This window comes from Collinsella sp. AM17-1 (assembly GCF_003470665.1).
In the GTDB taxonomy this organism is placed as follows: domain Bacteria; phylum Actinomycetota; class Coriobacteriia; order Coriobacteriales; family Coriobacteriaceae; genus Collinsella.
The window spans coordinates 15,784-72,978 of sequence record NZ_QRJZ01000008.1 but is presented as its reverse complement, the minus strand read 5'-3'; the positions used below and the strand labels follow the sequence as shown (position 1 = coordinate 72,978).

The 57,195-nt window shown below is 61.5% G+C and carries 50 protein-coding genes and 5 tRNA genes; 44 read left to right on the top strand and 11 right to left on the bottom strand.

Annotated elements, in window-relative coordinates; all coding sequences use genetic code 11:
* Nucleotides 1-222: 222 nt before the first annotated feature.
* The 3 genes from DW195_RS05505 (at nt 223) to DW195_RS05495 (ending at nt 4,076) form a co-directional block, all read left to right on the top strand.
* Nucleotides 223-2,205 carry an ATP-dependent DNA helicase RecQ gene (locus tag DW195_RS05505; protein WP_118206085.1) on the top strand — a complete coding sequence of 661 codons (1,983 nt, stop codon included), beginning with the start codon at nt 223-225 and terminating at the stop codon, nt 2,203-2,205.
* Nucleotides 2,206-2,207: 2 nt separating this feature from the next.
* A complete protein-coding gene (locus DW195_RS05500) occupies nt 2,208-2,963 on the top strand; it encodes a GntR family transcriptional regulator (RefSeq protein WP_118206084.1) in 756 nt (251 codons plus the stop codon).
* 144 nt (nt 2,964-3,107) lie between these two features.
* A complete protein-coding gene (locus DW195_RS05495; RefSeq protein WP_118206083.1) occupies nt 3,108-4,076 on the top strand; it encodes an SIS domain-containing protein in 969 nt (322 codons plus the stop codon).
* 130 nt (nt 4,077-4,206) lie between these two features.
* On the opposite strand, the gene DW195_RS05490 is transcribed toward DW195_RS05495, so the two are convergent.
* Nucleotides 4,207-5,184 (bottom strand): L-lactate dehydrogenase, encoded by a 978-nt coding sequence (locus DW195_RS05490; RefSeq protein WP_118206082.1) that lies wholly within the window; start codon nt 5,182-5,184, stop codon nt 4,207-4,209.
* Between the two features lie 211 nt (nt 5,185-5,395).
* Between DW195_RS05490 and metA the strand changes: the two genes are divergently transcribed.
* Nucleotides 5,396-6,322 (top strand): homoserine O-succinyltransferase, encoded by a 927-nt coding sequence (gene metA, locus DW195_RS05485; protein WP_118206081.1) that lies wholly within the window; start codon nt 5,396-5,398, stop codon nt 6,320-6,322.
* A 23-nt stretch (nt 6,323-6,345) separates the two neighbouring features.
* Here the strand turns inward: metA and DW195_RS05480 are convergent, their stop codons facing one another.
* From DW195_RS05480 to DW195_RS05460, 5 genes are all read right to left on the bottom strand, one after another.
* Entirely contained in the window at nt 6,346-6,942 is a 597-nt protein-coding gene (locus DW195_RS05480) for a 5-formyltetrahydrofolate cyclo-ligase (protein ID WP_118206080.1), read from the bottom strand.
* A 121-nt stretch (nt 6,943-7,063) separates the two neighbouring features.
* Nucleotides 7,064-7,393 (bottom strand): type II toxin-antitoxin system HicB family antitoxin, encoded by a 330-nt coding sequence (locus tag DW195_RS05475; RefSeq protein ID WP_022094981.1) that lies wholly within the window; start codon nt 7,391-7,393, stop codon nt 7,064-7,066.
* On the bottom strand, nt 7,386-7,649 hold the full coding sequence (locus tag DW195_RS10755) for a type II toxin-antitoxin system HicA family toxin (protein ID WP_118206079.1): 264 nt from the start codon (nt 7,647-7,649) through the stop codon (nt 7,386-7,388). Before DW195_RS10755 ends, DW195_RS05475 begins: the two co-directional genes overlap by 8 nt.
* A gap of 315 nt (nt 7,650-7,964) precedes the next feature.
* On the bottom strand, nt 7,965-11,003 hold the full coding sequence (locus tag DW195_RS05465; protein ID WP_118206078.1) for an insulinase family protein: 3,039 nt from the start codon (nt 11,001-11,003) through the stop codon (nt 7,965-7,967).
* A gap of 294 nt (nt 11,004-11,297) precedes the next feature.
* Nucleotides 11,298-11,789 carry a hypothetical protein gene (locus DW195_RS05460; protein WP_118206077.1) on the bottom strand — a complete coding sequence of 164 codons (492 nt, stop codon included), beginning with the start codon at nt 11,787-11,789 and terminating at the stop codon, nt 11,298-11,300.
* An 11-nt stretch (nt 11,790-11,800) separates the two neighbouring features.
* Between DW195_RS05460 and DW195_RS05455 the strand changes: the two genes are divergently transcribed.
* Nucleotides 11,801-12,370 carry a hypothetical protein gene (locus DW195_RS05455; RefSeq protein WP_118206076.1) on the top strand — a complete coding sequence of 190 codons (570 nt, stop codon included), beginning with the start codon at nt 11,801-11,803 and terminating at the stop codon, nt 12,368-12,370.
* 319 nt (nt 12,371-12,689) lie between these two features.
* Here the strand turns inward: DW195_RS05455 and DW195_RS05445 are convergent, their stop codons facing one another.
* Together DW195_RS05445 and DW195_RS05440 are read right to left on the bottom strand one after the other, a co-directional pair.
* Nucleotides 12,690-13,376 (bottom strand): DUF5710 domain-containing protein, encoded by a 687-nt coding sequence (locus tag DW195_RS05445; RefSeq protein WP_118206074.1) that lies wholly within the window; start codon nt 13,374-13,376, stop codon nt 12,690-12,692.
* Between the two features lie 335 nt (nt 13,377-13,711).
* Nucleotides 13,712-13,786, bottom strand: a tRNA-Val gene (locus DW195_RS05440).
* A gap of 289 nt (nt 13,787-14,075) precedes the next feature.
* On the opposite strand from DW195_RS05440, the gene DW195_RS05435 reads away from it, so the two are divergent.
* The 3 genes from DW195_RS05435 to glmM all read left to right on the top strand — a co-directional run bounded on the left by DW195_RS05435 (nt 14,076) and on the right by glmM (nt 18,975).
* On the top strand, nt 14,076-15,098 hold the full coding sequence (locus tag DW195_RS05435) for a DMT family transporter (protein WP_199576316.1): 1,023 nt from the start codon (nt 14,076-14,078) through the stop codon (nt 15,096-15,098).
* A gap of 149 nt (nt 15,099-15,247) precedes the next feature.
* Nucleotides 15,248-17,560 carry a DUF4012 domain-containing protein gene (locus tag DW195_RS05430; RefSeq protein WP_118206073.1) on the top strand — a complete coding sequence of 771 codons (2,313 nt, stop codon included), beginning with the start codon at nt 15,248-15,250 and terminating at the stop codon, nt 17,558-17,560.
* 83 nt (nt 17,561-17,643) lie between these two features.
* A complete protein-coding gene (gene glmM / locus DW195_RS05425) occupies nt 17,644-18,975 on the top strand; it encodes a phosphoglucosamine mutase (protein WP_118206072.1) in 1,332 nt (443 codons plus the stop codon).
* Between the two features lie 205 nt (nt 18,976-19,180).
* Here glmM and DW195_RS05420 read toward each other — a convergent pair whose 3' ends face one another.
* A complete protein-coding gene (locus tag DW195_RS05420) occupies nt 19,181-20,755 on the bottom strand; it encodes a carboxypeptidase M32 (RefSeq protein ID WP_118206071.1) in 1,575 nt (524 codons plus the stop codon).
* 505 nt (nt 20,756-21,260) lie between these two features.
* Here DW195_RS05420 and pheS point away from each other — a divergent pair.
* The 6 genes from pheS to DW195_RS05390 all read left to right on the top strand — a co-directional run bounded on the left by pheS (nt 21,261) and on the right by DW195_RS05390 (nt 28,921).
* Entirely contained in the window at nt 21,261-22,337 is a 1,077-nt protein-coding gene (gene pheS, locus DW195_RS05415; RefSeq protein WP_117821125.1) for a phenylalanine--tRNA ligase subunit alpha, read from the top strand.
* A gap of 162 nt (nt 22,338-22,499) precedes the next feature.
* Nucleotides 22,500-24,953, top strand: a complete 2,454-nt coding sequence (gene pheT / locus DW195_RS05410) for a phenylalanine--tRNA ligase subunit beta (RefSeq protein WP_117821126.1) — start codon at nt 22,500-22,502, stop codon at nt 24,951-24,953.
* A 325-nt stretch (nt 24,954-25,278) separates the two neighbouring features.
* A complete protein-coding gene (gene cbiM, locus DW195_RS05405) occupies nt 25,279-26,361 on the top strand; it encodes a cobalt transporter CbiM (RefSeq protein ID WP_117821127.1) in 1,083 nt (360 codons plus the stop codon).
* Complete coding sequence (locus tag DW195_RS05400; RefSeq protein ID WP_117821128.1) at nt 26,339-27,175, top strand: energy-coupling factor transporter transmembrane protein EcfT; 837 nt, start codon at nt 26,339-26,341, stop codon at nt 27,173-27,175. The genes cbiM and DW195_RS05400 overlap by 23 nt, the downstream gene beginning before the upstream one ends.
* Before the next feature lie 46 nt (nt 27,176-27,221).
* The gene (locus DW195_RS05395) at nt 27,222-27,992 is read left to right on the top strand and encodes an energy-coupling factor ABC transporter ATP-binding protein (protein WP_233504043.1); all 771 of its coding nucleotides are present in this window, start codon (nt 27,222-27,224) and stop codon (nt 27,990-27,992) included.
* Nucleotides 27,993-28,072: 80 nt separating this feature from the next.
* Nucleotides 28,073-28,921: a hypothetical protein gene (locus DW195_RS05390; protein WP_118206070.1), complete on the top strand. Its 849-nt coding sequence runs from the start codon at nt 28,073-28,075 to the stop codon at nt 28,919-28,921.
* Nucleotides 28,922-29,133: 212 nt separating this feature from the next.
* On the opposite strand, the gene pyk is transcribed toward DW195_RS05390, so the two are convergent.
* Nucleotides 29,134-30,594, bottom strand: coding sequence for a pyruvate kinase (gene pyk / locus DW195_RS05385; RefSeq protein ID WP_117637393.1), 1,461 nt, complete (start codon nt 30,592-30,594; stop codon nt 29,134-29,136).
* A 442-nt stretch (nt 30,595-31,036) separates the two neighbouring features.
* Here pyk and DW195_RS05380 point away from each other — a divergent pair, with 442 nt between their 5' ends.
* From DW195_RS05380 to proC, 26 genes are all read left to right on the top strand, one after another.
* Nucleotides 31,037-33,718, top strand: coding sequence for a cation-translocating P-type ATPase (locus DW195_RS05380; protein WP_117773233.1), 2,682 nt, complete (start codon nt 31,037-31,039; stop codon nt 33,716-33,718).
* 247 nt (nt 33,719-33,965) lie between these two features.
* A complete protein-coding gene (gene rsgA, locus DW195_RS05375; RefSeq protein WP_233540824.1) occupies nt 33,966-35,150 on the top strand; it encodes a ribosome small subunit-dependent GTPase A in 1,185 nt (394 codons plus the stop codon).
* A gap of 251 nt (nt 35,151-35,401) precedes the next feature.
* A complete protein-coding gene (cpaB, locus tag DW195_RS05370; protein WP_226790441.1) occupies nt 35,402-36,061 on the top strand; it encodes a Flp pilus assembly protein CpaB in 660 nt (219 codons plus the stop codon).
* The gene (locus tag DW195_RS05365; protein ID WP_117628993.1) at nt 36,061-37,710 is read left to right on the top strand and encodes a P-loop NTPase; all 1,650 of its coding nucleotides are present in this window, start codon (nt 36,061-36,063) and stop codon (nt 37,708-37,710) included. The genes cpaB and DW195_RS05365 overlap by 1 nt, the downstream gene beginning before the upstream one ends.
* Nucleotides 37,707-39,035: a CpaF family protein gene (locus tag DW195_RS05360; RefSeq protein WP_117634305.1), complete on the top strand. Its 1,329-nt coding sequence runs from the start codon at nt 37,707-37,709 to the stop codon at nt 39,033-39,035. The genes DW195_RS05365 and DW195_RS05360 overlap by 4 nt, the downstream gene beginning before the upstream one ends.
* Nucleotides 39,008-39,934, top strand: coding sequence for a type II secretion system F family protein (locus DW195_RS05355; protein ID WP_118206069.1), 927 nt, complete (start codon nt 39,008-39,010; stop codon nt 39,932-39,934). Before DW195_RS05360 ends, DW195_RS05355 begins: the two co-directional genes overlap by 28 nt.
* Nucleotides 39,931-40,572 carry a type II secretion system F family protein gene (locus DW195_RS05350; protein ID WP_118206068.1) on the top strand — a complete coding sequence of 214 codons (642 nt, stop codon included), beginning with the start codon at nt 39,931-39,933 and terminating at the stop codon, nt 40,570-40,572. Before DW195_RS05355 ends, DW195_RS05350 begins: the two co-directional genes overlap by 4 nt.
* A gap of 10 nt (nt 40,573-40,582) precedes the next feature.
* Nucleotides 40,583-40,816: a hypothetical protein gene (locus DW195_RS05345; RefSeq protein ID WP_089572694.1), complete on the top strand. Its 234-nt coding sequence runs from the start codon at nt 40,583-40,585 to the stop codon at nt 40,814-40,816.
* Entirely contained in the window at nt 40,780-41,343 is a 564-nt protein-coding gene (locus tag DW195_RS05340; RefSeq protein ID WP_147356491.1) for a hypothetical protein, read from the top strand. Before DW195_RS05345 ends, DW195_RS05340 begins: the two co-directional genes overlap by 37 nt.
* A 1-nt stretch (nt 41,344) precedes the next feature.
* On the top strand, nt 41,345-41,563 hold the full coding sequence (locus DW195_RS05335) for a hypothetical protein (protein WP_117563704.1): 219 nt from the start codon (nt 41,345-41,347) through the stop codon (nt 41,561-41,563).
* A complete protein-coding gene (locus tag DW195_RS05330) occupies nt 41,499-42,035 on the top strand; it encodes a TadE family protein (protein ID WP_118206066.1) in 537 nt (178 codons plus the stop codon). Before DW195_RS05335 ends, DW195_RS05330 begins: the two co-directional genes overlap by 65 nt.
* Nucleotides 42,036-42,099: 64 nt before the next feature.
* Entirely contained in the window at nt 42,100-44,160 is a 2,061-nt protein-coding gene (locus DW195_RS05325) for a hypothetical protein (protein ID WP_118206065.1), read from the top strand.
* Entirely contained in the window at nt 44,160-44,636 is a 477-nt protein-coding gene (locus DW195_RS05320; protein WP_055250534.1) for a TadE/TadG family type IV pilus assembly protein, read from the top strand. The genes DW195_RS05325 and DW195_RS05320 overlap by 1 nt, the downstream gene beginning before the upstream one ends.
* Complete coding sequence (locus DW195_RS05315; protein ID WP_233540823.1) at nt 44,633-44,992, top strand: DUF192 domain-containing protein; 360 nt, start codon at nt 44,633-44,635, stop codon at nt 44,990-44,992. Before DW195_RS05320 ends, DW195_RS05315 begins: the two co-directional genes overlap by 4 nt.
* Before the next feature lie 58 nt (nt 44,993-45,050).
* Nucleotides 45,051-45,317 carry a hypothetical protein gene (locus tag DW195_RS05310; protein WP_118206063.1) on the top strand — a complete coding sequence of 89 codons (267 nt, stop codon included), beginning with the start codon at nt 45,051-45,053 and terminating at the stop codon, nt 45,315-45,317.
* Complete coding sequence (locus DW195_RS05305; protein WP_118206062.1) at nt 45,317-45,601, top strand: ribbon-helix-helix protein, CopG family; 285 nt, start codon at nt 45,317-45,319, stop codon at nt 45,599-45,601. Before DW195_RS05310 ends, DW195_RS05305 begins: the two co-directional genes overlap by 1 nt.
* A 123-nt stretch (nt 45,602-45,724) precedes the next feature.
* Nucleotides 45,725-45,797 (top strand) — tRNA-Phe (locus DW195_RS05300).
* A 482-nt stretch (nt 45,798-46,279) separates the two neighbouring features.
* A complete protein-coding gene (locus tag DW195_RS05295) occupies nt 46,280-47,341 on the top strand; it encodes a glycoside hydrolase family 5 protein (RefSeq protein ID WP_118206061.1) in 1,062 nt (353 codons plus the stop codon).
* A 6-nt stretch (nt 47,342-47,347) separates the two neighbouring features.
* Nucleotides 47,348-48,226, top strand: coding sequence for a 16S rRNA (cytidine(1402)-2'-O)-methyltransferase (gene rsmI, locus DW195_RS05290; protein ID WP_118206060.1), 879 nt, complete (start codon nt 47,348-47,350; stop codon nt 48,224-48,226).
* Nucleotides 48,227-48,295: 69 nt separating this feature from the next.
* Nucleotides 48,296-49,897 (top strand): methionine--tRNA ligase, encoded by a 1,602-nt coding sequence (metG, locus tag DW195_RS05285; protein ID WP_118206059.1) that lies wholly within the window; start codon nt 48,296-48,298, stop codon nt 49,895-49,897.
* Nucleotides 49,898-50,007: 110 nt separating this feature from the next.
* Nucleotides 50,008-50,868 carry a 16S rRNA (adenine(1518)-N(6)/adenine(1519)-N(6))-dimethyltransferase RsmA gene (gene rsmA / locus DW195_RS05280; protein ID WP_055250524.1) on the top strand — a complete coding sequence of 287 codons (861 nt, stop codon included), beginning with the start codon at nt 50,008-50,010 and terminating at the stop codon, nt 50,866-50,868.
* Nucleotides 50,858-51,775, top strand: coding sequence for a TatD family hydrolase (locus tag DW195_RS05275; RefSeq protein ID WP_117640789.1), 918 nt, complete (start codon nt 50,858-50,860; stop codon nt 51,773-51,775). The genes rsmA and DW195_RS05275 overlap by 11 nt, the downstream gene beginning before the upstream one ends.
* Nucleotides 51,776-51,818: 43 nt before the next feature.
* Nucleotides 51,819-51,905: transfer RNA gene (locus tag DW195_RS05270), tRNA-Leu, on the top strand.
* 289 nt (nt 51,906-52,194) lie between these two features.
* Nucleotides 52,195-53,133 carry an SPFH domain-containing protein gene (locus DW195_RS05265; protein WP_055250521.1) on the top strand — a complete coding sequence of 313 codons (939 nt, stop codon included), beginning with the start codon at nt 52,195-52,197 and terminating at the stop codon, nt 53,131-53,133.
* 6 nt (nt 53,134-53,139) lie between these two features.
* Nucleotides 53,140-53,610: a 23S rRNA (pseudouridine(1915)-N(3))-methyltransferase RlmH gene (gene rlmH, locus DW195_RS05260; protein WP_117563694.1), complete on the top strand. Its 471-nt coding sequence runs from the start codon at nt 53,140-53,142 to the stop codon at nt 53,608-53,610.
* 73 nt (nt 53,611-53,683) lie between these two features.
* Nucleotides 53,684-54,454: a pyrroline-5-carboxylate reductase gene (proC, locus tag DW195_RS05255; protein ID WP_118206058.1), complete on the top strand. Its 771-nt coding sequence runs from the start codon at nt 53,684-53,686 to the stop codon at nt 54,452-54,454.
* Nucleotides 54,455-54,612: 158 nt separating this feature from the next.
* Here the strand turns inward: proC and DW195_RS10525 are convergent, their stop codons facing one another.
* A complete protein-coding gene (locus tag DW195_RS10525; RefSeq protein WP_168170424.1) occupies nt 54,613-54,786 on the bottom strand; it encodes a DUF6724 family protein in 174 nt (57 codons plus the stop codon).
* Nucleotides 54,787-54,897: 111 nt separating this feature from the next.
* Here DW195_RS10525 and serS point away from each other — a divergent pair, with 111 nt between their 5' ends.
* The 4 genes from serS to DW195_RS05235 all read left to right on the top strand — a co-directional run bounded on the left by serS (nt 54,898) and on the right by DW195_RS05235 (nt 57,127).
* Nucleotides 54,898-56,181 (top strand): serine--tRNA ligase, encoded by a 1,284-nt coding sequence (serS, locus tag DW195_RS05250; RefSeq protein ID WP_118206057.1) that lies wholly within the window; start codon nt 54,898-54,900, stop codon nt 56,179-56,181.
* A 173-nt stretch (nt 56,182-56,354) separates the two neighbouring features.
* Nucleotides 56,355-56,732 (top strand): hypothetical protein, encoded by a 378-nt coding sequence (locus tag DW195_RS05245; RefSeq protein WP_117628981.1) that lies wholly within the window; start codon nt 56,355-56,357, stop codon nt 56,730-56,732.
* A 77-nt stretch (nt 56,733-56,809) separates the two neighbouring features.
* Nucleotides 56,810-56,886, top strand: a tRNA-Arg gene (locus tag DW195_RS05240).
* A gap of 164 nt (nt 56,887-57,050) precedes the next feature.
* Nucleotides 57,051-57,127, top strand: a tRNA-Arg gene (locus DW195_RS05235).
* Nucleotides 57,128-57,195 lie beyond the last annotated feature (68 nt).

The following is a 57,195-nucleotide window of genomic DNA, read 5'->3' as shown; positions in this document are numbered from 1 at the left end:
AAGAACGTCCCCAATGACTACCCACAGAATGAGCGTGGATAATCTCCCGTTTTTGGCTCAATGGCGGGTTCAAAGTGGGAGATTATCCACGCTCATCCGGAAAGTGTCTAAAAATCCACGCTCGTTCCCTTCGGATTGCGTAGCCCATCGCTGGCGGCCGTGCGGCACCGGTTCGCGTGGCGGCGTATAATCGGCGGCAGATGACTTGGACGTTAGGAAACCATGACCGATAGCATGCAGCAGATGGCGCTCGACGCGCTCGGCGCCTATTTTGGCTACACCTCGTTTCGCCCGGGGCAGGACCGCATGGTCGATGCGATCCTTGCCGGTCGCGATGCGCTGGGTGTTATGCCCACGGGCGCCGGCAAGTCCATTTGCTACCAGGTGCCCGCGCTCATGCTGCCCGGCATCACCTTTGTGGTGAGTCCACTGCTGTCGCTTATGGAGGACCAGACCCGTGCGTTGCTCGCGGCGGGTGCGCGACCCAGCTATCTCAACTCCAGCCTTACTCCGGCCCAGCAAAACACCGTGCTCAAGCGGGCGCGCGAGGGCCGCTACCAGCTTATGTACGTGGCGCCCGAGCGCCTGCTCGAGCCGCGCTTTTTGGCCTTTGCGCAGGAGGTCGCGGCGGACGGCGGCATTGGCGTGCCGCTCGTGGCCATTGACGAGGCCCACTGCGTAAGCCAATGGGGCCAGGATTTCCGCCCTGCCTACCTGCAGATTCGCGAGTTCATCGATTCGCTGCCGCAGCGCCCCATCGTGGCGGCCTTTACCGCCACGGCGACCGAGCGCGTGCGCGCGGACATTCAGCAGATGCTCGGCCTGCAAAACCCCGCGACGGTGGTGACGGGCTTCGATCGCAAGAACCTCTACTTTGGCTGCGAGGAGATGGGCGACAAGGCCAAGGCCGCGTGGGTGCGCGACTATGTGATTGCGCATTCGGGCGAGAGTGGCATCGTGTATTGTTCGACCCGCAAGACGGTCGATGCGCTGGCAGGCGAGCTTGCCGAGGCGCTGGGCCCCAGCGGCATTCGCGTTGGCCGCTACCATGCCGGCATGGGCAACGACGCCCGCCGTCAAAGCCAGCGTGCCTTTATTGACGACGATCTTCAGGTGATGGTTGCCACCAACGCCTTTGGCATGGGCATCGACAAGCCCAACGTGCGCTACGTGATCCACAACAATGTGCCCGAGAGCATCGAGGCCTACTACCAGGAGGCGGGCCGCGCCGGCCGCGATGGCGATCCGGCCAGCTGCCACTTACTGTGGAACGGCAACGATTTTCGCATGCGCCGCTTTTTAATCGACCGCGGCGATGCGGCCGACGAGGCGCTCGATGACGAGCAACGCGCGTGGGCGCTCCAGAATCGATATCGTCTGCTCAGCCAGATGGAGGGCTACTGCAATACTACCGGCTGCCTGCGCGAATACATGCTGCGCTACTTTGGCGACGAGGCCGCGGCCGAGCATGCTGCTGCGGCTGGTGCGGGCGCCACCGCCACAGACGACGCCGAGGGCTGCGGCAACTGCAGCAACTGCCTCACGCAGTTCGAGGTCGAGGACGTCACCGGTATGGCTCGCGCCGCCGTGCGCTATGTGGCCACGCGTCCCATGCGCTTTGGCAAGTCGCTCATCGCCGATGTGCTTCACGGCGGCAACACCGAGCGCATTCGCCAGATGCATCTGGACGAGGATCGCGGCTATGGTGAGCTGTCGAGCGAATCGGTCGGCCGCATCAAGGACATCATCGGCCAGCTGTGCGGCCGCGGTTATTTGGCCACCTCACAGGGGCAGTATCCGGTTGTGGGCCTGGGTCCGCGTGCCGGCGAGGTCGAGGACGAGGCGTTTGCCTTTACTGTTAAGCGCCGCGCGTCCAAGCGCAAGGCCTCGGCCCGCGCCCGCCGCGCAGTGGACCTGCTGCGCGAGGAGGCCGAGCTGGATCAGCGTCCGCGCGTGGGCGACGATGCCGAGCTGTTCGAGCGCCTGCGCGCCCTGCGCAAGGAGATCTCGACCGAGCTGGAGATGGCGCCGTATATGGTCTTCTCCGACAAGGCCCTGCGCGGCCTGTGCCGCCTGCGCCCGCAGACGCGCGACGAGCTTATCCAGGTCAACGGCATCGGCGAGAAAAAGGCCGACGCCTTTGGCGAGCAGTTTATGGCGGCGATTGAAGAGTTTGAGTCCGAGCATGCGCGAGATGGAGCGTAACGATGGCAACCGACGATAAAACCGAGCGTGCCGACGTGTCCGCCGTGCCGCTGTACCAGCAGGTCATGGACGACCTAAAGGGCGAGATCGCGCGCGGCGTGTACGCGGCCGGTTCGCGCATTCCTTCCGAGATGGAGCTCGCAAAGTCCTATGGCGTGGGGCGCATCACCGTGCGCCGCGCCATCGAGGAGCTGTCGCGCGCGGGATATCTCAACCGACAGCAGGGGAGGGGCACCTTTGTGTGCGCTCCCAAGCTCAAACGCAAGATTGTCCAGAAAGGCGACGTCCAGAGCTTTACTGAGGGTTGTGCCGCCAACGACATGGTGGCCGGAGCGCGTCTGGTGTCGCGTACGGTGGTCGCGGCGACGCGTGAGGACGCGGCGTTTTTTGGCGTGGAGCCCGGTTGCGAGCTCATCGTGGTCGAGCGCGTGCGCACGGCCGACGGCATCCCCGTCATGCTCGAGAACAACGCCTTTGTGCTCGCCGACCATCCCTATCTGCAGACGCTTGCCGACGAGGACCTCGCCGATAACTCGATCTTTGCGCTCGTTGCCGAGCATTCGGGCCGCGCGCCGCTCAAGTCCGACCCCTGTACCGTGGAGATTGCGCTTGCCGATGCTCAGGCGGCCCCGCTGTTGGAGGTGCCGGCCGGCGAGCCACTCTTCTATATGGAGGCGTACTTTACCGATGCGGACGGGCGGCCCCTGCTGCTCGGGCGCCAAAAGATCGTGGGCTCGCGCTACGTGTTCGACATCTAACGTCCATAGATAGAACAACATAGAACAAATTTGCTGAAATGACTTCACGGGCACCTGCTTGCGTGCTATAAATAGGACAACATAGAACGACCGCAGGTACGAGCTGCCGTCGTTCAAAGTCGCGACACAAGGAGGAACGCCACCGTGAACGCACACGATCTGATTCAGGATATTATCGAGCGCAAGGGTAAGATTGAGAACGTGTTTTGGATCGCCTGCGGCGGTTCGATGATCGACTTGATGCCGGCCAACGAGCTGCTCAAGCGCGAGGCCACCACGTTTGTCTCGACGGTCTACACCGCGCGCGAGTTTTGCCTGATGGCCCCCAAGAGCCTGGGGCCGAAGTCGCTCGTCGTCGCCTGCAGCCACAGCGGTAACACGCAGGAGGTCGTCGACGGTTGCGAGATGGCGCTGGCTGCCGGTGCCGAGGTCGTGACTATGACCGCCTATGCGGGTTCCAAGATCGACAACGGCAAGTGGACAACCTGGGTCTATCCGTGGGGCAAGGGCGAGTCGCAGGCCGAGGTTCCGCAGGGCATCGGCGTTCTGATGGCTGCCGAGCTGCTCGACCAGCAGGAAGGCTACGAGGCACTCGCCGACATGTACGAGGGCCTCAAGCAGATGGATGCGCTGCTGCCCGCCGCCCACGAGAAGGTCAACACCGAGCTGGGCGATCGCTTTGCCGAGCTCTGTCAGCAGCACAAGTTCTTCTATATCCTGGGCTCCGGCCCCAACTTTAGCCAGACCTACGCCATGGCCATCTGCTCGCTCATGGAGATGCAGTGGCAGCACTGCTGCTACATCCACTCTGGCGAGTACTTCCACGGTCCCTTCGAGACCACCGAGCCCGGCGTGTTCTACTTTGTGCAGCTTGGCGCGGGCGAGTGCCGCCCCATGGAGGAGCGCGCGCTGGCGTTTCTCAACACGCACACCGATACGGTCATGGTGCTCGATGCGCTCGAGTACGGCGTAGGCGACGTGCCCGCCAGCGTGCGTTCGTACCTGGAGCCGATCTTCTTCTACAACATGAGCTGCGAGCTGCGCGCCGCCCGCGGCAAGGTGTTTGACCACAGCCCCGAGGTCCGTCGTTACATGGGCATCGAACAGTACTAGGTAACGGGAAAAGCATTCGCCTTCGATTCGCAAGCGAACAGCGTGCGTAAAAAGCGGGCCGCACCGGGGAATTCCGGCGCGGCCCGCTTAGTATCGCGCTTAGATTCGCAAGGTTGTGGCAGCCAGCGGCCTACTTGGCGTCGTAGGCCTCGGCATCCCACCAGTCGAGCTGGGCGATGTTGTCGCGGATGTGCTGGCAGCTCTTGTGGAAGCCCTCGAGCTCGTGCTCGGAAAGGTCGAGCGTGTAGACCTCCTCGACGCCCTCGGCACCGATCACGCACGGCAGGGAGGTGAAGATGCCCTTCTCGCCATACTGGCCGGTCATGAGCGTAGAGGCCGAAAGCACGGCGTGCTCGTTGTGCAGAACGGCGGCGCAGACGCGCGCGGCGGAGTTGGCGACGGCGTACTCGGTGCACTGCTTGCCCTGGTAGGTAACATAGCCGCCCTTGCGCGCGAGCTCCTCGACCTCCATGTGGTCGAAGGCGTACTTGTCGGGGTTCTCGGCCTGAAGCTCGTTGAGGCTCTTGCCGGCGATGGTTGCCGCCTTAAAGGCGGCAAGCTGGCTAAAGCCATGCTCGCCGATCATGTAGGCGTCGATGGACTTGGGGCTCACGCCGACCTTCTTGGAGATCTCGGTGCGCAGGCGGGCGGAGTCCAGACCGCAGCCCGAGCCGATGATCTTCTTGGGATCGTAGCCGGTCAGGTGCCACAGCTCGGTGCACACGACGTCGCAGGGGTTGGAGATGCTCACGAAGATGCCGTCAAAGCCGGCGTCGACGATGCGCTTGGCAAAGGTGCGGGCGGCGTCGGTGGTAAAGAACAGCTCGCCGTCGCGGTTGCCGGCGGCCAGCGCGACCTTGCCGGCGGCGTTGACGATGACGTCGCAGCAGGCCAGCTCCTCGTAGTGGTCGTAGCAGTTGACGATCTTGGTGTTGTACGGGACAAACGAAAGGGAGTCGCGCAGGTCCTGAACCTCGGACGTCACCTTGGCCTCGTTGATATCGCACAGGTACAGCTCGTCGGCAATGCCCTGCATAAGCAGGCTATTGGCGACATGTGCTCCTACGTGGCCCTGGCCGACCACACCGATCTTACGCGTCTGGTACATATACGTATCCTTTCGGCCGAGTTTTTCGCGTCGAACCATTGTAGCGTCCTGCTGCCACTTTGCTAGGCTAAAGCGCCGTAGATTTTTGGGACATGCCTTAATCTCTACTTTTGGAGTGATTTGGGCCGCTGACGGCATCGCTGGGCGATGTGCTCGCGCGGATGGGGCCGCTCGTTGTACCATAGCTGCAACTGACTCGTAAGGAGCATCCATGCCCATTCGCATCCCCGACGCCCTCCCTGCCGCCGCGCAGCTCGAGAGCGAGAACATCTTTGTCATGACCGAGTACCGCGCGCTGCACCAGGACATCCGTCCGCTGCGCGTGCTCATCCTCAACCTCATGCCCACCAAGATCGCCACCGAGACGCAGATCATGCGCAAGCTCTCCAACACACCGCTGCAGGTGGAGGTAGATCTGCTGCGCACCAAGACGCATGAGGCCACGCACGTAAGCGCCGGTCATCTGGAGACGTTCTACCGCACGTTCGACGATATCCGCGACATCCACTACGACGGCCTGATCATCACGGGCGCGCCCGTGGAGCAGATGCCGTTCGAGGAAGTCGACTACTGGCCCGAGCTCTGCCAGATCATGGATTGGTCCACCACGCACGTACACTCTACGCTGCACATTTGCTGGGGCGCGCAGGCGGGGCTCTACCATCATTACGGCATTCAGAAGTACGATCTACCGGCCAAGGCAAGTGGCGTTTTCGAGCATTATTTGGTGAAGCCGCAAAGCCCGCTGGTCCGCGGCTTCGACGACCGCTTCTATGCCGTGCATTCGCGCAACACCGATGTGCGCCGCGAGGACGTGGAGGCCGAGCCGCAGCTTGAGGTCGTGGCCGTGTCTGACGAGGTGGGGCTGTACATTGTCAAGTCGACGGACAGTCGTCGCTTCTTTGTCTTTGGCCATCCCGAGTACGATACCGACACGCTGCGCCTGGAGTACGAGCGCGACGTGAAGCGCGGGCTCAACCCTCAGGTGCCGGCGCATTACTTCCCGGGCGACGATCCCGCTGCCGAGCCGCGCAACGTCTGGCGCAGCCAGGCTCAGCTGTTCTACACCAACTGGCTCAACTACTATGTCTACCAGACCACGCCCTACGACCTAGCCCGCGCCGGCGAGGAGCACTAGGCCGTCGGGAGGTGTGCCAGCCGTTAGGCGCTGATGATGTGGGGTAGCGGCTGGTCGTGGGTATCGGTGGGAACGTGGTCGACACGCTGTTCGTCAAAGGCGATGCCGATGATCTGGCATGTGGCCGAAAGCGTGGGCAGGTAGCGGTCGTAGCAGCCGCCGCCGTAGCCCAGGCGCGCGCCGGTTTGATCGAAGGCCACGAGCGGCACAACAATCATGTCGAGTGCTTCGGCAGGCACGATGGGGAAGCGGTCGCTGTCGATGTCCGTGGCCGCGAAGGCCCGCGCGGGGTGGGCGATAAACGGAGCCGCGGACGCATCGTCGGCGGCAACTGCTCGCATGCACATGCGCTGGCCACAAGCTGCGGCATCAATTGCCGAGAGCATGCACGGATAGGCCACGCGCCAGCCGCGCGCGGCGACCGCAGCGGCAAACGCGGCAGGGTTGACCTCGGAACCCATCGCGGCATAGATGGCAACGGTGTGCGGCGCCGCGGCATCCGAGCGATCCAACAGCTCAACCAGCCGCGCACAGATATCAGCAGACTTCGCCGCCTGCAAGTCCAAATCAAGAGCATCGCGCCGAGCAATCACCGCCCGCCGCAACTCAGCCTTGTCCATCCTAGCCCCCTCTCCCAAACCTACCAAAAAGGGACAGGTTTATTTTGGCAGGTTTTATCTGGGCAAACGTCGAAGCCGCCGCAAAGGCGCCCTTTGTGGCGGCTTCGACTCGACGTTGGCTTCACAGCGCCGCAGCGATCGCTTCAGTCACAAACTTATTGAGTGACTCACCCTTCTTTGCCGCCGCCAGCGCTGCTTGCTTGTGGAGCTCAGAGCCCGTTCTTACGTTGAACGAGCCCTTAAAAGCCCGCTCGGGTTCCTTGCCCTTCTCGGCGCAAAACTCAAGGTAATCGTCGACGGCGTCGTGGAAGCATTGCTCCACTTCTTCAGCCGTGGAGCCTTCAAATACGATTGCGTCCCTAATGCCGGCGACCATACCTGTTAGCACATGCTGTTCGGCATCGAACTCGACCGGGGCGAAATAACCCTTGTAGGCCAAAACGTTACTCATGGCTGCCTCCGACATCTTGTAGAAATCGAACGATGTTTCGGATGGTTCCCGCCGTCAATTCGTCAGATGGATGGGGTGCGTGCATCACGAACATTCTGCCGTCCGATGGCCTGTAGAAGCGAATGCGCGATCCGGATGTCTTGCCTTTGCTGTCCATTTCAAAGCCATATGAAGCCATAACTTTAAGAAAGTCAGCGAATCTATACGTTGAAGGACAGCTAAGCAGCTGGGCGATGAGTTTATCGGATCGAGTCATCCCGCCTCACATTCTGCAACTATATTCTAGTTGCAATTTGAGTTCGATGCAAGCACCTCTACTATAGAACATGTGTGCGTATAGAACAAGTGTTCGAATCACAACTGAGGAAGGAGACAGGCACCTTTGTGGTGGTCTGTGCTGTGGAGCGGGCGTCTGCGGCGGTTTGTCTCAATCTGTAACAGTAACTCGGCAAAATTGGACCTAGATGTTACATATTGAGACAAACCGCCGCGGTGGGCTGCGCCGCCCCGCTCAAACCGCAGAAAAAAGTAGATTTTCAGACATGTCCCAAAAATCTACCTTTGCCGTGCGTTAGCCCATCAGGTCGACGACGTTAAAGCCGGCGTTGCTCTTTGCGATGACGTCTCGGCCGCCAAAGACGCAGCTGGGCGACTCGGCTGCGATGCGCGTCACGTCGGTGCCGAGCGAGCGCAGCTCACCGGGCGTGGCGGCGAGCATCTGGGCGCGACGCTCCTCGCGCGCATGCGGATCGAGCCCGGCCAGATAGGTCGTGTTGCGGCGCTTGGTGAGCGCGTACGGCTTTACCGGCGCGTCCATGCCGCTCACGCAGCTCACGATAAAGCCCTCAAAGGCGGCCCCGTCGGGCTCAAAGCTGCCGAGCCATTCGCCCGCGCGCGCCACGCGCTCAATCGAGGGATCGATTGCCGGGTCGCGGTAGGTGTAGAACGCCGTCTGGCGCTCGCCGGCTGCGCGGAATCCGCAGCCGTATGCACCGCCCTTCACGCGAATCTCGTTCCACAGGTAATCGTAGGAGAGCGCGTTGGCAGCCACGGCCCAAGCGCCTGTCACGTCAATGCCTAGGCGACGCGGGTCGCACGCGCTTGCCGCAAAGCAGATGTCGCTGGGGATGACAAAAGCCTCGTGGCGATTGCACGGCGTCGGCACCACGAGCGCGTCGCGGCCGGCATCGGCGCCGTCGCCCGCGCCAAGCCCCAGGTTACCCGCGGCATCCCAGTACGCGTCAAAGTCCTCGTCGCTGCCGGTAAAGCTCGCCATGCAGCCATCGGCCACAAAGATGCGGTCTGCCAGCTCGGCAAGCTTGGCGCGCAGGCCGTCCAGGCGCTCGTCAAAGTGCTCGAGCAAATCGCGCAGGAACAGGTAGAAGTCTACGCCCGAGAGCTGCTCACGCACCACGGCCGAAGGCGAGCTGTAGCTCATCGCGCGACCGAGCGCCGCCGAGTGGCCGTTGTTGATAAAGCCCTGCTCAAGCCCAATGCGAATCTGTGTGAGCACGTCGCGCACGCGGTCGGCGTCGGCATCGAGCAAAAGCGTGCTCGACCACACCTCGTGCGGCAGGCTCGCCAGCGCATCGATCTTCTCGGACAGGGCGCCGGCGCTCACCAGCAGGTAGGGGCGCACGCCGTCCACGTCGGGCTGCGTCATGACTTCGGTCGTAAAGCTCAAAAAGCCCAGCTTGCCGGCGATCAGGTTGTCGAGCTCCTCGGCCGTATGCGTCTGCGTGGGCAGCTGCTTGAGCAGGCGGCAGAGCAGCGTCACATAAGGCAGGTCCTCAAACGCGACGCAGCTCAGGTCGAAATACTGCATGGCGTAGGCCAGACGGTTGGTGGGGATGCCGTGGCGCAGGCAGGGAATGGGCGCAGTCGTGTCCACAACCAGCGGCGGCTCGGGGCGCGCCTCGCCAATGTCGGACACGCGCAGACGCGGCAGCGTGGCCTTGGCCTCGGGCGCGTCTTCCGCCTCCTGGGCGGCACGCAGCGCGGTCGTGCGCTCGACCACGTCTGCCAGCTCGGCATCGGTCATGGCGTCGCGCTTGGCGGTGAGCTCGGCGGCCTCGGCACCCTCCGAGCCGGCACCGGCGTCCACCGGCACCAGCTCGACCAGCGCCATGTGGTCGTTTTCCAGCACGAGCTCGCGCAGCAGGTCCTCAAAGTAGCTGCCGTCCAGCTCGCCGCGCAGCTCCTCGTACACCGGGCCGTACTTGAGCGCCAGCGTCGCGGCGTCGTCATCGTAGAGCCACGTGCTCAGCGCGTCGCACGCAATGGCCACGCCGTCGGCGATGCCGTAGTCGAGCTGGCGCAGGTCGTATTCGTTGCTGCTGATGATGGCTTCCAGGCGCTCGCGCGGAACGCCATGCTCGCATAGGTCGCGGCAGGCGTTCTGGAACACGCGGCGCAGCTCGCGCGCCACGCCGGGCTGTGCGTTTTGCAGCATGATGAGCTCGTAGGGTTGCAGGCTCTCGGCCGCGGTGTAGCTCACCACGTTGCCGCCCAGGCCGGCGGCCAGAATGGCCTTCTTAACCGGGGCTTCGTTGGAGCCCAGCAGCGCCTCAAACAAGATGTCCGCCGCGATCGTGCGCTTGCGGTCGAGTGCGCTGCCCAGCACCAGGCCCAGGCCCACCAGGGCGTTTTCGGGCGTGGTAGCCATCTCGACGCGCTTATACTCGCAGGTCACGGGCGCCTGCACGCCCAGCGGATTGGGCGCCAGCGCGGACGGGTCTTCGCCGGCGGCAACGGCTGCGTCCATGCGCCGGCTTGCGGCGCTCGGCTGCGACAGATAACGCTCGTCCAAAAAGGCCAGCGCGCGGTCCACGTCCAGGTCGCCGTAAAGCGTGATGTAGGAGTTAGAGGGGTTGTAGTGGCGCGCGTGCGTATCCAGGAACTGCTCGTAGGTGAGCGCAGGGATTGCGCGCGGGTCGCCGCCGCTCTCGTGCGCATAGGCGGTGTCGGGATAGAGCGCGGCGTTGACGGCGTCGTCCAGCACGCTCATGGGGTCGGACAGCGCGCCCTTCATCTCGTTGAACACCACGCCGTTATAGCGCAGCGTGCCTTCGCGCAGGCTCGCGGAGCTGCCGTCGCCGCCAGCGCCCTCCGGCAGGTCCAGCTCGTAGTGCCAGCCCTCCTGCTCAAAAATGGTGGGCTTGGTATAGATGGCCGGGTTGAACACCGCGTCCAGGTACACGTCCATCAGGTTGTACAGGTCCTGCTCGTTGGTGGTGGCAACGGGGTAGATGGTCTTGTCGGGGTAGGTCATGGCGTTGAGGAACGTCTGCATGGAGCTCTTGATCAGATCGACAAACGGCTCCTTGACGGGAAACTTGGCCGACCCGCACAGCACCGAGTGCTCAAGAATATGGAACACGCCGGTAGAATCGGCCGGCGGCGTCTTAAAGCCAATGGCAAAGGCCTTGTTTTCGTCGTCGCACGCTAGGTACAGCAGGCGAGCGCCCGAGGCAGCGTGACGCAGCACGTAAGCGTCGGCGTCGAGCTCGGGCACGGTCTCGCAGCGCTCGACGGCAAAACCATGGCAGGTGGTACCGGGCACCAGCAGCGCGGCGGCAGCGGCGCGCGGGTCGGTTGAGGTAGTGGGCATATGCAGTCTCCTTTGGCGCCCCAACGGGGGCGAATCGAGTCGAATCCCCGAGAGTATACCCATATGGGGCCTTCGACCAATCTGCCGGATGAGCGTGGATTTTCTGGCACACGAGCGTGGAAATTCGGACGTCCGCCAAATGAGCGTGGATATTTGGACGGAATCTGCCGCAAAAGCCCCAAAAATCGTCCAAATATCCACTCTCGATATCCGACCGTCCGAAAATCCTCGCTCGTGCGGCGACGGCTACGGCAAGGCGTCATCGCCGGATCGGCAATGGCTCTGCCGGACGACTTATTCCTGCGCAGCCTCGTGCTCGTCCATCAGGAACAGCCTAAGAACCAGCTTGATGACATATCCCGGTTTGACTTCTGCCGCGTCAAAGACGTGGCGCTCGGCGAGCTCGCTGCAGTATGCGTAGATGTCGCGGATAAGGTCCGCGCCCGAGAGCGTAAACATGTAGCCTGCGTCCGAAAGCGCATTGGGTGCGGCGGGCAACTTGGCCATGTGGCAGAACGTTTGCAGGTCGGGCGCCATAACATTCTGGTAGTCGAGGTGGCCGCTGGCATCCTGTGCGGCAAGCTCCAATTGGCGCACAAAATCCAGCGCCGCCGCTAACACAAAGCTCGGCGTAGGCGCATTGACGTCCTGAGTGGTCGCCACAAGCCTGCCCGCCGCCTGCGTGACAAGCCAGGCGACCTCGCGCTGGCAGCGCACGGCCTTGCGCGTTACCGGCTTGATGGACGAAGAAGAAACGCTCCCCTTAGGCGGATTCGAAGCAGCCATAAGACCCTCCCATGAACAATCCGGCCCAACAAGTCCGGATGAAACACGTGCTACACCAGTATACAGGGGAGTGGAGTAGCGGGGTACAAGTGCGCCAGCGGCAAACCGAGAGCATCAACAATGTGCCTCCGCTCTATTTGGACGATGGCACGTGGGTCATTAAGTACTCGGTTCAAGCGCCGGGTACCGTTGGTTTTCGAGACCAGAATTACAACCGTAAAATGCTCAACTGCATGGAATGTGGCGTCCCAGTCGGAGTCATATTTGCAACCGAGGTGGGCTATAAGGTGCTCGGCCTTGCGTTTGTTGAGCGGTTCGAGCCCGAAAACGGATGGTTTGTTCTGCACGGTCCTGTTCATAAAGGCGGACCGGACCCTCGTTTTGCGCCCGACATGAGTTATCTGAAGCACATAATCGTCGATATTGAGTTTGCCGGACAGGGTGCGACCGACGATGAAATTTGGCTTTGGCGGTCTTTTACGATCGTGTTGTTTGATCGGATCGCGCGGCGATGCAATCTCGCGCACGCCTGCCGGTGCATGCTCTTCCTGATTTGTATAGCGAGAGGGGAGCGAGCGTGAGCTGGCGAGGCGATATTGCGATGGGGAAGTACGGAAAACTGCCGTGTGCCCTTATAGACAACAAAATGTTTCCGAGCGTAGAAGTTGATTGCGGGTCGTTTGTCGTCTCCTGTCCTTGCTGCGGCTCGCAAATACCGTGCCTCGACATTCGGTTCATCGATGCGCGCGACAGACTTAGCGACGAAGTGAGAAAACGGACAGGTGTTCATATGCCGGTGTATCAGGAGAAATGCCCTGTTTGTGGCCTCGATATCGTGTACGACGCCGGCGACGAGGGATGGGTGATGCGGAGGAGCTGGCTGTGAAGGCATCTCCGTTCCTACAAATAAATCCCCTCACCGAGCTGCTTGTGGAACTCGGCGTGACGGTCGCGTGCCCAAGTAAAGAGTGCCTGGTCAAAGTCGGTGCGCGTGGCCGGGACGCCAAAGACGCCGGCAACTTCGACACGCACAAACTCCAGTGCCGGCAGCTTGTTGATGGCGGTGAGGGCAAACGGGGACGTGGGTTCTTCGAACAGATAGTGGCTGCCTTGCAGCGCGTCGCAACTGGTGCACGTGTTGCCGAGCGACGGGGCTTTGGAGGCTCGTGCGCCTACGGGTTTGTAGCCACAGCGCTTAGAAAGATAGTCGCGGATCTCGCCCGGGACGCAGCCAAGAGCGGGAACAATGGTGAGCGCGTTGGCGTTGGCCGTGTCGATGGTAATGTGCCCGGCTTCGTTGGGCGCGTGCGCAATGGCGATGCCCTTGCCGTCATCGGTTCGATAGGGAATGCCGAAGGCCGCGACCGAGGTCTCTTCGTGGCATTTCCAGCACTCGCGCTTGCCCAGTACTAGATATATATACGGCGCTGAGGGGTCGGATCGGTCAACACCGGGCAGCCACTCGGCAAAGGGCTCGGGGTTGACGCCGCTGGGTACATACCAGATCTTCTTGGTCCGGTCCCATTTGGCGCCCAGCGCCTTGGCTTCTTCTTTGTGCGAAAAGGGGACATCGAGCTCGGTGCGCATGGCGGCTCCTTGGTGCTGCAGGTGCAAGTGGCTCAAGGATACCGCAGGGAGCAGACATCGCGGCGTTTTGCTGAGAAGTTGCGGTGCGGACTGATTGGTTATGCCGATGGATAGATCGGCAAGTAGATGGTCGGCTTTTGGCCAGTTGGGCGGTTGGAGCAGCTTGCGGCGCAGTTTTGTGCCTGGCTATTGTTGATGTTAGGGTATTGAATTTGTTTGGCAGCCATTCGTCAGGTGAATTGATGCTACGTTGCGATGACGGTTGGAACTGCCAGCGGATTTGGCGACATAAAACAAAACAGCTCAGAGGACATAGCCTCTGAGCTGCGAACATTTGGTGGGCGTTAGAAGATTTGAACTTCTGACCTCTTCCGTGTCAGGGAAGCGCTCTCCCCCTGAGCTAAACGCCCGATCAAGGGTGCGCAAGCGCGCAAGGGATAATATAACGGAGCCTGAACTCGGTGGCAAGAACATTTTTAAAAATCGCTTACATTGTGGAATTCGGGGGTCTTGTCATATCCATTTCAAAAGAGCCTGCTGCCGCGATTTGGCTGTCGCATAATGCAAGGCCGTTGCGGTGTCGAGCTATGGAAAGACACCTGCGGAATTGTCCTACCGATAAGCGGACAAGCCTTCGGCTGGTGCCTTTGCCGTGGTAAGGTAAGCCGAATTGCTTCCAGACTGTTTCGGGGGAGTGGAATGAGCAAAGAGTGTGTCGAGCAGGCCGAAGGCGCAGGGGCTTCGGTGCCGATGACCGATATATCGAACATTGACGTGCCCGAGGGCACCGACGAGCTCAGCCGCAACACCCGTCGCGCATGGCGCGACCGCCTGAACAGCGCTTCGACGCGCAAGATGATCACGGGCGTCTTGGCTACGTTGGTGGGCGGTTCGTTTTGGGGCTTCTCGGGCACCAGCGCGAGCTTTCTGTTCGATACCTACCACGTCGACACCTTGTGGCTTATGAGTGTGCGTCAGATTCTCGCCGGTCTACTCTTTATGGCCGTGGTTGTTACGCGCGACCGCGAGCGCCTGATTAAGCTCTGGACCACACCCGCCGATCGCAAGCAGCTGCTGCTCTTTACCGCCTTTGGTCTGCTGTTCAACCAGTTTTGCTATCTTTCGGCCGTGCGCCTGACGAACGCCGGAACCGCGACGGTGCTCCAGTGCCTGCAGCTCGTTATCATCATGGGCTACGCCTGCGTGACCGATCGCCGCATGCCGCGTACTCGCGAAGTCATCGGCATTGGCCTGGCTCTGGGTGGAACCTTTTTAATCGCCACCGGCGGCGACCCCACCAGCCTGAATATCTCGCCACTTGGCCTGGCAGCAGGTCTTATGTGTGCGGTCAGCGCCACGTGTATGGCGGTGATTCCCGCCAAGATCCTGCCCGAATACGGCAGCCCCATCGTCACGGGCTCGGCAATGCTCACGGCGGGCGTGGTCTCGTGTGTCTTCGTGCAGCCCTGGGCGCATATGCCGGCGCTCGACGCTGCCGGCGTCGAGGCGCTCGCGGTGTTCGTGGTTATCGGCTCATTTTTTGCTTACATGCTCTATATGCAGGGCGTTAAGGACATCGGCTCGGTGCGTGCGAGTCTCATCGGAACTGTGGAGCCGGTTTCGGCGACCATCACCAGCGCTCTCATGTTGGGGACGGTATTTTTGCCGACCGACCTTATCGGCTTTGCCATGATCATCGTGATGATGTTCCTCACGGTGTAGCTGGCACCGCCGCCAAGACAGAAAAGGTGTTGTGCCGCATTTTCGCCAATTGATATCCGTGTCTGGAGTTTAGCTGTCGATGCTCAAAATGCCATAAACTAGTAACGTTATGGACTTTTTCATTGCGACTCAATTGCGAGGATTTCTTTATGGCTGGTAATCACTTTAAGGGCAGCGATAGCGGCCGCCCTGCAGTTCCGCCGCGTCCGAACGGGGCTGGTAAGGCCGGCACGCCGGGCGGCGCTGGACAGGGCGGTTCCGGTAAGCGCGTGTCCCCGGGCGAGACGGCGATGTTTACCGCTCTGTACGAGCAGTCACAAAAGGCAAAAAAGACCGGCCGTGCAAGAGGGAATGTCTTTGCGGGCGGTGCAACCTCCACGTCGCAGCCGAGCGGGGCTCCTTCGGCACCTGAGAACAATGCAGGTGCTGCCAACGCCGCGAATGCCGCCGGCAACGTTAATGCCGGCAAGGCCGCCAACAATACTCCCTCTGCCGGTGGCGCGGGGCTTACGGGTAACCTTGGCACGATTTACACAGGCGCCTCCGAGACTGGCACGTTCGCCCGCCTGGATGATAGCGGTGCCGAGTTTGCGGGCTCGGGTTCCAAGGAAGATTATTACGATTTTGGCTTGAACTACGGTAGCGACACTTCGTCGAGTTCGACCTCTGACGGCCTGGTCCGTCATCGCCATCGCAAGGGCGAGCGCAAAAAACGTCACACTGGCGCCATTATTGCCGCTGTAGTCGCGGTGCTTCTCGTTGTGCTTGGCGCAAGCGGCTTTATGCTGCTTAACTCGGCAAAGACCGTAAAGAGCGAAGCGAAGGAGGCTGTCGAGATTGTCGGTGGCCTTAAGGACAAGGTCACGTCGGGCGATTTTTCGACGCTGCCTGACGACGCGAAGAAGATCGATGAGCTCTGCGACAGCATGAAGGCAGAGACCTCGAGCCCGCTGTGGACGGCGGCTTCGTTTATCCCGGTGTATGGCAGCGACATCAACGCGGCCCGCACCATGATTGATGCCCTGTCCGATGTCTCGAGCAATGCGCTGGTTCCCATGGCCGATAACCTTTCCCAGGCCACGCCCGGCAAGCTGTTCCAGGACGGCATGATTAACGTGTCCGCGCTGCAGGCGGTCGCCGATTCGCTTTCCAGCAGCTCGAAGGTGTTCAAGAGCGCCAACGAGAAGATCCAGGGCATTGGCGATACTCATATTTCCCAGGTGACCGAGCTGGTCGATAAGGCCAAGGACGGCTTTGCCACCCTCAACGGCGCGGTTGACGCGGCGGAGAAGGTCGCCCCCGTCCTTCCCCAGATGCTCGGCGCCAACGGCCAGACGCGTAACTACCTTGTGTACGCCATGAACAACGTCGAGATTCGTGCTTGCGGCGGCTTTGGCGGTTCGCAGGGCCTGATTTCGGTCACCGACGGCCAGATGTCGATTGGCGAGTTTGTTCCCCGCATTGGACTCAGCGAGGATGAGGCGGTCGAGAGCGTCGACGAAGAGGATGAGGCGCTGTTCGGCAACCACAGTAACCTGTACAACTCGGGCAATACCTATTCGCCCGATTGGCCCCGCAACTCGCAGCGTGTCGCCGCGCTGTGGAAGTCCCAATATGGGCAGGACGTTGATGGCGTCGTGGGTATCGACCCGGTGTTCCTGCAGTATCTGCTGGGCCTGGTCGGTAACGTGTCGCTGCCCGACGGAACGGTTGTCGACGGCACCAACGCCGCAAAGGTCCTCATGCACGATGTGTACTGGAACTATCCGGTCGAGGAGTCGGACGGCATCTTTGCATCCGTCGCCAGCGCTGCCTTCGACAAGATCCTTGGCGGTATCGGCGATGTCGATGTTACGAAGCTTGTCGGTGCATTCGAGCGCGGTGCCGAAGAGGGCCGTCTGATTGCTTGGATGAGAAACGATGATGAGCAGAATGCCATCAAAGAGACGGGCATTGACGCTTCGCTACCCGATCCGGATGATCCGAGTGCCGATCCCGTTGCCGGCGTTTACTTTAACAACCTGAGCTTCTCCAAGCTCGACTGGTACCTGAACGCTGATACGCAGATTGGCCAGGGTGTCAAGAACGGCGACGGCACGTGCTCGTATCGCATCACCGTTACCCTGACGAACATCATGACGCAGGAGGAGGCAGGCAAGCTGCCCGATTACGTCGCGGCGAGCGCGCCCGATGCCGCGCGCGACGACGAGCGTCTGAATGTCTCGTTGTTTGCCCCGACGGGCGGCAACATCAGTGACCTTACGGTTGAGGGCACCCAGTTTGGTCTTGGCGCCGCTACGTGGCATGGAATTCCCTTCTATTCGGGCACCGTTGACCTGCATGCTGGCGAGACGACGACGATCACGTATACGCTGACCACGTCGGCCGAGGCGGGGGACAAGCCGCTTACGCTGCGTCAGACTCCTACATGCCAGGCGGCTCGCGACAGCGCGTCGGCGTAGGGTTTTTCTGGTAGCGCAGATAATCGAGTACCATTTTGGGGCGGACAGGCAATCTGTTCGCCCCTATTTTGTAAGGAGAGCGCATGAAGTACTTTGGCACCGATGGCTTTCGCGGTGAGGCCAACGTTGGGCTGACGGTAGAGCACGCTTATAAGATTGGCCGTTTTGTGGGCTGGTATTACGGCGCTAACCGCGAGCGCAAGGCGCGCGTCATCGTGGGCAAGGACACACGTCGCTCGAGTTATATGTTCGAGGCGGCGCTGGTGAGTGGCCTGGTCGCGAGCGGTGCGGACGCCTATATGCTGCACGTGATCCCCACGCCGGGCGTAGCGCATCAGACCGTGGAAGGCTGCTTTGATTGCGGCATCATGATCAGCGCGAGCCACAACCCGTTTTGCGATAACGGCATTAAGCTCGTCAACAGCGACGGTTTTAAGATGGACGAGGACGTACTGGAGCTCATCGAGGACTACATCGATGGCAAGAGCGAGGTGCCGCTGGCCACGGGCAACCACATCGGCGCCACGGTGGACTACATGCAGGGCCGCAACCGCTACATTGCCTCGCTCATCGCCAGCGCGAACTTTTCGCTGCAGGGCGTCAAGATCGGCATCGACTGCGCCAACGGCTCGGCGTCCTCGGTGGCCAAGCCGGTGTTCGACGCGCTGGGCGCCGACGTGCGCGTGATCAATGCCGCGCCTGATGGTTTTAACATCAACGTCGACTGCGGCTCCACGCATATGGAGCGTTTGCAGCGCCACGTGGTGGAGCAGGGCCTGGACGTGGGCTTTGCCTACGACGGCGATGCCGATCGCTGCTTGGCCGTGGACGAGCGCGGTCGCGTGGTAGACGGCGACCAGATCCTGTACGTGTGCGGCGTGTACCTGAACAAGCACGGGCGGCTCTCGGGCGGTACCGTGGTTCCGACGATTGCCAGCAACTTTGGCCTGATCAAGTCGTTGGAGCTTGCCGGCCTAAGTGCCGTGACCAGCGGTGTGGGCGACCGTCACGTGTATGCCAAGATGCGCGAGGGCGGTTACAGCCTGGGCGGCGAGCAGACGGGCCATACGATCTTTGGCGATATCGAGCGCACGGGCGACGGCATTATGACCTCGCTGCGCGTGATGGAAGTGATTCGTGCCGAGCGCGAGACGCTCTCGCAGCTCACGGCTCCGTGCAAGCTGCTGCCGCAGGCGCAGGTTGCCGTGCGCGTGGCGGATAAGGACGCCGCGCTGGGCAACATGGGCGTGCAGGCCGCCATCGCCGAGGCCGAGGCGTCGCTGGCGGGCGAGGGCCGCGTGCTGGTGCGCAAGAGCGGAACCGAGTCGGTGATTCGCGTGCTGGCTGAGGCTCCGGACCAATCGGCCGCCGACGCCGCCATGAAGCGCATCGCTAGCGCACTCGAGGCTCTGTAGTTACGCGGTTTTACCAAACCGCGTAACTGCTCGACGCTGCAAACGCCCCTAAGCGGCAATCTGACGTTCAATTTCAAGGGCGCGACCAGAAGGTCGGCGCCCTTTCATTTCACGTCACCTTGCTCGCTTAGGGTCGTTTTCGCTGACGTTGCCAAGACATTGGCGTCAACATGGTTGGCGTTGGCGATGGCGTGCTGGTCAATCCTTACAGCTCGTACAACGTGGTGAACTTGTCCTGCAGGTAGCTGCAGTAGTAGCGGGCGTCAAAGGCCATGCCGCAGGCGCCCTTGATGAGTTCCGGCGCGTCCTTGGCGCGGCCCCACTGCCAAATGTGCTCGCCCAGCCAGGTGCGGACGGGTGCCAGGTCGCCGCTCGCACAGGCGCCATTGAGGTCGACACCGTCGCGGCACATGGCCGGCACGAACATGGCGTCGTAGGCGCTGCCCAGCGCATAGGTGGGGAAGTAGCCAAACGATCCGCCGCTCCAGTGCGTATCCTGCAGACAGCCGCGCGTGTCGTCGGGAACGGGAATGCCCAGGTACTCGTCCATTAAGCGGTTCCAAAGCGCGGGGATGTCCTTGGCCGTGGCCTCGCCGGCAAACAGCATGCGCTCGATCTGGTAGCGCACCATAATATGCAGCGGATAGGTGAGCTCGTCGGCCTCGGTGCGGATCAACGACGGCTGCGCGATGTTCACGGCGCGGTAGAGCGTGTCTTCGTCGACGTCGCCGTAGACCTCGGGCGCGTGACGACGCAGCACCTCGAGCAGCGGGCCCATAAAGGCGCGGCTGCGACCCACGGTGTTCTCGAAAAAGCGGCTCTGGCTCTCGTGGATGCCCATGGAGGTGCCGCCCTCCAAGCACGTGCACGCATAGGCAGGATTGACGCCCAGCTCGTACATGGCGTGCCCCGCCTCGTGGATGATGCTGTAGACGTTGGAGATGCAATCGTCCTCGTAGATGTGTGTCGCGATGCGCGCGTCACCCACGGCAAAGCCCTCGCTAAACGGGTGCTCGGTAAAGGCAAGCGTGGTGTCGTCCAGGTTCAGGCCGACAAGCTTCATAAGGTCGAAGCTCATGGCACGCTGGGCGGCCTCGGGCACGCGGGCGTGCAAAAAGTCGGCATCGGGCTGCTGGCCGCGCTCGCCGATGGCGTGCACGAGCGGCACGACCGTCGCCTTGACCTCATCGCAAAACGCATCGAAGCTCTTGGCCGAAAGGCCGCGCTCGTACTGGTCGAGCCAAACGTCGTATGGGTCGCGCTTGGGGTCCATAAGCTCGGCCTGATGCTTGAGCTGGCCCACAATCTTGTCCACATAGGGCTCAAAGCTTGCCCAGTCGTTGGCCGCCTTTGCTTTATGCCACACGGCGTCGGCCTCGCAGGTGAGCCTGGTCCAGGCCTCGGCCTCCTCGGTAGGAATAACGCTTGCCTCGCGCTGGTCGCGGCCGAGCACGCGGATCTCGTCGAGCAGCTGCGGGTCGTCGATTTTGCCGCCGGCGACGGTCTCGCGCGCTAACGAGCGTACGAGCTCAACGGACTTCTCGCTGGTCAGCAGCTTGTGATGCTCACCGGCAAGCGTGCCCATGGTGTCGGCACGGGCGGCAGCACCGTTGGCAGGAGCAATCGTCGCTCCATCGAACTCGGCAATCTTGAGCAGGTACTCACGAGTCCACAGTTTGCCTTCGAGCTTGCGGAATTTTTTGACGGCCTTATCGACCTTGATGCCTTTGGGCGTCTTGCCCGCCGCGGGCTTGGCCTTCTTATCGTACTTCTTTCCCATACCTATATCCTTGATCTCGCAGGCCGAGCGCCGCAGGCGGGTGCACGGCCAGTTTGCACAGCTACCTGCCTTGTACCCAGTGCGAACAAAACGGAACGCGGCGATGTGCTCGCGAAATGTGTTATCCTATAGCCCAATGCGTTGACGGAGAGGGTTTTGCCCGCCGCGTCGCCGGCAAGAGAGGGAAGGTCATGGGCTGCAAGCCTTCCTGCGGTGGCAAGGGCCAAGCGTTCACTCCCGAGCAGCGACCTCAACGGGCGCGCGGCTAGCGGCGGCGAAGCCCCAGTAGGGAAGCCGTGAGCCTCGCGATAAGGGGCGCAGAGTGGGCACGGCGGGCCAGACATCCGCCGGGTCAAACAAGGTGGTACCGCGGAATTCAACCGTCCTTGGGCAATGCACATGCCCGAGGACGGTTTTTTGTTACCGAACCGGGCCGCGTTTTCGCAACGCTGGGCGGCGGCAGTCGTCCCGGCGAGCGGGGAGCGCGAGAGACGAAAGGGAAGACATGAGTCTGATTGATGATCTGGTCAAACTCGAGGAAGAGGCCAAGGAGCTCGTCGCAGGCGCCGACGACGCCGCCAAGCTCGAGGCTGCGCGCGTTGAGCTGCTCGGCCGCAAGGGTCGCATTACCGGCCTGATGCGCATGATGGGCAAGCTCGCCCCCGAGGATCGTCCCGTGATGGGTAAGCGCGCCAACGAGATGCGCCAGCTGATCGAGGGCATGCTCGACGAGCGCAACACCGAGATGAAGGCCGCCGCCCTCAAGCACGCACTGGAGCACGAGGCCGTCGACATCACACTGCCGGGTATCCGTCCGCAGATCGGTCACCAGCACCTGATCAAGCAGATCATCGAGGAGGCCGAGGACATCTTCTGCGGCATCGGCTACACCGTCGAGTCCGGCCCCATGGTCGACACCTCCTACTACAACTTCACTGCGCTCAACGCCCCCATGGATCACCCGAGCCGCTCGGCCCGCGACACGTTCTATGTGGTCGACAACAATCCCGGCAGCGTCGCGCATCCCGAGGCTCACGCCCACGGCGAGTCCGATGTGCTGCTGCGCACCCAGACCTCGGGCGTGCAGATCCACACCATGGAGTCACAGAAGCCGCCCATCTACATGATCTGCCCGGGCACCGTCTACCGTCCCGATACGGCCGACGCTTGCCACCTGCCGCAGTTCAACCAGATCGAGGGCTTGGTCGTCGACGAGGGCATCACCTTTGGCGACCTGAAGGGCACGCTCGACTACTTTGTTAAGTGCATGTTTGGCGAGGACCGTAAGACGCGCTACCGCCCGCACTTCTTCCCCTTCACCGAGCCCAGCTGCGAGGTGGACGTGAGCTGCCACGTCTGCGGCGGCAAGGGTTGCAACTTCTGCAAGCACAGCGGCTGGATCGAGATCCTGGGCTGCGGCATGGTCGACCCCAACGTTCTTATCAACTGCGGCATCGACCCCGAGAAGTATACCGGCTTCGCCTTTGGCATTGGTGCCGAGCGCGTCGCGGCCCTGCGCTACGACCTGCCCGACCTCAGAACGCTCATGACGGGCGATATGCGTTTCCTGAACCAATTTTAGGCTTGCCCAGGCACTCCATCTTGGCGTTCAAACCGTCGCTCGCGTACCTTTAGTACGCGTCGCTCCTCTTTCACGCCAACCTGGGGCACCTGGACAACCCTAAGGCGAACGTCTTCATTTGATATTCCTCCCTTTGCGGAGATTAAGAACTAGGAGAGCTACATGCGCGTTTCTTACGACTGGCTCAAGACCATGATCGATATTCCGGAGGATCCCAAGACTCTTTCGGACGAATATATCCGTACCGGCACCGAGGTCGAGGCGATTGACACCGTGGGCGAGTCCTTCGACCACGTGGTGACTGCCAAGGTGCTCACCAAGACCCCGCACCCCGATAGCGACCACATGTATGTGTGCTCGGTCGACGTGGGCGACAAGAACCTCGACGCCGACGGCAACCCCGCCCCGCTGCAGATCGTCTGCGGCGCGCAGAACTTCGAGGCCGGCGACCACATCGTCACGGCCATGATTGGCGCTGTGCTTCCCGGCGACGTCAAGATCAAGAAGAGCAAGCTTCGCGGCGTCGTGTCCATGGGCATGAACTGCTCTGCGCGCGAGCTCGGCCTGGGCGGCGACCACTCCGGCATCATGATCCTGCCCGAGGATACGCCCTGCGGCATGCCGTTTGCCGAGTACGTGGGCTCGAGCGACACCGTGCTCGACTGCGAGATCACGCCCAACCGTCCCGATTGCTTGTCCATGATCGGCATGGCCCGCGAGACCGGCGCCATCTTCGACCGCGATTTCCACGTTGAGCTGCCCGCCATCAAGATCGAGACCGGCCGCGCGACCGACGACGAGCTTTCGGTCGAGATTGCCGACGAGGGCCTGTGCGACCGCTACGTCGCCCGCATCGTGCGCAATGTGAAGGTTGGCCCGTCGCCCGACTGGATGGTCAAGCGCCTTAACGCCCTGGGCGTGCGCCCACACAACAATATCGTCGACATCACCAACTACGTGATGATGCTCACCGGTCAGCCGTTGCACGCTTTTGATCTGGACACCTTTGCCGAGCGCGATGGCCACCGTCGCGTGGTGGTTCGCGCCGCCCAGCAGGACGAGAAGTTCACGACGCTCGATGGCGAGGAGCGTGTGCTCGACGCCGGCATGGGCCTCATCACCGACGGCGAGCGTCCCGTGGCGCTGGCCGGCGTTATGGGTGGCATGGATTCCGAGATCGAGGACGATACCGTTGACGTGATGGTCGAGAGCGCCTGCTTCAACGCCGGCCGCACCTCGCACACCAGCCGTGACCTGTCGCTGATCTCCGACGCCTCCATTCGTTTTGAGCGCCAGGTTGACGAGACCGGCTGCGTGGATGTCGCCAACGTTACCTGCGCGCTCATCGAAGAGATCGCCGGCGGCGAGGTTGCTCCCGGCTATGTCGACGTGTTCCCCGCGCCCAAGACCATCGATAGCATTAAGCTGCGCCTGGCCCGTGTGCACGCCATCTGCGGCGCCGACATCGAGCCCGACTTTATCGAGCGCTCGCTCACCCGCCTGGGCTGCACCGTCGAGCGTGACGGCGAGGACTTTATGGTTACCCCGCCGAGCTTCCGTCCCGACCTGCCGCGTGAGATCGACCTGATCGAGGAGGTCCTGCGCCTGTGGGGCATGGGTCGCGTCACGGCGACCATTCCGGCTGCCAAGAACCACATCGGCGGCCTGACGCGCGAGCAGAAGCTTACCCGCAAGGTCGGCGAGATCCTGCGCGCCTGTGGCCTCAACGAGACCACGACCTTTGGCTTTGCCGCCCCGGGCGACCTGGAGAAGATTGGCATGTCCACCGAAGGCCGCGGCTGCCCCGTGGTGCTCATGAACCCGCTGGTGGCCGAGCAGACCGAGATGCGTCGTTCGCTGCTGCCGGGCCTGCTGCAGTCCGTGGCCTACAACGAGGCGCACGGTACGCCCAACGTGCACCTGTACGAGGTCGGCAACCTGTTCCACGGTCGCGAGAACGCCAGCCTGCCCAAGGAGACCAAGTCCGTGGCGGGTGTGCTCTCGGGCCAGTGGAGCGAGCAGTCCTGGAACATGAAGTACCGCAAGCTGCGCTTCTTCTTTGGCAAGGGCATTGTCGAGGAGCTGCTCGCCCAGCTGCGCATCGAGAAGGTTCGCTTCCGTCCCGTCGAGGGCGAGGACTACGCTTTCTTGCAGCCGGGTCGTGCGGCCGAGGTTCTGTCCGGCGGAACCGTGCTGGGCTGGGTCGGCGAGATTCACCCCGAGGCGCGCGAGGCGATGGGCATCGATGAGGTTGTCGTTGCCTTTGAGCTCGACTTGGACAAGCTGATCAAGGGCGCCCGCAACCAGGAGAACTATCGCGAGTTCTCGCAGTACCCGGCCGTTGAGCACGACCTGGCTATCGTGGTCGACAACACTGTGACCTGCGAGGATCTTGAGCGTCGTATTACGAGTGCCGGCGGCAAGCTGCTCGAGGGCGTGCGCCTGTTCGATGTCTACCGCGATCCGGTCCGCATCGGCAAGGGCAAGAAGTCCATGGCCTTTGCGCTTACGTATCGCTCGGACGACCACACGCTTACCAGCGAAGAGGTCGAGAAGGCGCACCAGAAGATCGTCACCAAGGTGTGCAAGGGCGTAAACGGCGAGGTTCGCTCGTAATCTTTGCCGTTCGGAACCCGTCCCCTGCGGGGTTTTCACGGCAACGTCCTCGCCGCTTCGCGGCTGCGGGATGTTGCCTTAGAAAACTCCTCTCGGGGGCGGGTTCCTGCGTTAACCTTGTTGCGAGCGGACCGCACCTTCTTCCGGGTGACCGGAAAGTTGGGAGTGCATGGGCCTTTATTGGGCGGTGCGTGGACCTGGGTTAATAACGTACGTATTGCAAGGGCGTGCTGCGTTGTGGGCGGTGCGTCTTTTTGTTAGTATGCAGAGTCGGTGTTACGGATTGTTGGAAACGTAACACGCAACGTTCTGATTGAGAGGGCTCATGCACATTCCAGATAATTATCTGTCCCCGCAGACCGATGCCGTCATGGCCGTGGCGATGGTACCCGTTTGGGTCCACTGCATCAAGAAAGTGCGCGCCACGCTCGATCGCGAGCATATGGCCTTTCTGGGTATTTGCGCTGCGTTCTCCTTTTTGCTCATGATGTTCAACGTTCCGCTGCCCGGCGGCACCACAGGCCACGCCGTCGGCGGCGCACTCATCGCGCTGCTGCTGGGTCCCGAGGCCGCGGCTATCGCTGTCTCGGTCGCGCTGGCGCTGCAGGCGCTGCTGTTTGGCGACGGCGGCGTTCTGTCCTTTGGCGCCAACTGCTTTAACATGGCCTTTGTGCTGCCGTTTACCGCTGCTATCGTGTTCCGTGCGCTCAACAGCCGTCTGCACGACAAGAGCTGGGGTACCTCGGTTTCTGCCATCGTGAGCGGTTGGGTCGGCCTGTGCCTGGCGGCCCTGTGCGCGGCAATCGAGTTTGGTATTCAGCCGATGCTCTTCACCAACGCTTCAGGCGCTCCGCTGTACTGCCCCTTCCCGCTGTCCGTGGCTATTCCGGCCATGTTGATCCCGCATATGCTGGTTGCCGGCGTGATCGAAGGCGTGGCAACGGCCGCCATCTACGGCTTCATTAAGAAGACGGCGCCGAGCATTATCGTCGGCCCCGAGGCCGCCGATGGCCAGCTTGCCGTCGATGGCACCGCCAAGAAGACTTCCCTGATCCCCACGCTCATTCTGGTCGCCGTGCTTGTCTTGGCCACGCCGCTGGGCCTTTTGGCCACGGGTGACGCATGGGGCGAGTGGGACGCCGAGGGCGCCGCGACTGCCGTTCAGGAGGCTGGTGACGACAGTCTGCAGGCTTCGGTCGGCCTCGATACCCCGACCTTTGCCGACGCTCTGCCTACGGGCGATTACCTGCAGGCCTATTCCGAGGAGCAGGGTCTTGGCTTTGCCGGCCAGGCTGCTATGTATATCCTTTCGGGCGTGATTGGCGTGGCAGTGCTTACCATCGCATTCCGTCTGATCTCGCTGACGGTCAAGGAAAGCGGTGCTCATGGCAATAGCCGAGCTGCCTAGCTGGCTCGCGGTCGAGCAGCGTTACGAGCCCGCGGGGGCTCGACATCGTGTGATGCAAAAGAACGTCCTGCACCTGGCGAGCCTGCTTGAGCGGGTTCGCCTGGGCGGCGGCGCACACAAGGGCGGGTCGATAATCGACCGCGCCCTTTCTTCCGTTTCGGCCCCGGTGCGTTTGGTAGGGATGTTCGTTTGCGTTCTGTGCGTGTGCCTGACGCAGAGCCCGCTGTACCTCATGTTGATGGCGGCTATCGCGCTGGTGCTCGTTGCCGTGCGCCCCGTACGCGGGCTGCGGGCAACCTTTGTGCCGGCGCTTGGCGCTGCGGGGCTCGCGGTGGTTCTGGCACTGCCTGCCTTGCTGCTGGACGCTTCTGCCGCGGGCGCCATGCTCAAGATTGCGCTCAAGACCTTCATTAATGTGTCGCTCGTGCTGGGCGTTTCGTGGACCCTCACGTGGAGCCGCATGTCGGCGGCGCTCAAGATGCTACATCTACCCGACGAAGTTATCTTTACGTTTGATATGGCGCTCAAGCATATCGAGGTGCTGGGACGCACGGCGCACGATCTGTGCGAATCGGTCATGCTGCGCAGCGTTGGCCGTGCACCTGCGGGTTTTTCGCGCACCGACTCGCTGGCGGGTATCATGGGCATGACCTTTATCAAGGCGATGGAATGCAGCCGCGCGATGGATGAGGCTATGCTTTGCCGCGGCTTTGCCGGTGCGTATCCGGCGCCCGCGCGCGCCGGGTTTGGCTGGCGCGATGCGGTCTATGCGGCCGGCGTGGCGCTGCTGGCAGTGTTGTGCGCCGTGCTGTAGGCGCTGCTGGTTCTGGCTGGGGATGCAAATAGGGAAGGGCGACGTTTTGACGATCGATATGAATAGTGCGGCGGGCACGAACGGTGCGGGCGGCGCCGAGGTCGCGCCGCTCATCGAGCTGCGCGACGTGGTGTTCTCCTATACGGGGCATACGGTTGTCGATGGTGTGTCGCTGCGGGTCGATCGTGGTGAACTCGTTGCCCTGCTCGGTCCCAACGGCTGCGGTAAGACGACGATTATGCGCCTTATCAACGGCCTTGAGCTCGCGGACGCGGGTGCATACCTGTTTGACGGGCACGTGATCGATGCGGCATATCTCAAGGATTCCGCAGCCGCTCAGCGTTTTCATCAGCGCGTGGGCTTTGTGTTCCAGAATGCCGACGCCCAGCTGTTCTGCGCTACGGTGGGCGAGGAAGTTGCTTTTGGTCCCGCGCAGATGGGACTGCCGACAGACGAGCTCGAGCGCCGCGTCCGCGATGCCATGGAGCTGTTCCAGGTTGCCGATCTGGTCGATGCCTCGCCCTATCAGCTTTCGGGCGGGCAAAAGAAGCGCGTTGCGCTGGCTGCGGTGGTGTCGATGAACCCGGATATCTTGGTCCTCGACGAACCTACCAATGGGCTCGACGAGGATTCATGCGACATCGTGGTCAACTTCTTGCTGGCTTACGTCGCGGCGGGTAAGACGGTTTTGATGAGTACGCACCATCAAGATTTGGTGCGCCGCCTGGGGGCCCGTGCCATCTATATCGATCGATATCACCATGTGGTCGAGGCGCCCGTGCCGTCGTATGGAACCGAAAGCGGTGCTACGGACTAGTTGCTGCGTAGAGGATGCGTAGCCGCCCGCGCGGCTTTGCCGTGATGGTATAGTTATCCAGGTTTTTTATGGGGGTGGCTATGCCAAGCTGGAACATTCATATCGCTCAGACGGAGCGTTTGCTGGAGCGCACCAGTGCGCTTGCCGATAGCGTGCGTGACCGCAATGCCTTTTTGTTTGGCTGCGTGGTTCCGGACATTTTTGTGGGCTATATGGTTCCCGGTATCGCCGATCCCATTCCGTATCGCATTACGCACTTTGCAAAGCCCGAGCCAATCCCTAAGCCTCGTGAGCATGAGTTCTGGGATACCTATGTGGCACCGCTGCTTAAAAGTTCTCCCACCGGTGCGCCGGCCGCGGCGACCTCGATTATCGAGGAGCGCGAGCGACTGAATCGTGTGCACTATCCCCAGCGCTACAGGGATGCCGAGCCGGTTGTCGGTCCCAGCGCCTGTGAGTTCTCGCTTGCGTCCGAAGATGTGGCGCAGTCTTTGCTCGATTTAACGCTGGGCGTCTGGTCGCATCTGGTGGCCGATACCGTATGGAATACGCGCGTGAATCAGTACCTGGAGGCGCACGGCGGCAAGCCGTGCGAGGAATTCCGCATTAAAAAGCAAGGTGACTTTGACTGGTTTGGCAAGACGCTCTGCATTGTTTCGATTCCGCGCGCGACCAATCGCCTGTATACTGCGGCGACGCGTTTTGGTCAGTATCCCATCCATAAGGAGTATGTGCTCAAGACCATCGGCGTTATGCACGAGATTGTACGCGAAAACCCCGGCCAGCCCGATCATCCGCCGTATCGCTTGCTAACTGAGGAGTTTTTCGATACAACGTTTACCGAGGTCATCGAGCTGACCGAGGCGGGATTTGCCGCCCGCGTCGCATCACCCGGTGTTCCTGCTCTGCCCCTGATCGCTAGCTGCTAGCTGGCCGGCCCGGCAGTGAACAGCTCATCCCAATCGACCAACAGCTCCCGTCGCAGGGCGTAAACACGGCAAACGAGCTGCACATTTCATAGCATGCCATAAGTAGCTGGTTGCGTGTCATGCCGTGCGGGAGGCATCGACGCACAGAAAAAGGGCCCGGAAGGCTTTGCCTTCCGGGCCCTTTGCAATGCAAGTGTGCTTGCAAGTGCGATTTAGCGCACCTGAGCGACGTAAGCGACGTTGGTCGAGGAGACCTTGTCCTCGAGCTGGACGCTCATGCGGGGATCGCCGGCGGTGGCGACGGTCAGGTCGCCGGCCTCGACGTAACCGAGCTCCTTAGCGGTCTCAATCGCCTTGACGATCGTGCCGTTGACGGTGCCCTGGGTAATCTCGGCCTGGTGCGGGATAACGCCCCAGTACATGATCATCTGCTGGACGGCCCACTCGTGGCGGGAGAACGCGCAGATCGGCATGTTGGGACGGAAGTGCGAGATCAGGCGTGCGGTACGACCGGTGGTCGTCGGCACGGTGATGCACTTGGCACCAACGGTGGTGGCCATGTTCACAGCGGACATACCCACAACGTTGTTGACGACGCGGGTGCCGTGAGCGTCGGCCGGAACCTCGAGCGGAGCGTGGGCCGGGAGGTACTTCTCGGTCTCGAGAGCAATGCTGGCCTGCATCTTAACGGCCTCGACCGGGTACTTACCGGCAGCGGACTCGCCAGAGAGCATAACGGCGTCGGTGCCGTCGTAGATGGCGTTAGCAACGTCGGCAACCTCGGCGCGCGTCGGGCGCGGGTTCTGCTGCATGGAGTCGAGCATCTGCGTAGCGGTGATAACGGGCTTGTAGGCCGCGTTGCACTTGGCGATGATCTCCTTCTGGATGTGCGGAACGAGCTCGGGCTTGATCTCGATACCCAGGTCGCCACGGGCGACCATGATGCCGTCGGAAGCCTCGAGGATCTCGTCGAAGTTCTCGACGCCCAGGGCGCACTCGATCTTCGGGAAGATCGTCACGTGCTCGCCACCGTTCTCGCGGCAAAGCTTGCGGATGCCGCGGACGGACTCGCCGTCACGGATGAAGGAAGCGGCGATGTAGTCGATGTTCTCGGTCAGGCCAAAGAGGATGTCCTGACGATCGCGCTCGGTGATGGCGGGCAGCGAGATGTTGACGTTGGGCATGTTGACGCCCTTGCGCTCGCCGATCAGGCCGTCGTTCTTAACGACGCAGGTCATGTCCTGGCCGCTGACGGACTCGACCTCGAGGGCAACCAGGCCGTCATCGATCAGGATGAGGGAGCCCTTCTCGACCTCGGAAGGCAGAGCCAGGTAGTCGAGGGAGATGTGCTCAGCGGTGCCGTGGAAATCCTCGGACGTGGGCTGAGCGGTGACGACGATCTTATCGCCGGTCTTGACGGCAACCTTCTTGCCGTCGACCAGAAGGCCGGTGCGGACCTCGGGGCCCTTGGTGTCGAGCAGGATGCCGACAGGCAGACCGAGCTCCTTGGAAATACGGCGGACGCGCTCGATGCGACCGTGGTGCTCGTCGTAGGAGCCGTGCGAGAAGTTAAAACGGGCGACGTTCATGCCCGCCTTGATCATCTCGCGGATGGTCTCGTCGCTATCGCAGGCGGGACCCATGGTGCATACAATCTTAGTGCGCTTGTACATTCAGACCTCCATCTGACATCGTCTTGCGCTGATAGATAAACCATAAGAAATAAAACCGAGATGATTATAACGAAATGCCGACCGAATACCCCAAAAAATCGACCGTATGCCGAAATGGAAGTTCATTTTTTGCGGGAAAAACGGTATATGAAAAATCTTTACCAACCACTCCAACCGCTGCTATCTGGGAGATATGTCAGTTTGGCGATGTGCCGAAGAAAAAACGTTTTACCAATGTTGAGCATCACACGGTCTGCACCGTTGCGTGCGGACCATATTTCCAAACCGATTGTTTTGGCTAGACGCGTCGCTTTGGGGTACCATAGCTCCACTATCAACTGCCGCTCAGCACGGCAGCCTTGATGAGCCCTTGCCCTTCTCCTGGGAATTATGATCGGGCATCAATCTGCTGAGTGGCCCGAATCCCAGGAGGGGACTCTATATGCAAAAGGAATACCTGTCCGCCGCGGCGGAGGTGCTCAGCGACCAAGGTGTCGATGAGAACCTCGGCCTGAGCAACGACGAGGCGTCTTCGCGCCTCGCCAAGACAGGCCCTAACAAGCTCGAGGAAGCCGAGAAGACACCGCTGTGGAAGCGTTTCTTTGAGCAGATGGCCGACCCCATGGTCATCATGCTGATCGTTGCCGCCGTCATCAGTGCGCTCACGGGCATGGTCAAGGGCGAGCCCGACTTTGCCGATGTTGCCATCATCATGTTCGTCGTTATCGTCAACTCGGTGCTGGGCGTGGTCCAGGAAGCCAAGAGCGAGGAGGCCCTCGAGGCCCTGCAGGAGATGAGTGCGGCGCAGTCCAAGGTGCTGCGCGACGGCAAGCTCGTGCACCTGCCGAGCGCCGAGCTCGTGCCCGGCGACGTGATCATGCTCGAGGCGGGCGACTCCGTCCCGGCCGACTGCCGCGTGCTCGAGAGCGCCACGATGAAGATCGAAGAGGCCGCGCTCACCGGCGAGTCCGTGCCCGTAGAGAAGCACGCCAACGTGATCGAGCTCGCTGCGGGCACCGATGACGTGCCGCTCGGCGACCGTAAGAACATGTGCTATATGGGCTCCACCGTCGTGTACGGCCGTGGTCGCGCCGTCGTGGTCGGCACCGGCATGAACACCGAGATGGGCAAGATCGCCGGCGCCCTGGCCGAGGCCAAGGAAGAGCTCACGCCGTTGCAAGTGAAGCTCGCCGAGCTCAGCCGCATCCTTACCATTATGGTTATCGTCATCTGCGTCGTCATCTTTGGCGTTGATATCATCCGCCACGGCGTGGGCAACGTTCTTACCGACCCGACCGCCCTGCTCGATACCTTTATGGTCGCCGTCTCGCTCGCCGTCGCTGCCATCCCCGAGGGCCTGGTCGCCGTCGTGACCATCGTGCTATCGCTTGGCGTGACCAAGATGGCTAAGCGCCAGGCAATCATCCGCAAGCTCTCTGCCGTCGAGACTCTCGGCTGCACGCAGACCATCTGCTCCGACAAGACCGGTACCCTTACCCAAAACAAGATGACCGTCGTCAAGCACGAGCTCGCTGCGCCCAAGGAGAAGTTCCTGGCCGGCATGGCGCTGTGCTCCGATGCTCAGTGGGACGAGGAGCTGGGCGAGGCCGTGGGCGAGCCGACTGAGTGCGCGCTCGTCAACGACGCCGGCAAGGCGGGCCTCACTGGCCTGACTGCCGAGCATCCGCGCGTGGGCGAGGCCCCGTTTGACTCGGGCCGCAAGATGATGTCCGTGGTCGTCGAGACCCTGGATGGCGAGTACGAGCAGTACACCAAGGGTGCGCCCGACGTGGTGATCGGCCTGTGCACCCATATCTACGAGGGCGATAAGGTCGTCCCCCTGACCGAGGAGCGCCGCGCCGAGCTCGTGGCGGCCAACAAGGCCATGGCCGACGAGGCCCTGCGCGTACTGGCGCTGGCAAGCCGCACCTACACCGAGGTTCCCGACGACTGCAGCCCCGCTGCGCTCGAGCATGACCTGGTCTTCTGTGGCCTGTCCGGCATGATCGACCCGGTCCGTCCCGAGGTGGCCGACGCTATCCACGAGGCGCACGACGCCGGTATCCGCACCGTCATGATCACGGGCGACCACATCGACACCGCCGTGGCCATCGCCAAGCAGCTGGGCATCGTCGCCGATCGCAGCCAGGCCATCACCGGTGCCGACCTCGATCGCATGAGCGACGAGGAACTCGACGCGCACATCGAGGACTACGGCGTGTACGCCCGCGTCCAGCCCGAGCACAAGACACGCATCGTCGAGGCTTGGAAGTCGCGCGACCAGATCGTGGCCATGACGGGCGATGGCGTCAACGACGCCCCGTCCATCAAGCGCGCCGACATTGGCGTTGGTATGGGCATCACCGGTACCGACGTCACCAAGAACGTCGCCGACATGGTACTTGCCGATGACAACTTCGCTACCATCATCGGCGCCTGCGAAGAGGGTCGTCGCATCTACGACAACATCCGCAAGGTCATCCAGTTCCTGCTTTCGGCCAACCTTGCCGAGGTGTTCTCGGTGTTTATCGCCACGCTCATCGGCTTTACCATCTTCCAGCCGGTGCAGCTGCTGTGGGTGAACCTGGTCACCGACTGCTTCCCCGCGCTTGCGCTGGGCATGGAGGATGCCGAGGGCGACATCATGAAGCGCAAGCCGCGCAACGCCAAGGACGGTGTCTTTGCCGGACATATGGGTCTGGACTGCGTGGTCCAGGGCCTAATCATCACCGCGCTGGTGCTGGCGAGCTTCTTTGTGGGCGTGTACTTTGACATGGGCTACATCCACATCGCCGATATGATCGCCGGCAATGCCGACGAGGAAGGCGTGATGATGGCGTTCATCACGCTCAACATGGTCGAGATTTTCCACTGCTTCAATATGCGCAGCCGTCGTGCGTCGCTGTTCACCATGAAGAAGCAGAACAAGTGGCTGTGGGCTTCCGCCGCGCTGGCACTGGTGCTGACGGTGATCGTGACCGTGCAGCCGACGCTTGCCGAGATGTTCTTTGGCCCCGTGACGCTTGAGCTCAAGGGCGTTGTCGCTGCCCTGGGCCTGGCCTTCCTGATCATCCCGCTGATGGAGATCTACAAGGCGATCATGCGCGCGGTCGAAAAAGAGTAACGTTCCTGTCCGGGCCCGACCGCCTGCGGGGTTTCCACAGGCACGTCCTCGCCGCTTTGCGGCTGCGGGATGTGCCCTTAGGAAACCCCTCCCGGCGGGCGGGCCCTGCGGTATCCTTGCTGGCTTTTCTCCCGTGCGGATGAAAAGGGCTGAGGGAAAGTTTGTGAGCTGGTCGGGCTTTGCCCGGCCAGCTCTTTTTGATTTAAAATACCTGCTCAGTTGTGATTTTTGGTGCTGGGAGGCGTTTGTGGCTAAGGCTAAGGCTAAGGCGAAGAAAAAGACGACGGGGGCGCGGGCTAAGCGTGATCGTCGTCGGAAGCTCGCGACCGAACCCCCTGCATCTGCTGAGGAGTTGCTGGCGAGTGTACCGGGGCTTGACGCGCTGCAGGATGTTCCGGCGTTTGATGACCTGCCGGTCGATGAAGCTCAGCAGGCTGCCTTTGATGATTTCTGCGCACATGCCGAGGAGCCCGAGCAGATGCAGCTTGGCGCCGTGGTGCGCTTGGATCGTGGGTTTCCGCTGGTGGCGACTGCCGACGATACCTTCCGCGCCGAGCATGCCGTGGGATTTGCCAAGTCGCGCGGTGGGGACGAGGTCCTGCTGCCTGCCGTGGGCGATCGTGTGGCGGTGCGCCGCGCTCCCGGGCACGATATGGGCGTGATTGAATGCGTGCTGCCGCGCCGTACGAGCTTTGAGCGTTGGCGCGGCCGTGCCCGCGGAGAGCGCCAGGTGCTCTGCTCCAACGTGGATAGCGTGCTAATCGTGCAGGCGCTCGGTGCCGGCGAGGTGCTGCTCGACCGTGTGGCGCGTTCGCTGGTATTGGCGCTCGACTGCGATGCCGAGCCGGTGGTGGTACTCACCAAAGCTGACCGCTGCGATGCCGAGGAACTCGAGCGCGATCTGGACCGCGTGCGCCGCCTGGTGGGTCCGGACGTGCGCGTGATCGTGACGTCCTCTGCCGAGGGCCGCGGCCTGGACGAGGTCCGTGCCTGCGTGCCTGCCGGGAGCTGCGCCATGATTCTGGGCGAGTCGGGTGCCGGCAAGTCGACGCTGCTCAATGCGCTGCTGGGCCACGATACGTTGGCGACCGGCGGTGTGCGCGAACGCGACGACCAGGGCCGTCACACTACCGTCGCGCGCGTGATGGTGACGCTGCCGGGCGACGCCGGCGTGATCGCCGATGCCCCGGGCCTGCGCAGCCTACCGCTCGTGGGTCACGAGCGGGGACTGGCCCGCGCCTTCCCCGAGATTGTCGAGGCATCGCGCGCGTGCCGGTTTGGCGATTGCACGCATACCCATGAGCCGGGTTGCGCCGTTCGCGAGGCCGAGGACGCCGGGCAGATCGATAGCCTGCGTCTGGAAACGTTCCAAAACCTGGCGTTATCCATGCGCGTGAGTGCTCAAATGCTCGATCCCGATGTCCATCTGTAATTGATTTTTCCTATGACAGCCGTTTCCCAACTGTTCGGGAGACGGCTTTTTGCTGCGGAAAAGCCTCGAAACATGCAGTTTGCTGACGTGCTGACCAAAACCTTGCCACGAGCTTGACGGGCTGGTCAGCTTTTGGTCAGCGATTGGTTTGACATCGAAAACCAAGATTGCGATTGCGCCGCTTTGCACTCTGACCGCCCAGACAATGGTGGTACGGGCATTCGCCCGGCACTGCCATGAGAGGAGCGGCCGTGAACAAGAGCAAGCGCATCGCCATCAGTCTGGTCGCGGGCGTGCTCGCTGCTCTGCTCTGCATGGTTTACGGCTCATCGATCCGCTCACAAGCCGAACAGGTCCAGGCTGAGACCTTGGCCAAGTACGGTGGCGATCGCGTCGAGGTATGCGTCGCGGCGCGCGATATCGATGTGGGCGAGACCCTCGATGAGACCAATGTCATAACCCAGGAGTGGCTGACGAGTCTGCTGCCGCGTGACGCGGCGACCGAGCTGCGCCAGGTGCGCGGCGACGTGACGACTTCGCGTATTCCCAAAAACGCCGTGATCTGCAATGTCTACACCAAGGTCGAGAGCCGCAAGCTCGAGGTGCCTAAGGGCAAGGTCGCCGTTTCGGTGGCGGTTGATGCCGAGCACTCGGTCGGCGGTGCTACGGGCGTGGGCAGCTACGTGGATGTGTATGTGCAAAAAGACGGCGTGACCGATCGGCTGTGCGGCGCGTACGTGATCGATACCAGTGAGGATTCCGGTGCCACGCGCGAGGGCAAGATCGAATGGGTGACGCTGGCGGCTGACCCCGAAGACGTCAAGGAACTGCTGGGAGCCTCGGGCAAGGGAACGGTCAGCTTGACGATTCCCGCCACGGCGCGCGGCAAAAAGAGCGGAGGCGACGAGTGATGAAGGCGATCTGGCTTGCGTGCTGCGCGTGCGGCGATTACGGGCTGTTGCAGCGGGAAGTCGAGGGCCGTGATGCGGGTGCACAGGTGCTTCGCGTGGGTGACCTGGACGGGCTGGTTTCCATGGCGCGGGCGTTTCCGTCGCGCCGCGGGGCTGCCATCATCGCGGCGTCTCTGTTTGATACCGAAGATGTGCGCAAGACTGTTGCGCGCCTGACGGCCGAAGGCCGCGTGAGTCGCGTGGTCGTGTTGATAGAAGCGCTCGATCCGTCGGATATCGAGGGGCTGTTTCGCGCGGGGGCGACCGAGGTCATCGCTGCACACAGTATATGCGGCAACGGGCGCGCGGGCGAGGGAGCGGTTGATTCCGATCGGCGCATGACGATTGAGCCCGATGCTTTTGTTGATAGGGAACCCGGGGCGCCTCGCGCTACAAGAGGCCCGCGTGTTGATGATTATGGAAAAGCGGAAGCCGAGCATGGTCGGCGCCCCCGGAACCCCCTTGTATACGATGACGCTGGAGGGCCGGCGCAGCATGCTGGCGACTCCCCGGCAGTAGATATGGGATACGTGCACGGCGTGAATCTGGCGGATGAACTCGACGAAGTTGAGGGCCTTGCCGGGTGCGGCGAGTTGTCGCTGATGCAGCATGAGCAGATTGCGCAGAACGAGCCTGCCTCGCAGACCGAACAAGCAGCCATGCCGGCTTGGACGCAGCACGTGGTTGCGGCGGGGGAGACGGGGACGCTGTCACCGACGCCCGCCCCGCCGCCTCCGATGCCGCCGGCAGACGCTACCGCTCCGCCGCATCGAGCTCCAGTCATCTGCGCTATTTCGGGTTCGGGCGGTTGCGGCAAGTCGACGATCGTTGCCACCATGGCACACACATCGTCGCTGTTGGGCTTGCGTGCCGCCGTGCTCGACCTGGACCTGATGTTTGGAAACCTTTACGACTTGTTAGGCGTCGATGCTCCGCGCGATATGGCGGCACTTATCGAGCCGTCGGCGGCGGGCATGCTCACCGAGCCGGATATCGTAGCCGCTTCGATGCGCGTGGCGCCGGGCGTTACGCTCTGGGGTCCCGTCGCGGCGCCCGAGCAAGCCGAGCTCATGGCACGTCCGGTGGAGCTACTGCTTGATGTTCTGCGTCGCGAATCCGACGTGGTCTTTATCGATACCTCGGTCTTTTGGGGCGACGCCGTGGCGGCTGCGGTGGCGGCGAGCGACCGTTGCCTGGTCGTTGGCGATGCGGCGGTGTCGTCCGCGGCATCGGCATCGCGCGTCATTGAACTGGCAGGTCGAGTAGGTGTGCCGCGCACGCGCATGAGCGCCGTGTTCAACCGGTTCGGTGCGCGCGGGGCAGACGAGGACGTCGCCATGCGCTTTGAGATTGCCTGTGCGTTAAGCTCCAAGATTCGTATCGCCGATGGCGGGCAGGATCTCGCCGCGCTCATGGCGTTTGGGCGCGCTGACGAGGCAGTGGGGCAGACCAGCGCTTTTGCGACTAGCGTGCGCGAGGCCACGCGCGAGATGCTCGTGGAACTGGGGTGCGCCGTCGGCCCTTGGAGCGATATGGTCGCCGACCGTGCAACGCGCACCGAACGCCCGCGTATCCGCCTTCCCTGGTCGCGCGAGGGTGATCAGCGATGAGCCTGCAAACGAGGATTAAGGCTGCCGGCGCTGCGGCGGCGGCAGCGCCTGTAGATGTGGGGCGTCGCCGCGCCGTGAAACGACGCACCAAGCGCGCCGTGATGGACCGCATGGGTTACGACGAAGTGGCGCGTATCAGCGCCTATATCGACCCGGCACTTGCCCGCTCGGAATTGCGTCCTGCGGTGGAGGCGGCGCTCAATGTTGAGGAGCCGACCGATCTCGCGACGCCCGAGCGCGAGACCATCATCGACGAGATTTTGGATGACGTGGTGGGCTTGGGGCCGTTGCAGCCGCTCATCGAGGACGACACCGTTACCGAGATCATGATCAACGGCTGCCGCTCGGCTTTCTTTGAACGCGGCGGCGTCTTGTACCCCATCGAGCATGCGTTTGAGGATGATGAGCAGATCCGTGTGCTTATCGACCGCATTATCTCGCCACTTGGCCGCCGTATCGACGAGCGCAGCCCCATCGTCAACGCCCGCCTCAAAACGGGCTATCGCGTCAACGCGGTGATTCCGCCTGTGGCGATTGACGGACCGATTCTCACCATCCGAAAGTTCTCGGACCGTATCTGCTCGCTGGACGAGCTCGTGGGGTTGGGATCGCTGCCGCTTTGGTATGCGCAGCTGCTGTCGTGTGCGGTGTCGCTGCGACAGGACCTGGCGGTTGCGGGAGGCACGGGATCTGGTAAGACCACCCTGCTCAACGCGTTGTCATGTGAGATTTCCACCGGCGAGCGCATCGTGACGATCGAGGACTCTGCCGAGCTCAAGTTTGCGCATCATCCGCACGTGGTGCGCCTAGAGGCGCGCGAGGCTTCAATTGAGGGCGAGGGCGCGGTGACGATCCGCGACCTGGTGACTAATGCCCTGCGCATGCGCCCCGACCGCATCGTGGTGGGCGAGGTGCGCGGTGCCGAGTGCTGCGACATGTTGCAGGCCATGAACACGGGCCACGACGGGTCGCTCACCACGCTTCATGCGGGTTCAGAACAGGAGACCGTGGTGCGTCTGACGTTGCTTGCACGTTATGGCATCGATCTGCCGAGCGAGCTCATCGAGGAGCAGATTGCCATGGCACTCGACGGTATCGTGATGTCCGAGCGCCACGCCGATGGCAGGCGCTTCGTCTCCTCGTATTCGGGGGTGCGACGCGCCGCATCGGGCGGCGTAGAGCTCGAGCGCTATGTGACGTTCGATGCCGCCGAGCGCACCTGGACGCTTGACCGCGAGCCGCCGTTTATCGCAGAAGGCCTGCGGTCGGGGACGCTCACACAAGAGGAGGTGGACGAATGGAGATCACTGTGCCCCTCGTCGTAGGGGGCTTGGCAGGGCTTTCTGTCGCGACGGCGTGCGGGGCGGAACCTCGTGTGCCGCAGGTACCGCCGGCGGAGCTGGCACGTCAGGCGCTCGAGACGGTGGCAGAGAAGCTGCCGCGTGAGCTGGTGGAAAACGATCTGCTGAAAAAGATCGCCCGTTCGTGGGCATCGCTGGCTCCGGCGCATCGCCTTGGCCTCGTGATCGAAGATGCTTCGGGACGTTTGGCGTTTCTGCTGCTATCGAGCGGTGTCTGCTGCGTTTTACTAACGATGGTGTCGTTATCGCCCCTCGGATTTGCCTTGGGACTTGTTGCTCCGTTTGCCGTTGGTGCCGCTCGGGATGGCTTTGAGAGCCGGCGCGAGCAACACGATGCAGAAGAGGCAATGCCCGAGGCGTTTACCGCACTTTCCATGTCGCTTGCCTCGGGACATTCGCTGGCCCAGGGCATGCGCTTTGTGGGCGCTCATGCGCAAGAGCCAGTGCATACCGAGTTTTTGCGGGTGGCGGCGGCGATCGATTGCGGCATCTCGGCGACCGACGCGCTCGATGACTTGCTCGTGCGTATCGACGCCCCCGGTCTTTCGCTTGTGACCTTGGCGCTTAAGGTGTCTCAGCGCACCGGCGCTCCGCTTGCCGACTTACTGTCCGAGGCGTCGAGCATGGTGGGGGAGCGCATTGAGCTCAGGCGCCGCCTGGATGTTAAGACGTCGCAGGCTCGCATGTCTGCGCATATGGTCGCGGCGATGCCGGCGGGCATGTGCGCGGTGTTGGCGCTGCTTTCGGCAGATTTTCGTCGCGGTCTTGCGACGCCTGCCGGCGCGGGCGCTGTGGTGCTGGGTCTTGCCCTCAACGCCGTTGCCCTGGTGGTTATCCGGCGCATTATGCGGGTGGAGCTATGAGCGCCCCGGTTGCAGTTGCGGCTTGCCTGTGCGCCCTGAGTGTATTTGTCGCGACGGGTTTGGATCGGGCGGATGCACGCAAGATCGCAGGGGCCTGCAAGCGCGAGGCGGTGCTGGTCGCTGCCGCGGGTCGCTCGGTGGTCGATGCTCTGACCGCGCGAGTGAAGGGCGCGGTTGGAGCGGACGGCCCGGCGCGAGTGTCGCTCGGCGAAGTGTCCGAGATGATCGATGTTGTGCGCTTGGGTCTTTCGGCCGGTCTTTCGTTTGATGCGGCGCTTGAGATTTTCTGCGCCAACCGCCGGTCAGTGCTGGCTCTTCGCCTTGAGCGCGCCTGCATGGCGTGGCAGGTGGGCGTGGGCACGCGTGAGGACGAGTTGTTGGCCGCCGCGCGCGACCTGGACGTGCGAGCGCTCGAGACCTTTGCCATCACGGTGGGGCAGGCGCTCGCCCTGGGTGCCCCACTTGCCGAGACGCTGACCGCTCAAAGTCGCGAGATCCGTGCGGCTCATCGCGCCGCGGTCGAGCGCGAGATCGAGCGTGCACCCGTCAAGCTGCTGATTCCCACTGGCACGCTCATCTTGCCGGCGTTGCTTCTGTCCATATTGGGCCCGCTGCTGGGGGCAGGCGGGATGATGTAGGGAGGAATACATGAACACGATGACTGACGCTGCTGGCAAGGTCCAGGGCTGGGCGTTTTGCCGGGCGGCACATGTTCGTCAGCGCGCCAAGGAACTATTGCAGGAGGAGAGTGCACAGGGTACCACCGAGTATGCCATCTTGGTCGGCGTGCTCGTGGTGATCGCGATTATCGCCATCGTCGCATTTAAGGGCAAGGTCCAAGATCTATGGAACGCTATCAGCGAGGGCATCAACAGCCTGTAGAGGGCGAGCGCCCCGTCGGGGTGCTGCTGGTGTTTGCTTGCCTGACCGTGGCGATAGCGGCGGTGCTTTGGGGGCTTAACGCCGCGCGGCAGCAGCGTCCTGGGACCGCCTCCGATTTGGGCTCAGATTCGGCGGTGGCGTCTCAAAAAGATGAGATGCGAGATGCGGACGATTCGGATGTCGCTGTCACGGCGCAAACCTTTCTGCGGACGCTCGACAAGCGGTCTGGCACTGCGACGGATTCGCCTGAGGGCAACGCGATTGCGGTTCGACTTGCATGGTCCGAGGACCGACCGATGACCGAAGCGGCGGCGGATATGCTGCGTGCCTATCGCGAGGTACCCACGGCGCAACTTGCTCTGAGCGGCTATCTCGACATCAAGGGAAACGTGTGGGGCGCCATCGTGCGCGACGGACGCGGCTGGGTCGATATGGTGACAATTGCCGCGGATGCTGGCGATGCTTCGTGTCGTCTGCGCGCCGTGCGCCTGAGCCCGCAGGCAACGGACTCAAAGGAGGGATCGTGAAATGCATGATGTCCTGCGTGAGGAATCTGCCCAGGCGACGGTCGAATACGCCATCGTCACGGTGGCGCTGTTATCGATCGTGCTGGCGATCGCGGGACTTTGGCGTGCCGGCACCGATGGGCGCTTGGCGGCGCTGGTTGAGCGGGCGGCATCCCATGGCGTTGCCTCGACGTCGGTTATCGACGCCGCTGCGGCCGCTAAGGACATCGCGTTGTATTGATGCCGCGCGCGAGGACTGGGCGCAGTCTACGGTCGAGGCCGCTTTTTTGCTGCCGACGTTTCTGACACTCATCCTTCTCGCGCTGCAACCGGTGTGCCTGCTCTATACGCGCGCGGTCATGGAGTCTGCCGCCGCCGAGACCGCGCGGCTCATGACCACGACGACGGCGGAGGACGACGATCTTAAGGAGTTCACCCGCCGCCGACTTGCCGCAGTGCCCAACGTTTCGATCTTTCATGCCGGCGGGCCGTTGTCGTGGGATATCGAGCTTGGCCGGGCCGGTGCGGGTGGCGTCTCGTCCGTGTCCGTTTCCGGCGAGGTCAAGCCGTTGCCTGTGATCGGTGCGTTTGCGCAGGCTATGGGTGGTACCGCCGAGGGCGGCTACGTTGAGCTCAAGGTCGATGTCTCGTATCAATCGCGTCCCGAATGGCTGGAGGGAGATTATGATTCGTGGATTGCTGCATGGGATTAAGCGTTTCTGGTCTAGACGCGTTTTGACGCACCGTCCGAGCTGCCATCGCAAGCGAGGCGGCTTTATGGGTCGAGCCGGTGTCGATCTGTTTATCGAAGACGGCGCCTATACCACGCTTTCTTCTGCCGTGGTCATCCTAGTGGTGCTCACATTGTTGTTTTCGTCGACCGCGGCGATATGGAGCATGTCGCGTGCCGGGGATACTCAGGTGGCGGCTGATAGTGGCGCGCTGGCGGGTGCCAACGTAGTGTCGTCCTATCACACGGCTGCCACGGTGGTTGATGCGAGCATCTTGAGTCTGGGGCTGGCGGGGTTTGCCACGATCGGGACGGGCCTGGTCGCCATCCTCATCCCGGGTGCCGAGCCGGTTGCCGGCAATATGGTCGACACCGGGATTGAGATCATTAAAACGCGCAACAAGTTTGCCAAAAGCGCATCGGAAGGCTTACAGAAAATCGAGACGGCTCTGCCGTATCTGATCGCCGCGCGTGCCACGCAGGCGGTGTCGGCGCAGGATACCGATAGTGTGACCTATACCGGTACGGCGCTTGCCGTGCCCAGGACATCCGAGTCTGACTTCGCTGCGCTCGAGGGGTCCGAGATCTCGACCGATGCCATTAAAGACACATCAGATGATTTAGAGTGTGCGGCCGAGGAGCTGCGGAAGGCTTCTGAGGACACGGCGAAGGCTAAAGAGCGTGCTTGGCTGGCGGATTGTGGTGGGTCTGACAAGGGCTCGGTCGGCAGCTGTTCTTGCATGTGGGAGCGTGCGAAAAGCCTAACGGATCTCTCCGGTGTTCAAAATCCACATTACTCATCGAGCGTTACGTGGGAGCCCCAAGTTGCCCTTGATCGCGCGAAGGACTACTACCATTGGCGTCTGACAAATGAGAAGCCCCACGGCTCGAGTGTCGAGATGAAGGCAGAGTCTGCGGCGCGTAAGGCGTTTTATACCTATGCGAGCGCGGAGGTCGATCGGGCACATATAACCGAGAACGGAGACAGGGTCTCCTCCTATATTCCGCTGCTGCCGCGCAACTCTGATGAGGTTCGGGCGACGGAACTCTATACCGATGCGGTGTGGCCGACGAGCGTGAACGATGACAAGGCGTATCTGCATTACGGGACGACCTGCCCTAACTATAAGAAAGGGACGCCGAGCGGATTTGCTTCGGTTGCCGATTACGATGGACAGGATAAATGCAGCAAATGCCATTTTGGCGTTTCGTCGCTTGGTGCTGTTGCGGCGCCTTCAACCTCTATCGAAAACGGCTTCGAATATCACTTCGACGAGTTCAAAAAGGCCTTGGAGGAATACGTCAAATGTCGGAACAAAGAGCTTGAGCTCATGCGTCAGACCGAGGATGAGGCCGACCGTGCGAGCAATGCGTTTGACCAGGCCATTAAAGCGCTTTCGGGCGAGCGTCCGCGTATCGCTCCGCCCGGTCGCAACGGCGTGGTTGCCTTTGCGGTTTCGGGTGCCATCTCGAGCTCCGATGAACTCAACTCTTCGTTTAACACGGCAGTCAGACTTGGCGATCGCGGTGCCATCTCTGCCGCGGTGCTGGCGCCCGATGGGGCGACGGCGCAAAACAACGTGCTTTCGCGATTTTTCTCGACATTGAAGGAACGCTCGGGCGGCGTTGCCGGCGTGTTCGACGGCGTCATGGATGTTTGGGGACGGCTGCTTGTGGGATACGGTGATATCCAAGGTTCGGCCGACGAACTTATGGGCGAGATGATTAAAGGCCTAGGAGGGGGCAGCGGCGCGTTGGGCTCCATCGCATCGTGGCTCGGCGATACCGTTTCGGCGTCCGTGGCGGCGTTGGGTCTGGAACCGTGCGACTTGCGCCTGCGAAAGCCGGTGCTGACCGATTCCGCCAACGTCATTAAGAGTCCGGGGTCTGACATTGCTGGTTTCTCTCAAGCGCAAGACAAGCTGCGAAGTATTCCGTTGGGCGTGACCGATCCCAAGGCGCTTTGCGAGGCGTTGGAATATCAAGTCGAACGCACCATTAGCGGTACGGTGTTCACGCTTGCGGAGATTCCTCTGCCCGGCGGCGGCTCCATCCCGCTCACCGTCGATGTCGCCACGCTGGTTGGCGCTTTGGGCGGTGGGTCGTAATGAGTATCCGCATGCGTCTGCGCGAGGAGCGCGCCCAAGCGACGGTGGAGATGGCAGTGGTTACGCCCGTTTTGCTGGTGCTGGCACTCATCGTGTACAACGTCATGATCTTTGCCAGCGCTGTCGCGCGCTTCGACCGCGTGGTGCCCGACATCGTGTTGGCGCACGCCGTGGCGTCGGAGGGGGAGGGCGACGAAAGCTCTGCCGATGCCTCGGCGACGGTTCAGACTCAAATTCTGAATGCCATGAAAGGCTATGACTTGCAGATCGAAGTGTCGAGCGAGCAAGGCGCGGAGGCATCGGATGGTGGCCTGCTCTCCCTATCCGGTACGTTTAGGACCTACACCTGCACCATGCACTATGAGCCGTGGCCGACTTCTCTCAGCATCGCTGGCGTTCCGCTGGGGGCGCCGACAACGTTGTCGCACGAGCGCGCGGTGACGGTCGATCCATGGCGCCCGGGGGTGGTCATGTGACCGCGGTCTCGTCCTACATCGCCTACGCGCGGGCACTCAATAGGCTGGGTTGGACGCCGGCCGAGTTTGCGGTGGCGGAGTCGTTTGTCATGCGCCTGCGCGGCATGCTGGGACGGCGTCCGGTTGCCGCCAACGGCCTGCCGCTCGTCATGGCGTTTCCACGCTGCTCTTCGGTCCACACGTGTTTTATGGCCTATCCCATCGACATCGCCTTCATCGATCGCGACGGCAATATCCTCGCGCGCTACGAAAACGTATGTCCCTGGCGTATGTGCTCCTACCCCGGCGCCTGGGCCGCACTAGAACGCTCTTCAATCATTGTTTCGACCCCTGCTCTCCAACGCGTGCCGGCTTAAGAATTGGCGACAGCGGACTTTCGTCATACGAAATTGGGTAAGATGGAGGAGAAGATGCATGGATGTTGAGATCCATCCCAACGCTAAAAAGCACCTGACAGAAAAGCAGGTGCTTAGCGCTTGGCTTGCGGTTACTGAGCGAATTCGTCGCGAGTCGAAGGACGAGCCGCCGAGATGGCTTGCGATTGGATGGCTCCCAGACGGACGAAGCGTGGAGCTTGTCGCGGTCGAGCTTGTTCGTGGGTGGCTTATCATTCATGCCTTGTCTCCAGTCCAGAAGAAATTTTGGCAGGAGATTGAACGGGCTCGGCAAAGGGGTCGATGATGGGCAAGACGTATACGGCCGCTAAAGGTCAGGTTGTAACGGATGAAATGATTGACGCGTGGTGCGAGTCGTACGAGCGCGGAGAGTTTCCGGATGGCGAACATACCGTTGGTGGGATCGTGCATGGACGGCCCCCGCTCTCAGGTGAGGGGACGGCAACGTTGTCGGTCAAGATTCCTCTGGGAATGAAGGAGGCCATTCGTCGACGGGCGGCTGCCGAGGGGATGACGCCAAGTGAGTTTGCCCGTGCGGCTCTGAGCGAAAAACTTCTTGCTGCCGGCTGATGTCTCTGACGTGCCGATTTATAGAACCGAGGCTGTGCTCAAAAACTTTTTTAAAATTCTCGGTTGACCGGAACGCGTCCTTGGTTATACTAATCAAGCCTTGAAACAAGGCACACCTCAAATGGCTGGGTAGCTCAGTTGGTAGAGCAGAGGACTGAAAATCCTCGTGTCAGGGGTTCGATTCCCTTCCCCGCCACCTTGAATTGACTAGGACCTCTGCAAAGGGGTCCTTTTCTTTTATGTAGCCCTCGCACGGAATCGAACCCCGTGAGGGCGCGGAGCTGAGTAAACGCGTAAGCGTTTGCCAGCGCAGCTCGCAAGGCGCGTAAGCGCCGCAGCGGTCCGTCCGCGCAGCGCGCGGACGCGATTCCCTTCCCCGCCACCTTGAATTGACTAGGACCTCTGCAAAGGGGTCCTTTTCTTTTATGTAGGGTTCTGCGGAAACTGCGTCCCAGAATAAGGGCTCAGAACGGGACACACTTTCCGGTGCCTGCCTCCGGCGCGCGTACACACCTCGTCGCACCATTCCGAGCCCGCCCGCCCCAGACATTCCTCCCACTTTCGCGTCACTTTGCAGACCGTTCGGTCGCCTGTCCGCACACGCGGGTATACTCAGAACGATACTTATCCTATGCAATACGATGCGGGTTCGACCCGCATGATCCGAAGGGGGCAGTGATGGAGAGGATACTCGGCGTTAATCTCTCTGGCTGGTTTATTCCCGAGCCTTGGGTGACCCCGTCGCTGTACGCGGCGACCGGCGCATCCAACGCAGCCGAGCTGCAGGAGGCCATGGGTACCGCCGCTTACAACGAGCGCATGCGTCGTCATTACGAGACGTTTGTGAGCGAGGGCGATTTTCGCCGCATGGCGCAGATCGGTCTCAATGCCGTGCGTCTGCCGGTGCCCTGGTATGCCTTTGGCTCACAGGAGTCCGATGCCTCCTACATATCGGTTGTCGATTACATCGACCGCGCGATTGAGTGGGCTGCCAAGTACGATATCCGCGTGCTGCTCGATCTGGCAACCGTGCCCGGTGGCCAGGGCGATTCCAACGATTCGCCCACCACGCCGGAGGCTGTCGCCGAGTGGCATTCGTCCACCAACGGCCGTCATGTCGCACTCGACGTGCTCGAGCGCTTGGCCGATCGCTATGGCGAGGCCGAGAGCCTGCTGGGCATTGAGCTGCTGGACACGCCGCAGATGAGCGTTCGCAAGAGCCTCTTCACCATGACGGATGGCATTCCTGCTCACTACCTGCGCAATTTCTATCGCGATGCCTACGAGCTCGTCCGTTCGTATATGCCCGAGGATAAAATCGTCGTCTTCTCGTCGTCGGGGCATCCCAGCGAGTGGAAGCATTTTATGCGCGGCGCCAAGTACAAGAACGTCTACATGGACCTTCACCTGTATCATTACCGCGACGAGTATGCGCTCGACATCACGAGCCCTCGCGGGCTGACGACGGCGATTTCTCGTAACAAGCGCGAGCTTAAAGAAGCGATTTCGACTGGGTTCCCCGTGCTGGTGGGCGAATGGTCGGGCGCGGCGATCTTTGCCAACTCGTCGGTTACGCCCGAGGGCCGCAATGCCTACGAGCGCGTGTTTATCGCCAACCAGCTGGCTTCGTTTGCGCCGGCTGCCGGTTGGTTCTTCCAAACGTGGAAGACCGAGAAGCGCATTGCAGCATGGGACGCCCGCGCGGCGCTCGGTACGCTCGAGCGCGGCATGATTGAATAGGTTGATATGACGCAAAACAGCGCCCATACGGGCAAACTCTATGTGGTCGGCACGCCCATCGGCAACCTAGGCGACCTGTCCCCGCGCGTTGGCGAGGCCTTTGCCGCCGCCGATGCCATTTGCTGCGAAGACACGCGTGTGACGTCAAAGCTGCTGATGCACCTGGGCATTTCCAAGCCGCTTGTCCGTTGCGACGAGAATGTGATCGCTAGCCGCGCTGCCGGCCTGGTCGACCGTCTGCTGGCGGGGGAGACCCTCGCCTTTGCCTCGGACGCCGGCATGCCGAGCGTGTCCGATCCCGGCCAGGCGCTGGTCGAGGCGGCGCGTGAGGCCGATGTACCCGTCGAAGTTATTCCCGGGCCCTCTGCTTGCGTCACGGCGCTTGTTTCGTCCGGCATTCCCTGCGAGCATTTTTTCTTCGAGGGCTTTTTGGGCCGAAAGCACGGCGACCGTGTGCGCCGTTTGCAGCGCCTTGCCGTGGTGCCCGGCGCACTCATCTTCTACGAGTCTCCACATCGCATCGTGGCGACGCTCGAGGCCGTGGCGGAGGTCTTTCCCCAGCGTGAGGTTGCCGTCTGCCGCGAACTCACCAAGCTGCACGAGGAGGTCTTGCGCGGGCTCGCTGCCCAGCTTGCCGAGGAACTGCGCGCTCGCGGCGAGGTAAAGGGCGAGATCGCGCTGGTCATCGCGCCGCCGAGCGAGGATGAGGAGGCCGGTATCGTGCCGGTCGGCGCCACGGCAGCGGATCCCGACGAGGCCCTGCGCGAGGATATCCGCGCCGCGCTCGAGGAGGGGGAGCCCGCGTCTGCGGTGGCCAAGCGCCTGTCTCAGAAGTATTCGCGCCGCAAGCGCGATGTCTATGCCATGGTGCTCGATATGCAATAGATGGAGGATATCCAGCCCTTGCGCTAGAATCATCCTCTGTATGCAACGTTTTTCTGGAGGACAAACCCCATGGATCAAAGCAAGCCTTCGTTCTTTATCACGACGCCCATCTACTACGTCAACGCCGATCCGCACCTGGGCACGGCTTATTCCACCATCATCGCCGACGTTCAGGCTCGCTATCGCCGCTCCGCCGGCTATAACGTCAAGTTCCTGACCGGCATGGACGAGCACGGCGAGAAGGTCGCCGAGGCCGCAGCCAAGCATGGCATGACGCCGCAGGAGTGGACCGACAGCCAGGCTCCGCACTTCAAGGAGCTTTGGAGCAAGCTCGAGATCTCCAACGACGACTTCATCCGCACCACCGAGCCGCGCCAGCATCATGCCGTGCAGTACCTGTGGGAGCGCATGAAGGAGTCCGGCTATCTGTATAAGGGCAGCTACGACGGTTGGTATTGCGTGCCTGACGAGACCTACTTCACCGATACGCAGGTCCAGAAGGGCGACGAGGAGTACGGCAGCGTCGGCCAGCATCTATGCCCCGACTGCCACCGTCCGCTTGAGCGCGTCCAGGAGGAGTCCTACTTCTTTAAGCTTTCCGCCTTCCAGGACAAGCTTCTCAAGCTCTATGACGAGCACCCCGACTTTGTCGAGCCTGCGTTCCGCATGAACGAGGTTCGCAGCTTTGTCGAGGGCGGCCTCAACGACCTTTCTGTGAGTCGCACGAGCTTTGACTGGGGCATCCAGGTTCCGTTTGACGAGGGCCATGTGACCTATGTATGGTTTGACGCGCTGCTCAACTATATGACGGCCGTCGGCTACGGTGTCGACACCGACGAGGCGCGTGCCGAGCTGGCCTATCGCTGGCCCGCGCAGTTCCACATCGTGGGTAAGGACATCATCCGCTTCCACTGCGTCATTTGGCCCGCCATGCTCATGGCCATCGGCGAGGCCCTGCCCGAGCACGTCTTTGCCCACGGCTTCCTGACCGTGCGCAATGCCGAGACCGGCAAGGCCGAGAAGATGTCCAAGAGCCGCGGTAACGCCATCGCTCCGCAGGACGTTATCGACATGCTGGGCGTCGAGGGCTATCGCTACTACTTTATGACCGACGTGGTCCCCGGCACTGACGGCGCCATCAGCTTCGATCGCATGGAGCAGGTCTACAACGCCGATCTGGCCAACAGCTGGGGCAACCTCATTTCGCGCTCGCTCAACATGAGCGCAAAGTACTTTGACGGCTGCGCCCCGGCTAAACCGGCGTCTGCCGACGCGTTCGATAACCCGCTGGCAAAGATTGCCGACGGTTTGGTCGAGCGCTACATGGCCAAGATGGACATGCTCGATTACGGCGGAGCCAAGGATGAGGTCATGGAGCTCATCCATGCCGCCAACCACTACATCGAGGACTCCGAGCCCTGGGCGCTTGCCAAGGACGAGGCCAAGGCTGACGAGCTGGCATTTGTGATTTACAACCTGCTCGAGGCCATCCGCATCGCCGCCCACCTGCTGATGCCGCTCATGCCCCAGACTTCTGTTGAGGCTCTGCGCCGCCTGTCCTGTGAGGACGAGGCCGCGAGCGACGACCTCAAGGGCATTTGCACTTGGGGCCTGCTTGCCGGCGGTCAGCCCGTCGAGAAGGGCGATCCGCTGTTCCCGCGTCTGGCGTAGAGACCGCGCGAGCGCCATATCGGCAATTTGCTGTTTAGATGTAAGGGCATGGCCGCCACGGTCCATGCCCTTTTGTTTCAAGACGCCGCCATCTTGCTAAGGAGGCAACTATGACAACTTCGCCTTTGGCAAACCCCACGGCCACCAGGGAGCTGCTGGAGGAGTTTGGCCTTGCGACCAAGCATCGCCTGGGCCAGAACTTTCTAATCGACAATCATGTGATCGAGCGTATCTGCGAGCTTGCCGAGCTTGCAGGTGACGAGCGCGTACTCGAGGTGGGTCCGGGTTGTGGAACGTTGACACTTGCGTTGCTGCAGGAAGCGGCGTGCGTTACGTCCATTGAGGCCGATCCCGAGCTTGAGCCGGTGCTCGATGCCCACGCCGCCGACTATGCCAACTTCCGCTTTATCATGGGCGACGCGCTCAAGGTGGGCCCGGAGCAGATTGAGCAGGCTGCGGGCGGTGAGCCGACGGTGTTTGTCGCGAACCTGCCCTATAACGTGGCGGCGACGATCATCCTGCAGTTCTTCCAGACGATGCCGGCGCTCAAGCGCGCCGTCGTCATGGTGCAAAAGGAGGTTGCCGATCGCATTGCCGCAGTGCCGGGCAACAAGACCTATGGCGGCTATACGGCAAAGCTTGGCCTGTATGCGCAGGTAACGGGTCGCTTTGAGGTGCCGCCGCGTTGCTTTATGCCGGCGCCACACGTGGACTCGGCCGTCGTGCGTATCGACCGTGTTGACGGTGTGGTGCCCGAAGGACTCGATCGCGAATTTGTGGCCCGCGTGATTGACGCTGCATTTGCTCAGCGTCGCAAGACCATCCGCAATTCCATGAGCGCCAACGGCTTTGCCAAGGACGTGCTCGATGCCGCCTTTGAGGCTTGCGGTATCGCACCCACCACGCGCGCCGAGACGCTCGGCGTCGCCGACTTTGTGTGCCTGGCTCGGGAGCTTTCCCATGACGCTTAATGCCGAACGCGTGACGTTTACCAAGAAAAAGAAGACGGTTGCTTGTCCCGTGCCCTTGGCACCGCTTGCCGACACACATGCGCATCTGCTTTCGTTCTGGGGCAAGGATGTGCCCGAGACACTCGTGCGTGCCAAGGCGGCAGGCATCGACCTGTTGGTGACGGTCTTCGACCCCATCGCCGACAAGCGCAGCGTGACGGACTATAGCGACTGGCTCGTGCGCGAAATTCTGCCGATGCAGGATATCCCGCAGATCAAGTATCTTGCCGGCGTGCATCCGTATGGCGCGCCGGACTATACCGACGACATTCACGCGCAGGTTGTTGCTGCGCTTGATGACCCTTTGTGTGCCGGTATTGGCGAAATCGGTCTGGACTACCACATGGATTACGACGACGACATCACGCCGGCGCCCCACAGCGTGCAGATTGATTGCATGGCGCGCCAGCTCGAGCTTGCCGTGTGTCGTAACGTGCCGGTGGAGCTGCATCTGCGTCACGAGGACATGGACCAGGAGCGTACCTCGCACGTGGACGCCTACAACGTGCTTCGTGAGGTGGGCGTGCCCCAGGCCGGTTGTGTGCTGCACTGTTTTGGCGAGGACCGCGCCACGATGGAGCGCTTTGTGAAGCTGGGCTGCTATATCGCCTATGGTGGTGCGGCCACCTTTAAGCGCAACGACGACGTGCGCGAGGCATTTGCGGCGACCCCGCTCGACCGCATTTTGTTCGAGACGGATTGCCCGTATATGGCTCCGGAGCCCATCCGCGGTCTTGAATGCGAGCCAGCAATGATCTCCATTACGGCAAACGCGCTGGTTAACGACCGTGTCGATCGCACTGGTGAGGACGCCGAAACAATCGCGCATGCCGCTTGGGAAAATGCCTGCAAACTTTTTCAAAAATAGTTCTTGCGTTCGCGGTGGCGCTCCGTTATTCTAATTCCTGCACGCGGGCGTGGCGGAATTGGCAGACGCGTACGGTTCAGGTCCGTATGGGGGCAACCCCATGAAGGTTCAAGTCCTTTCGCCCGCACCATTGATTGAAAGAGCTCCCAGCAATGGGGGCTTTTTTGTTATGGGCCCACCGCGGGGACTTGAACCTGCGAAGGAGCGAGCGTAAAGAAAACGCGGAGCGTTTTTAGCGAGCTGGCGAGTCCGCCGGCAGGCGGGCGAAGCCGGTGCGGATCCGCGAAGCGGATACGCGGACGTCCTTTCGCCCGCACCATGGATTGAAAGAGCTCCCAGCAATGGGAGCTCTTTTTGTTATGCACGATCTCCTTGGACGGGTATCCTAGTACCAACGTGTGCCTATCAGAGGAGAGACCATGCTGTTTTCCGGTATCATCGCCGCCCTTACCAGCCTTTTGATTCCCATCATCATCCTGTTGCTGCTGCTCCCCAACGCCTGTTATGTCGTTGAACAGCAGCACGCCGTAATCATCGAGCGCTTGGGTAAGTTCAACCGTATCGTCAACGCGGGCTTCCACGTGAAGGTGCCCGTGATCGACCGCAAGGCCGCCACGGTGAGCCTGCGCACCATGAAAAACGGTTTTGGCATCGACGTTAAGACCCAGGACAACGTGACCATCGGTCTTGAGGTCTCCGCTCAGTACCACGTGAGCTACGACATGGGCGCCGGCCCGGCAGATTCGGGCATCTACAAGAGCTACTACATGCTGCAGGAGCCCGTCGACCAGATGCGCGACTTCATCACCGACGCCCTGCGCTCCTCCATCCCCGTCTACACACTCGATGAGGTCTTTGCCAAGAAGGATGACATCGCCAAGGACGTTAATGCCACCGTTTCCGAGCAGATGGCCGCCTACGGCTTCACCCTCGTGTCGACGCTCATCACCAAAATCGCACTGCCGACCGAGGTTGAGAACTCCATGAACGACATCAACGCTGCCCAGCGCAAGCGCGCTGCCGCGCAGGAGCTCGCCGAGGCCGACCGCATCAAGCGCGTCACCGAGGCGACCGCCGAGGCCGAGGCTATGGAAAAGGCGGGCGAGGGCATCGCCAACCAGCGCAAGGCCATCGCGCTGGGTATCAAAGATTCGCTCGAGATCATCCAGGAGACGGGTGTCGGCAATGACGAGGCCAACCAACTGTTCATGTTTACGCAGTGGTCCGAGATGATGACGGAGTTCGCTCGCACGGGTAAAACCTCGACGGTCGTGCTGCCGAGCGACTTTTCGCAGTCGGCCTCGATGTTCGAGCAGATGCTGGCCGCCGGCAAAGTTCAAAACGATTCGAAGGAGTAGACGCGCGTGAAATACACCGTCGTTTGCGTCGGTAAGCTCAAGGAGCGCTTTTGGAAGGACGCGTGCGCTGAGTACACCAAGCGCCTAGGTGCCTATGCCAAGGTGGATATCCGCGAGGTGGCCGATATCGACCCGGCTAAGGCGGGCGGCGTGGATGCCGCGCGCGACAAGGAGGGGGCGGCGATTCTTGCCGCCTTGCCATCTCGAGCGCATGTGATCCTGCTGGCTATCGAGGGCAAGGAGCGCTCGAGCGAGGAGTTTTCGGCGAGACTCGACGATCTTATGCTGCGAGGCAGCAGCGACATTGCCTTTGTAATCGGCGGTTCGGATGGCGTGAGCGATGACGTGCGCGCACGAGCCGACGAGATGCTCAGCTTTGGACGCATTACCTTGCCGCATAACCTGGCGCGTGTGGTGCTGCTGGAGCAGATTTACCGTGCCTGCAAGATCAGCCGTGGCGAGCCGTATCACAAATAGGTCGGCAATACGAAACAATGGCGTGGGACAATACCTTTCGTTTTGAGGAATGTGTCTGAAAGGACTATGCGATATGAAGATTGGATTTGTCGGTTTTGGCAATATGGCGAGCGCTATGGCCGATGGCTGGATCGCTGCCGGTGTAGCTGCGAGCGACATGTGCGCCTGCGCGGGTCGCTACGACGCACTGGTTGAGCGCTGCGAGGCGCGCGGCATGGTCGCCTGCCACGATGCCGCCGAGGTTGTCGCCGCATCCGATATCGTGGTCGCTGCGGTCAAACCGTACATGATCGAGAAGGTATTCGCCCCGCTCAAGGATGCTCTTGCCAAAAAGGTCGTTCTGTCGGTTGCCTGGACCTGGGACAGTGCCAAGTGGGAGCAGGTCCTGCCGGGCGTCGCGCATATCTCGACGGTGCCCAACACGCCGGTTTCGGTGGGCGAGGGCGTCATCGCCTGCGAGAAGGCTTCGACGCTTAACGACGAGCAGCGTGCTGTGGTGCTCGACCTGCTCGGTAAGCTTGGCGCTGTCGTCGAGCTCGACACAAGCCTGCTGTTTGTGGGCGGCACGGTGGGTGGTTGCGCTCCGGCGTTTGTCGCCATGGCAATCGAGGCCCTGGGCGATGCGGCGGTCAAGCACGGTATCCCGCGTGCGGATGCTTATCGCATTGTGAGCCAGATGGTGCTGGGTACGGCAAAGCTGCAGCTTGCAACTGACCAGCATCCTGCGGCGATGAAGGATGCCGTATGCTCGCCCGGTGGTGCCACCATCAAGGGCGTCGTTGCGCTCGAGGACGCCGGCATGCGCAGCGCCCTGGTCAAGGCAATCGACGCAACCCTCCAGTAAAACCGACCAAAAAAGGGACAGGTTTATGTTGGCAGGTTTTTCCTGCGGTTTTGTCCTTTTAGCGAAAAGTGCCCCGCAACTGGCTCAATTCCAGTTGCGGGGCACTTGCGTTTGCCCAGATAAAACCGACCAAAATAAACCTGTCCCTTTTTGGCAGGTTAGTCCCAGAAGCTGTCTTCTTCGTCCTCGGACTTGGGGCCGCGGTCGACATACATCTTATGGGTGCGCTTCTCCATTACAAAGGCAATAATCGCAAACAGCAGGATGCCGCCGGCGAAAAGGATGGCAAAACCGGTGCGGGTGCCAAACAAAAAGGAAAAAACTGCGTCCATTGGGTGCCTTCTTGCGTAGTTGAGTTGGGTCGTAAACGCTCATAAGTATATACTTGCCCATACATGTACAAGGTTGCAACCTAAATGGAATGTATATCGCCGGAGGATCTAATGCTTGATATCAAGTTTGTTCGCGAGAACCCCGATGCCATCGATGTCGCCATGGCTAACCGCCAGACGTCTTGGGATCGCGAGAAGTTCTTTGAGCTCGACGACGAGCGTCGTGCCGTCATCACCGAGGTCGAGGAGCTCCAGGCCACACGCAACGCCGAGTCCAAGAAGATCGGCGCCCTGATGAAGGAGGGCAAGAAGGACGAGGCCGAGGCCGCCAAGGAGGCCGTGCGCGCCGTCAACGAGAAGATTGACGGTCTGGCCGAGCGCCGCACCGCCCTCGAGCAGGAGCAGTACGACTTCATGGCTCACCTGCCCAACATTCCCTGCGAGGCCACGCCGTACGGCAAGGACGAGGACGAGAACATCGAGCGCCGTCGTTGGGGCACCCCGCGCGAGTTCGACTTCGACTTTAAGCCGCACTGGGATCTGGGCACCGACCTCGACATCCTTGACTTCGAGCGCGGCAACAAGCTCTCCGGCAGCCGCTTCACCGTTCTCGGTGGCGCCGGCGCCCGTCTTGAGCGCGCCCTCATCAACTTCTTCCTCGATACGCACACCAGCCGTGGTTTTAAGGAGTGGTGGCCGCCCATCGTCGTCAAGCGTCAGACCATGTTCGGCACGGGCCAGCTGCCCAAGTTCGAGGACGACGCCTATCACGTCTCGGGCGACAACTTCCTGATCCCCACCGCCGAGGTCGTGCTCACCAACCTGCACGCCGGTGAGGTCCTCGACGCCGACACCCTGCCGCGCCGCTACACCGCCTTCACCCCCTGCTTCCGCGAGGAGGCCGGTTCCGCCGGTCGCGATACCCGTGGCATCATCCGTCAGCACGAGTTCGACAAGGTCGAGATGGTCAAGTTCGCTAAGCCGGAGGAGTCCGACGAGGAGCTCGAGAGCATGACCGCCGAGGCCGAGTACCTGCTGCAGCAGCTGGGCCTTCCGTATCGCGTGATTAGCCTGTGCACCGGCGACTTGGGCTTCTCTGCCCGTCAGACCTACGACATCGAGGTCTGGCTGCCGAGCTACAACGCCTACAAGGAGATCAGCTCCTGCTCCAACTGCGGTGACTTCCAGGCTCGCCGCGCCAACATCAAGTATCGCGACCCCGAGAACTTCAAGGGTTCGCGCTATCTGCACACCCTCAACGGTTCCGGCCTGCCGGCTGGCCGTACCATGGCTGCCATTCTGGAGAACTACCAGAACGCCGACGGCACCATCACGATCCCCGAGGCCCTGCGTCCCTACATGGGCGGCCTCGAGAAGATCGAGCCGGTCGCGTAACTTGGCTGCATAGGCGATATGCAAGGGCGCTCCTTCGGGGGCGCCCTATTTCGTGCGCAGGTCCATACCATGCCGTGCGGACAGCTCAATAGAAAACACACGAACAACTGTTCTGTATACAGCAATCTACCTGCTATGCTTTTGCTAAATAAGAGCGAGAGAAAGGGGACGCGATGGAGCTGTTTGATGATCGGGTGGTTTTGTTTGAGAGCGACGAGGGCGGGGAGTACCTGCTTGTAACGTGTGAGCCGTCTGGCATGGGTGGCCTGGTGGTTCGACAGACGAGCGGGGGTCCGTTGACCCAATGGTGCTTTGAGGAGTCGCCTCATGTGGTTGAGACGTTTGTGGCGCACGAGGGGCTTGTGGCCCTGGAGCATTTCTATGGGGTCCGGACATCTAACCAGGTTGCTCGCATGTTGAGTATCTCGTTTGCCGATTATGATTGTGCCCAGCGGGTGAGATCGCTCCTGAGGGAACTTGATGCTAAGTTTGACGTGATCGAAAAGCCAATCGATCGTACGGGGAACGACGGTATATGCGGAGCAGCATGACAAGACTGCGTTCCACAAAAAAGTTTGAAATTGTGCTTGACTCCAATAAGCTAAAGTGGTTTTATATGTCTTGCGCTGCGGCGTTACCTCAGCTGGATAGAGGGTCTGACTACGAATCAGAACGTCATAGGTTCGAATCCTATACGCCGCACCAATTGAAATTGAAAGCCTCCGGCAACGGGGGCTTTTCTTTTAGGCAGTCGCCGCATGGATTCGAACCTCGGTCGAGGCGCGGGCGTCTTAATCATCACTTCGTAAAATTTTTCCAAATTGTCGCTTGACCCATCGAGGGGTCACGTGCATAATAATCCGTGCGTTGCGGCGTTACCTCAGCTGGATAGAGGGTCTGACTACGAATCAGAACGTCATAGGTTCGAATCCTATACGCCGCACCAACTGAACTTTAAAGCCTCCGGTAACGGAGGCTTTTCTTATATGTCGACATACTTGAGGAGTTGCTTTC

Excerpts from the sequence above, each read along its gene's own strand:
- DW195_RS05335 (WP_117563704.1), top strand. The coding sequence starts at position 41,345 with ATGCATGATGTCCTGCGTGAGGAATCTGCCCAGGCGACGGTCGAATAC.
- serS (WP_118206057.1), top strand. The coding sequence starts at position 54,898 with ATGCTTGATATCAAGTTTGTTCGCGAGAACCCCGATGCCATCGATGTC.
- DW195_RS05500 (WP_118206084.1), top strand. The coding sequence starts at position 2,208 with ATGGCAACCGACGATAAAACCGAGCGTGCCGACGTGTCCGCCGTGCCG.
- DW195_RS05275 (WP_117640789.1), top strand. The coding sequence starts at position 50,858 with ATGACGCTTAATGCCGAACGCGTGACGTTTACCAAGAAAAAGAAGACG.
- DW195_RS05245 (WP_117628981.1), top strand. The coding sequence starts at position 56,355 with ATGGAGCTGTTTGATGATCGGGTGGTTTTGTTTGAGAGCGACGAGGGC.
- DW195_RS05365 (WP_117628993.1), top strand. The coding sequence starts at position 36,061 with ATGAAGGCGATCTGGCTTGCGTGCTGCGCGTGCGGCGATTACGGGCTG.
- metA (WP_118206081.1), top strand. The coding sequence starts at position 5,396 with ATGCCCATTCGCATCCCCGACGCCCTCCCTGCCGCCGCGCAGCTCGAG.
- DW195_RS05400 (WP_117821128.1), top strand. The coding sequence starts at position 26,339 with ATGGCAATAGCCGAGCTGCCTAGCTGGCTCGCGGTCGAGCAGCGTTAC.
- DW195_RS05295 (WP_118206061.1), top strand. The coding sequence starts at position 46,280 with ATGGAGAGGATACTCGGCGTTAATCTCTCTGGCTGGTTTATTCCCGAG.
- DW195_RS05475 (WP_022094981.1), bottom strand. The coding sequence starts at position 7,393 with ATGAGTAACGTTTTGGCCTACAAGGGTTATTTCGCCCCGGTCGAGTTC.
- cbiM (WP_117821127.1), top strand. The coding sequence starts at position 25,279 with ATGCACATTCCAGATAATTATCTGTCCCCGCAGACCGATGCCGTCATG.
- DW195_RS05310 (WP_118206063.1), top strand. The coding sequence starts at position 45,051 with ATGGATGTTGAGATCCATCCCAACGCTAAAAAGCACCTGACAGAAAAG.
- DW195_RS05435 (WP_199576316.1), top strand. The coding sequence starts at position 14,076 with ATGAGCAAAGAGTGTGTCGAGCAGGCCGAAGGCGCAGGGGCTTCGGTG.
- DW195_RS10525 (WP_168170424.1), bottom strand. The coding sequence starts at position 54,786 with ATGGACGCAGTTTTTTCCTTTTTGTTTGGCACCCGCACCGGTTTTGCC.
- DW195_RS05490 (WP_118206082.1), bottom strand. The coding sequence starts at position 5,184 with ATGTACCAGACGCGTAAGATCGGTGTGGTCGGCCAGGGCCACGTAGGA.
- DW195_RS05445 (WP_118206074.1), bottom strand. The coding sequence starts at position 13,376 with ATGCGCACCGAGCTCGATGTCCCCTTTTCGCACAAAGAAGAAGCCAAG.
- DW195_RS05390 (WP_118206070.1), top strand. The coding sequence starts at position 28,073 with ATGCCAAGCTGGAACATTCATATCGCTCAGACGGAGCGTTTGCTGGAG.
- rsmI (WP_118206060.1), top strand. The coding sequence starts at position 47,348 with ATGACGCAAAACAGCGCCCATACGGGCAAACTCTATGTGGTCGGCACG.
- proC (WP_118206058.1), top strand. The coding sequence starts at position 53,684 with ATGAAGATTGGATTTGTCGGTTTTGGCAATATGGCGAGCGCTATGGCC.
- DW195_RS05465 (WP_118206078.1), bottom strand. The coding sequence starts at position 11,003 with ATGCCCACTACCTCAACCGACCCGCGCGCCGCTGCCGCCGCGCTGCTG.
- DW195_RS10755 (WP_118206079.1), bottom strand. The coding sequence starts at position 7,649 with ATGACTCGATCCGATAAACTCATCGCCCAGCTGCTTAGCTGTCCTTCA.
- DW195_RS05305 (WP_118206062.1), top strand. The coding sequence starts at position 45,317 with ATGGGCAAGACGTATACGGCCGCTAAAGGTCAGGTTGTAACGGATGAA.
- DW195_RS05505 (WP_118206085.1), top strand. The coding sequence starts at position 223 with ATGACCGATAGCATGCAGCAGATGGCGCTCGACGCGCTCGGCGCCTAT.
- metG (WP_118206059.1), top strand. The coding sequence starts at position 48,296 with ATGGATCAAAGCAAGCCTTCGTTCTTTATCACGACGCCCATCTACTAC.
- rsmA (WP_055250524.1), top strand. The coding sequence starts at position 50,008 with ATGACAACTTCGCCTTTGGCAAACCCCACGGCCACCAGGGAGCTGCTG.
- DW195_RS05330 (WP_118206066.1), top strand. The coding sequence starts at position 41,499 with ATGGCGTTGCCTCGACGTCGGTTATCGACGCCGCTGCGGCCGCTAAGG.
- DW195_RS05325 (WP_118206065.1), top strand. The coding sequence starts at position 42,100 with ATGGGTCGAGCCGGTGTCGATCTGTTTATCGAAGACGGCGCCTATACC.
- DW195_RS05265 (WP_055250521.1), top strand. The coding sequence starts at position 52,195 with ATGCTGTTTTCCGGTATCATCGCCGCCCTTACCAGCCTTTTGATTCCC.
- DW195_RS05480 (WP_118206080.1), bottom strand. The coding sequence starts at position 6,942 with ATGGACAAGGCTGAGTTGCGGCGGGCGGTGATTGCTCGGCGCGATGCT.
- DW195_RS05430 (WP_118206073.1), top strand. The coding sequence starts at position 15,248 with ATGGCTGGTAATCACTTTAAGGGCAGCGATAGCGGCCGCCCTGCAGTT.
- DW195_RS05350 (WP_118206068.1), top strand. The coding sequence starts at position 39,931 with ATGAGCGCCCCGGTTGCAGTTGCGGCTTGCCTGTGCGCCCTGAGTGTA.
- pyk (WP_117637393.1), bottom strand. The coding sequence starts at position 30,594 with ATGTACAAGCGCACTAAGATTGTATGCACCATGGGTCCCGCCTGCGAT.
- DW195_RS05360 (WP_117634305.1), top strand. The coding sequence starts at position 37,707 with ATGAGCCTGCAAACGAGGATTAAGGCTGCCGGCGCTGCGGCGGCGGCA.
- DW195_RS05355 (WP_118206069.1), top strand. The coding sequence starts at position 39,008 with ATGGAGATCACTGTGCCCCTCGTCGTAGGGGGCTTGGCAGGGCTTTCT.
- pheT (WP_117821126.1), top strand. The coding sequence starts at position 22,500 with ATGCGCGTTTCTTACGACTGGCTCAAGACCATGATCGATATTCCGGAG.
- DW195_RS05455 (WP_118206076.1), top strand. The coding sequence starts at position 11,801 with ATGAACAATCCGGCCCAACAAGTCCGGATGAAACACGTGCTACACCAG.
- glmM (WP_118206072.1), top strand. The coding sequence starts at position 17,644 with ATGAAGTACTTTGGCACCGATGGCTTTCGCGGTGAGGCCAACGTTGGG.
- pheS (WP_117821125.1), top strand. The coding sequence starts at position 21,261 with ATGAGTCTGATTGATGATCTGGTCAAACTCGAGGAAGAGGCCAAGGAG.
- DW195_RS05380 (WP_117773233.1), top strand. The coding sequence starts at position 31,037 with ATGCAAAAGGAATACCTGTCCGCCGCGGCGGAGGTGCTCAGCGACCAA.
- DW195_RS05420 (WP_118206071.1), bottom strand. The coding sequence starts at position 20,755 with ATGGGAAAGAAGTACGATAAGAAGGCCAAGCCCGCGGCGGGCAAGACG.
- DW195_RS05320 (WP_055250534.1), top strand. The coding sequence starts at position 44,160 with ATGAGTATCCGCATGCGTCTGCGCGAGGAGCGCGCCCAAGCGACGGTG.
- DW195_RS05340 (WP_147356491.1), top strand. The coding sequence starts at position 40,780 with ATGGAACGCTATCAGCGAGGGCATCAACAGCCTGTAGAGGGCGAGCGC.
- DW195_RS05345 (WP_089572694.1), top strand. The coding sequence starts at position 40,583 with ATGAACACGATGACTGACGCTGCTGGCAAGGTCCAGGGCTGGGCGTTT.
- DW195_RS05460 (WP_118206077.1), bottom strand. The coding sequence starts at position 11,789 with ATGGCTGCTTCGAATCCGCCTAAGGGGAGCGTTTCTTCTTCGTCCATC.